Source organism: Microbacterium paraoxydans, from assembly GCF_900105335.1.
Lineage (GTDB): Bacteria > Actinomycetota > Actinomycetes > Actinomycetales > Microbacteriaceae > Microbacterium > Microbacterium paraoxydans.
Genome location: NZ_LT629770.1, coordinates 1225692 through 1281068, shown reverse-complemented (window position 1 = coordinate 1281068; position 55377 = coordinate 1225692). Strand labels below are relative to the sequence as shown.

General features: G+C 70.6%; 57 protein-coding genes and 2 tRNA genes (2 of these 59 running past the window's edge). 51 read left to right on the top strand and 8 right to left on the bottom strand.

What is annotated here, in order from left to right:
* The 7 genes from BLU02_RS06420 to BLU02_RS06390 form a co-directional block, all read left to right on the top strand.
* On the top strand, positions 1 to 175 hold the final stretch of the coding sequence (locus BLU02_RS06420) for a helix-turn-helix transcriptional regulator (RefSeq protein ID WP_060921263.1). It extends 1271 nt beyond the left edge of the window; the window shows 175 of its 1446 coding nt (coding positions 1272-1446); the start codon falls outside the window, past its left edge; it ends in the stop codon at positions 173 to 175.
* A gap of 22 nt (positions 176 to 197) precedes the next feature.
* A complete protein-coding gene (locus BLU02_RS06415) occupies positions 198 to 1328 on the top strand; it encodes a DUF6226 family protein (protein WP_083370912.1) in 1131 nt (376 codons plus the stop codon).
* A 77-nt stretch (positions 1329 to 1405) separates the two neighbouring features.
* On the top strand, positions 1406 to 2509 hold the full coding sequence (locus BLU02_RS06410; RefSeq protein ID WP_231919652.1) for an ABC transporter substrate-binding protein: 1104 nt from the start codon (positions 1406 to 1408) through the stop codon (positions 2507 to 2509).
* Positions 2509 to 3306, top strand: a complete 798-nt coding sequence (locus tag BLU02_RS06405) for an ABC transporter ATP-binding protein (protein ID WP_060921265.1) — start codon at positions 2509 to 2511, stop codon at positions 3304 to 3306. Before BLU02_RS06410 ends, BLU02_RS06405 begins: the two co-directional genes overlap by 1 nt.
* Positions 3299 to 4147 (top strand): ABC transporter permease, encoded by an 849-nt coding sequence (locus BLU02_RS06400; RefSeq protein WP_060921266.1) that lies wholly within the window; start codon positions 3299 to 3301, stop codon positions 4145 to 4147. Before BLU02_RS06405 ends, BLU02_RS06400 begins: the two co-directional genes overlap by 8 nt.
* Positions 4148 to 4255: 108 nt before the next feature.
* Positions 4256 to 5635 carry an NtaA/DmoA family FMN-dependent monooxygenase gene (locus BLU02_RS06395; protein ID WP_060921267.1) on the top strand — a complete coding sequence of 460 codons (1380 nt, stop codon included), beginning with the start codon at positions 4256 to 4258 and terminating at the stop codon, positions 5633 to 5635.
* Positions 5628 to 6512: a ribokinase gene (locus BLU02_RS06390; RefSeq protein ID WP_025102353.1), complete on the top strand. Its 885-nt coding sequence runs from the start codon at positions 5628 to 5630 to the stop codon at positions 6510 to 6512. Before BLU02_RS06395 ends, BLU02_RS06390 begins: the two co-directional genes overlap by 8 nt.
* Before the next feature lie 19 nt (positions 6513 to 6531).
* Here the strand turns inward: BLU02_RS06390 and BLU02_RS06385 are convergent, their stop codons facing one another.
* Positions 6532 to 7134, bottom strand: a complete 603-nt coding sequence (locus BLU02_RS06385) for a PadR family transcriptional regulator (RefSeq protein WP_025102352.1) — start codon at positions 7132 to 7134, stop codon at positions 6532 to 6534.
* A gap of 103 nt (positions 7135 to 7237) precedes the next feature.
* Here BLU02_RS06385 and BLU02_RS06380 point away from each other — a divergent pair, with 103 nt between their 5' ends.
* Positions 7238 to 7747 carry a flavin reductase family protein gene (locus tag BLU02_RS06380; protein ID WP_060923367.1) on the top strand — a complete coding sequence of 170 codons (510 nt, stop codon included), beginning with the start codon at positions 7238 to 7240 and terminating at the stop codon, positions 7745 to 7747.
* Positions 7744 to 8133 (top strand): riboflavin kinase, encoded by a 390-nt coding sequence (locus BLU02_RS06375; RefSeq protein WP_083370911.1) that lies wholly within the window; start codon positions 7744 to 7746, stop codon positions 8131 to 8133. Before BLU02_RS06380 ends, BLU02_RS06375 begins: the two co-directional genes overlap by 4 nt.
* A 29-nt stretch (positions 8134 to 8162) precedes the next feature.
* Here BLU02_RS06375 and BLU02_RS06370 read toward each other — a convergent pair whose 3' ends face one another.
* Positions 8163 to 9671 carry a PucR family transcriptional regulator gene (locus BLU02_RS06370; protein WP_060923366.1) on the bottom strand — a complete coding sequence of 503 codons (1509 nt, stop codon included), beginning with the start codon at positions 9669 to 9671 and terminating at the stop codon, positions 8163 to 8165.
* A gap of 93 nt (positions 9672 to 9764) precedes the next feature.
* Here BLU02_RS06370 and gabT point away from each other — a divergent pair, with 93 nt between their 5' ends.
* From gabT to poxB, 8 genes are all read left to right on the top strand, one after another.
* Entirely contained in the window at positions 9765 to 11126 is a 1362-nt protein-coding gene (gene gabT, locus BLU02_RS06365) for a 4-aminobutyrate--2-oxoglutarate transaminase (RefSeq protein ID WP_060923365.1), read from the top strand.
* Positions 11127 to 11215: 89 nt separating this feature from the next.
* Positions 11216 to 12598 (top strand): flavin monoamine oxidase family protein, encoded by a 1383-nt coding sequence (locus BLU02_RS06360; protein ID WP_060923364.1) that lies wholly within the window; start codon positions 11216 to 11218, stop codon positions 12596 to 12598.
* A complete protein-coding gene (locus BLU02_RS06355; RefSeq protein ID WP_083370910.1) occupies positions 12598 to 13482 on the top strand; it encodes a universal stress protein in 885 nt (294 codons plus the stop codon). The genes BLU02_RS06360 and BLU02_RS06355 overlap by 1 nt, the downstream gene beginning before the upstream one ends.
* Positions 13482 to 15038, top strand: coding sequence for an APC family permease (locus BLU02_RS06350; protein WP_025102346.1), 1557 nt, complete (start codon positions 13482 to 13484; stop codon positions 15036 to 15038). Before BLU02_RS06355 ends, BLU02_RS06350 begins: the two co-directional genes overlap by 1 nt.
* 14 nt (positions 15039 to 15052) lie before the next feature.
* The gene (locus BLU02_RS06345; RefSeq protein WP_060923240.1) at positions 15053 to 16519 is read left to right on the top strand and encodes an NAD-dependent succinate-semialdehyde dehydrogenase; all 1467 of its coding nucleotides are present in this window, start codon (positions 15053 to 15055) and stop codon (positions 16517 to 16519) included.
* 66 nt (positions 16520 to 16585) lie between these two features.
* Positions 16586 to 17950, top strand: a complete 1365-nt coding sequence (locus BLU02_RS06340) for an NAD-dependent succinate-semialdehyde dehydrogenase (RefSeq protein WP_060923241.1) — start codon at positions 16586 to 16588, stop codon at positions 17948 to 17950.
* A 122-nt stretch (positions 17951 to 18072) separates the two neighbouring features.
* Positions 18073 to 18510 carry a pyridoxamine 5'-phosphate oxidase family protein gene (locus BLU02_RS06335; RefSeq protein ID WP_060923242.1) on the top strand — a complete coding sequence of 146 codons (438 nt, stop codon included), beginning with the start codon at positions 18073 to 18075 and terminating at the stop codon, positions 18508 to 18510.
* A gap of 40 nt (positions 18511 to 18550) precedes the next feature.
* Positions 18551 to 20275: a ubiquinone-dependent pyruvate dehydrogenase gene (gene poxB, locus BLU02_RS06330; RefSeq protein WP_060923243.1), complete on the top strand. Its 1725-nt coding sequence runs from the start codon at positions 18551 to 18553 to the stop codon at positions 20273 to 20275.
* Positions 20276 to 20337: 62 nt separating this feature from the next.
* Here poxB and BLU02_RS06325 read toward each other — a convergent pair whose 3' ends face one another.
* Both BLU02_RS06325 and BLU02_RS06320 read right to left on the bottom strand, forming a co-directional pair.
* A complete protein-coding gene (locus BLU02_RS06325) occupies positions 20338 to 23130 on the bottom strand; it encodes a hypothetical protein (protein WP_083370909.1) in 2793 nt (930 codons plus the stop codon).
* A gap of 28 nt (positions 23131 to 23158) precedes the next feature.
* Positions 23159 to 24979, bottom strand: coding sequence for an HSP90 family protein (locus BLU02_RS06320; protein WP_060923014.1), 1821 nt, complete (start codon positions 24977 to 24979; stop codon positions 23159 to 23161).
* Between the two features lie 192 nt (positions 24980 to 25171).
* Here BLU02_RS06320 and BLU02_RS06315 point away from each other — a divergent pair.
* The 9 genes from BLU02_RS06315 to BLU02_RS06275 all read left to right on the top strand — a co-directional run bounded on the left by BLU02_RS06315 (position 25172) and on the right by BLU02_RS06275 (position 30921).
* Positions 25172 to 25244 (top strand) — tRNA-Trp (locus tag BLU02_RS06315).
* Between the two features lie 39 nt (positions 25245 to 25283).
* On the top strand, positions 25284 to 25556 hold the full coding sequence (gene secE / locus BLU02_RS06310) for a preprotein translocase subunit SecE (protein ID WP_025102339.1): 273 nt from the start codon (positions 25284 to 25286) through the stop codon (positions 25554 to 25556).
* 42 nt (positions 25557 to 25598) lie between these two features.
* Positions 25599 to 26633, top strand: a complete 1035-nt coding sequence (gene nusG / locus BLU02_RS06305) for a transcription termination/antitermination protein NusG (protein WP_060923013.1) — start codon at positions 25599 to 25601, stop codon at positions 26631 to 26633.
* A gap of 284 nt (positions 26634 to 26917) precedes the next feature.
* Positions 26918 to 27349 (top strand): 50S ribosomal protein L11, encoded by a 432-nt coding sequence (gene rplK, locus BLU02_RS06300; protein WP_025102337.1) that lies wholly within the window; start codon positions 26918 to 26920, stop codon positions 27347 to 27349.
* Between the two features lie 11 nt (positions 27350 to 27360).
* Positions 27361 to 28050, top strand: coding sequence for a 50S ribosomal protein L1 (rplA, locus tag BLU02_RS06295; protein ID WP_025102336.1), 690 nt, complete (start codon positions 27361 to 27363; stop codon positions 28048 to 28050).
* Between the two features lie 199 nt (positions 28051 to 28249).
* Positions 28250 to 29065, top strand: a complete 816-nt coding sequence (locus BLU02_RS06290; RefSeq protein ID WP_060923012.1) for an amino acid ABC transporter substrate-binding protein — start codon at positions 28250 to 28252, stop codon at positions 29063 to 29065.
* A 3-nt stretch (positions 29066 to 29068) separates the two neighbouring features.
* Complete coding sequence (locus BLU02_RS06285) at positions 29069 to 29734, top strand: amino acid ABC transporter permease (protein WP_060923011.1); 666 nt, start codon at positions 29069 to 29071, stop codon at positions 29732 to 29734.
* The gene (locus tag BLU02_RS06280; protein WP_060923010.1) at positions 29721 to 30524 is read left to right on the top strand and encodes an amino acid ABC transporter ATP-binding protein; all 804 of its coding nucleotides are present in this window, start codon (positions 29721 to 29723) and stop codon (positions 30522 to 30524) included. Before BLU02_RS06285 ends, BLU02_RS06280 begins: the two co-directional genes overlap by 14 nt.
* A 40-nt stretch (positions 30525 to 30564) precedes the next feature.
* Positions 30565 to 30921, top strand: a complete 357-nt coding sequence (locus tag BLU02_RS06275; protein WP_060923009.1) for an iron chaperone — start codon at positions 30565 to 30567, stop codon at positions 30919 to 30921.
* 4 nt (positions 30922 to 30925) lie between these two features.
* On the opposite strand, the gene lysE is transcribed toward BLU02_RS06275, so the two are convergent.
* Positions 30926 to 31579 carry an L-lysine exporter gene (gene lysE / locus BLU02_RS06270; RefSeq protein WP_060923008.1) on the bottom strand — a complete coding sequence of 218 codons (654 nt, stop codon included), beginning with the start codon at positions 31577 to 31579 and terminating at the stop codon, positions 30926 to 30928.
* 69 nt (positions 31580 to 31648) lie between these two features.
* Here lysE and BLU02_RS06265 point away from each other — a divergent pair, with 69 nt between their 5' ends.
* From BLU02_RS06265 to BLU02_RS06240, 6 genes are all read left to right on the top strand, one after another.
* The gene (locus BLU02_RS06265) at positions 31649 to 32533 is read left to right on the top strand and encodes a LysR family transcriptional regulator ArgP (protein ID WP_174521452.1); all 885 of its coding nucleotides are present in this window, start codon (positions 31649 to 31651) and stop codon (positions 32531 to 32533) included.
* Positions 32534 to 32693: 160 nt separating this feature from the next.
* On the top strand, positions 32694 to 33320 hold the full coding sequence (locus BLU02_RS06260) for a SipW-dependent-type signal peptide-containing protein (RefSeq protein WP_060923006.1): 627 nt from the start codon (positions 32694 to 32696) through the stop codon (positions 33318 to 33320).
* 42 nt (positions 33321 to 33362) lie between these two features.
* Complete coding sequence (locus BLU02_RS06255; RefSeq protein ID WP_231919651.1) at positions 33363 to 33944, top strand: SipW-dependent-type signal peptide-containing protein; 582 nt, start codon at positions 33363 to 33365, stop codon at positions 33942 to 33944.
* The gene (locus tag BLU02_RS06250; RefSeq protein WP_060923004.1) at positions 33941 to 34513 is read left to right on the top strand and encodes a signal peptidase I; all 573 of its coding nucleotides are present in this window, start codon (positions 33941 to 33943) and stop codon (positions 34511 to 34513) included. Before BLU02_RS06255 ends, BLU02_RS06250 begins: the two co-directional genes overlap by 4 nt.
* A gap of 11 nt (positions 34514 to 34524) precedes the next feature.
* The gene (locus tag BLU02_RS06245) at positions 34525 to 35145 is read left to right on the top strand and encodes a hypothetical protein (RefSeq protein WP_083370908.1); all 621 of its coding nucleotides are present in this window, start codon (positions 34525 to 34527) and stop codon (positions 35143 to 35145) included.
* Positions 35142 to 35633 (top strand): hypothetical protein, encoded by a 492-nt coding sequence (locus tag BLU02_RS06240; RefSeq protein ID WP_060923576.1) that lies wholly within the window; start codon positions 35142 to 35144, stop codon positions 35631 to 35633. The genes BLU02_RS06245 and BLU02_RS06240 overlap by 4 nt, the downstream gene beginning before the upstream one ends.
* Before the next feature lie 15 nt (positions 35634 to 35648).
* On the opposite strand, the gene BLU02_RS06235 is transcribed toward BLU02_RS06240, so the two are convergent.
* The gene (locus tag BLU02_RS06235) at positions 35649 to 36329 is read right to left on the bottom strand and encodes a YqaJ viral recombinase family protein (protein WP_060923575.1); all 681 of its coding nucleotides are present in this window, start codon (positions 36327 to 36329) and stop codon (positions 35649 to 35651) included.
* A gap of 239 nt (positions 36330 to 36568) precedes the next feature.
* Between BLU02_RS06235 and BLU02_RS06225 the strand changes: the two genes are divergently transcribed.
* The 3 genes from BLU02_RS06225 to rplL all read left to right on the top strand — a co-directional run bounded on the left by BLU02_RS06225 (position 36569) and on the right by rplL (position 38791).
* The gene (locus BLU02_RS06225) at positions 36569 to 37543 is read left to right on the top strand and encodes a hypothetical protein (RefSeq protein WP_157547024.1); all 975 of its coding nucleotides are present in this window, start codon (positions 36569 to 36571) and stop codon (positions 37541 to 37543) included.
* A 327-nt stretch (positions 37544 to 37870) separates the two neighbouring features.
* A complete protein-coding gene (gene rplJ, locus BLU02_RS06220; protein WP_025104226.1) occupies positions 37871 to 38359 on the top strand; it encodes a 50S ribosomal protein L10 in 489 nt (162 codons plus the stop codon).
* Between the two features lie 48 nt (positions 38360 to 38407).
* On the top strand, positions 38408 to 38791 hold the full coding sequence (gene rplL, locus BLU02_RS06215) for a 50S ribosomal protein L7/L12 (RefSeq protein WP_025104227.1): 384 nt from the start codon (positions 38408 to 38410) through the stop codon (positions 38789 to 38791).
* A gap of 66 nt (positions 38792 to 38857) precedes the next feature.
* Here rplL and BLU02_RS06210 read toward each other — a convergent pair whose 3' ends face one another.
* Positions 38858 to 39862, bottom strand: coding sequence for a LacI family DNA-binding transcriptional regulator (locus BLU02_RS06210; protein WP_083371072.1), 1005 nt, complete (start codon positions 39860 to 39862; stop codon positions 38858 to 38860).
* A gap of 283 nt (positions 39863 to 40145) precedes the next feature.
* On the opposite strand from BLU02_RS06210, the gene BLU02_RS06205 reads away from it, so the two are divergent.
* The 7 genes from BLU02_RS06205 (at position 40146) to BLU02_RS06175 (ending at position 47989) form a co-directional block, all read left to right on the top strand.
* Complete coding sequence (locus BLU02_RS06205; RefSeq protein WP_060923551.1) at positions 40146 to 41474, top strand: ABC transporter substrate-binding protein; 1329 nt, start codon at positions 40146 to 40148, stop codon at positions 41472 to 41474.
* A 111-nt stretch (positions 41475 to 41585) separates the two neighbouring features.
* Positions 41586 to 42923, top strand: a complete 1338-nt coding sequence (locus BLU02_RS06200; protein WP_025104230.1) for a carbohydrate ABC transporter permease — start codon at positions 41586 to 41588, stop codon at positions 42921 to 42923.
* A complete protein-coding gene (locus tag BLU02_RS06195) occupies positions 42923 to 43891 on the top strand; it encodes a carbohydrate ABC transporter permease (RefSeq protein ID WP_025104231.1) in 969 nt (322 codons plus the stop codon). Before BLU02_RS06200 ends, BLU02_RS06195 begins: the two co-directional genes overlap by 1 nt.
* A gap of 202 nt (positions 43892 to 44093) precedes the next feature.
* The gene (locus tag BLU02_RS06190; RefSeq protein ID WP_025104232.1) at positions 44094 to 45464 is read left to right on the top strand and encodes a cystathionine beta-synthase; all 1371 of its coding nucleotides are present in this window, start codon (positions 44094 to 44096) and stop codon (positions 45462 to 45464) included.
* Positions 45465 to 45518: 54 nt separating this feature from the next.
* Positions 45519 to 46679 (top strand): cystathionine gamma-synthase, encoded by a 1161-nt coding sequence (locus BLU02_RS06185; protein WP_060922564.1) that lies wholly within the window; start codon positions 45519 to 45521, stop codon positions 46677 to 46679.
* A 47-nt stretch (positions 46680 to 46726) separates the two neighbouring features.
* Positions 46727 to 47368: a phosphatase PAP2 family protein gene (locus BLU02_RS06180; protein ID WP_231919650.1), complete on the top strand. Its 642-nt coding sequence runs from the start codon at positions 46727 to 46729 to the stop codon at positions 47366 to 47368.
* 18 nt (positions 47369 to 47386) lie between these two features.
* On the top strand, positions 47387 to 47989 hold the full coding sequence (locus tag BLU02_RS06175) for a GNAT family N-acetyltransferase (RefSeq protein ID WP_174521438.1): 603 nt from the start codon (positions 47387 to 47389) through the stop codon (positions 47987 to 47989).
* Positions 47990 to 48041: 52 nt separating this feature from the next.
* Here BLU02_RS06175 and BLU02_RS06170 read toward each other — a convergent pair.
* Positions 48042 to 48129: transfer RNA gene (locus tag BLU02_RS06170), tRNA-Ser, on the bottom strand.
* Between the two features lie 165 nt (positions 48130 to 48294).
* Here BLU02_RS06170 and mpaB point away from each other — a divergent pair.
* From mpaB to BLU02_RS06140, 9 genes are all read left to right on the top strand, one after another.
* Complete coding sequence (mpaB, locus tag BLU02_RS06165; protein ID WP_060922562.1) at positions 48295 to 49362, top strand: daptide biosynthesis RiPP recognition protein; 1068 nt, start codon at positions 48295 to 48297, stop codon at positions 49360 to 49362.
* Entirely contained in the window at positions 49359 to 50618 is a 1260-nt protein-coding gene (gene mpaD, locus BLU02_RS06160) for a daptide-type RiPP biosynthesis aminotransferase (RefSeq protein WP_060922561.1), read from the top strand. Before mpaB ends, mpaD begins: the two co-directional genes overlap by 4 nt.
* Entirely contained in the window at positions 50615 to 51787 is a 1173-nt protein-coding gene (gene mpaC, locus BLU02_RS06155; RefSeq protein ID WP_060922560.1) for a daptide-type RiPP biosynthesis dehydogenase, read from the top strand. Before mpaD ends, mpaC begins: the two co-directional genes overlap by 4 nt.
* A 5-nt stretch (positions 51788 to 51792) precedes the next feature.
* Positions 51793 to 51927 carry an MpaA1 family daptide-type RiPP gene (gene mpaA1, locus BLU02_RS17850; RefSeq protein ID WP_255218700.1) on the top strand — a complete coding sequence of 45 codons (135 nt, stop codon included), beginning with the start codon at positions 51793 to 51795 and terminating at the stop codon, positions 51925 to 51927.
* Positions 51928 to 51970: 43 nt separating this feature from the next.
* Positions 51971 to 52096, top strand: a complete 126-nt coding sequence (mpaA2, locus tag BLU02_RS17845; protein WP_255218699.1) for an MpaA2 family daptide-type RiPP — start codon at positions 51971 to 51973, stop codon at positions 52094 to 52096.
* Between the two features lie 10 nt (positions 52097 to 52106).
* Positions 52107 to 52226, top strand: a complete 120-nt coding sequence (mpaA3, locus tag BLU02_RS17895) for an MpaA3 family daptide-type RiPP (protein WP_301178377.1) — start codon at positions 52107 to 52109, stop codon at positions 52224 to 52226.
* 68 nt (positions 52227 to 52294) lie between these two features.
* Positions 52295 to 53107, top strand: a complete 813-nt coding sequence (gene mpaM, locus BLU02_RS06150; RefSeq protein ID WP_060922559.1) for a daptide-type RiPP biosynthesis methyltransferase — start codon at positions 52295 to 52297, stop codon at positions 53105 to 53107.
* Positions 53104 to 54789: a daptide biosynthesis intramembrane metalloprotease gene (gene mpaP, locus BLU02_RS06145; protein ID WP_060922558.1), complete on the top strand. Its 1686-nt coding sequence runs from the start codon at positions 53104 to 53106 to the stop codon at positions 54787 to 54789. The genes mpaM and mpaP overlap by 4 nt, the downstream gene beginning before the upstream one ends.
* 2 nt (positions 54790 to 54791) lie before the next feature.
* Positions 54792 to 55377, top strand: the 5' portion of a protein-coding gene (locus BLU02_RS06140) for an ATP-binding cassette domain-containing protein (protein WP_060922565.1). The gene runs 131 nt beyond the window's last position; 586 of the gene's 717 nt are visible here — the first part of the coding sequence; it begins with the start codon at positions 54792 to 54794; the stop codon falls past the right edge of the window.

Sequence of the window (55377 nt, the reverse complement as noted above, 5' to 3'; positions counted from 1 at the left end):
GGTCGAGGTGTGCTGTCGTCGGGCCCCCGCCGAGCTGGAGGAGCGGTGGCGCGAGAACTCCTGGCCCAACGTGAAGACCCCGCGCACGCTGCTCGCGACTCTGCCCACGGGAGCCTTCCCCGGCGTGGACACCACCGACGTGTACGAGTTCCTGGAGTCTCACGCGCCCCGGTGATCCCGCTCGGTACGCTCGGTCGATGAGCAGCGGTGTCTTCCCCGGTCCCTTCGGTCCGATGCCCGAGGCGGGTGCCGCCGCGATCCTGTGGATGCCCCCGCAGCCGGACGCTCCGGGGCCGGTCCGGTTCGTCGACGGCTTCGAGCCCTTCGTCGAGTTCGCGCGGGGCCAGGGGAACGACCCTGCAGCGCTCGCCGTCGATCTCGGGGCGACGTGGGACTTCATCGCCGGTCATCCGGAGGTCCTCGAGAGCGACAGGCTGGCCACGGCGGCGGCGCGGTTCGTGGGGAACGTCATCGCGGTCGTGCATCCGGCCGCGACATGGCGGATGACGGGCGAGCCGGAGATCGGGACCAACACCCTCTCGATCCCGGTCGCGGGCCTCGTGCAGGGGATGGTGCAGCAGCCCGAGCAGCGGGACGCGCTTCTGCAGATGCTCGCGTCGTGGGAGCAGGACGACCTCGACGACGAGGAGATGAGGGCGCTGTCCGCGGAGGATTCCGCTCCCGCGGTCGTGGTCGTCCCGGCGCGCGCGTATGTCCGGCCTGCTCTCCCGCTCCTGGACTTCCATGACGAGAGCGGCGAGGTCATCCGTTACGGACGCCGCTGGCCCGATGGCATCGCGCCGGAGGAGTCGTACTCTCGGGAGAGCCACCCGGAGCGCTTCGCGCCGCTGCTTCTCGTGGTCGATGCGCTCGTCGAGCACCTCTCCCGCGAGTACGAGGTCGAGGCGCGGCGAGAGTCGGGGGAGGACGGGACGGAACGCATCGTGCTCGCACCGGCGTACGGTGCGCGAGTCATCCTCACGCCGACCGTTCCCTCCGTCAGCATCGAGGCGGGCGCCCACTTCCACGCGATCGTGCCGTCGTGCATCTGCGATGCCTGCGACGAGACCGCCGAGACCGCGGCGGACGAGCTGGAGCGGATCGTGCTGTCGATCGTCGCTGGCGGCTTCCGGGAGAAGTACCCCGTCGGTCGCCGTGCGTGGCTGTACACCGAGATCCGGTCGCCGGACGGCGAGCGGCGGGAGAGCAGTTCCGGCCCCGCCCCGGACCACTCCGTCGAGGATCACGAGCGCGCGGCGGCCCTGCTGAGCGGACTCGACGACGGCTGGTGGCCTGCCTGGCCGCTCCGCTCGACCGCACAAACTTAGTTTGATCTTGCTTAGTCAAGATTGACTATGTTACTTTCATCGAGCCATCAATGACGAACGGCCGAGAAGGGACCCTCATGGCTACTTCCTCTGCGGAAACCCGATTCCGCACCACTGCCACCCTGACGTGCGTTCTCGCCGCCACGCTGACGCTCGGAGCATGCTCCTCGCCGGCGCCCGGCGGCGATACCGCCCCCACGAGCGCGGGCGGCAGCGACGCCTGCCAGCGCAACCAGGATGCCGGCACCATCACCTACATCTCCGGCTACGGCTACTCCGCTAGCGCCGGGCAGCTCGACGTGTTCCTGGCGAAGGAGCTGGGCTACTTCGACGACCTCTGCCTCGATGTGGAGATCAACGCCTCCGGCGCGAACGGGCAGCAGCTCGTCGCCTCGGGGCAGGCGCAGTTCACCGCGCTCGGCTCCGCCTCCGACGTGATGCTCGCCGCGGCGAACAGCAAGAACCTCACCGCGGTCGCGACCTACGGCACGACCCCGCCGTTCTCGATCTTCGGCAATGAGAAGCTCACCGACCTCACCGACCTCGAAGGCGGTTCGCTCGGGTACTTCATCAACCTCACGCCCATCGCCTCGGCCATGCTCGACGAGGCCGGCGTCGACGTCTCGAAGGTCGAGATGGTGAAGATGACCAACTACGACCCGACCGTCGTCGTGCGCGAGCAGGTCGATGCGATCGTCGGCTACGCCTCCAACCAGCCGCAGACACTCAAGGCACAGGACCTCCCGTTCAGCGAGTTCCTGCCCTCCGACCTCGGCGTCGAGGGCACGTACAACGTCATGGAGGTGAACTCGCGCTTCCTCGACGAGCACCGCGAGGTCGCGGCCGACTTCATGCGCGCGAGCCTCAAGGCCCTGCAGTTCTGTCTCGACGAGGCGGACGAGTGCATCGACATGCTGGCTGCCCTCGCGGAGGAGAACGGCCAGGGTGCGGCATTCCCGCGCGATCAGCTCGCCCGCACGTGGGAGGTCGAGTCGGCCTGGGTGCGCGAGAGCGCGGGCGGCAACCCCGGCGTGCAGACGGCGGACATGTGGCAGCCGGAGTACGAGATCGTGCAGGAGTACGGCGACGTGAAGGACCTCCCCGCCATCGCCGACATGATGGACCCGGATCTCGTGGCCGACCTGTACGACGGCGACACCCTCATCTGGGCGGAGAAGTGATGACCGCGGCACAGGGGGCGGGCGTCGAGGTCAGGAACGTCTCGAAGGCCTTCGGCGTCGACGGCGCCCAGGTGACCGTGCTCGACGACGTGAGCCTCACGATCGGCATGGGCGAGTTCGTGTCGGTGATCGGCCCCAGCGGATGCGGCAAGTCCACGCTGCTCAAGGTGGTCGCCGGACTCCTCGACGCCGACTCCGGCACCGTCACGATCGACGGCGAGAGCGTCACGGCGGCCTCCCGCGACAAGAAGATCGGTCTCGTCCCGCAGTCCCCGGCGCTGCTGCCGTGGAAGACGGTGCGCGAGAACGTCGAGCTCCCCGTGCGGATCAACCGCGAGGCCAACGGCGACCGCGCCCTCCGCGACCCGGCCGAGCTGCTGTCGACGTTCGGGCTCGGCCATGCGCTGAAGAAGTACCCCGGGCAGCTCTCCGGCGGTATGCAGCAGCGCGCCGCGATCGCCAGGGCCTTCGTGTTCGATCCGGCGATCATGCTGATGGACGAGCCGTTCTCGGCCCTCGACGAGATGAACCGGGACCTGCAGCGCATCGCCCTGCTGGACTTCTGGCAGTCGAACCGCAAGGCCGTGATGTTCGTCACGCACTCGGTGCCGGAGGCGATCATGCTGTCCGACCGCATCGTGGTCATGGCGGCCCACCCCGGACGCATCGCCGAGGTGATCGATGTGAACCTCCCGCGGCCGCGGACCGAGGAGGCGTACGCGACGGACGAGTTCCGCGACCTGGAGGCAGTGGTGCGCGGTGCGCTGCGCGCGCAGACGGAGAAAGCCCATGTCTGAGCTGACGATGAGAGACACCACCGCCACCCTCGCCACCGCCCGGCTGAAGGCGCAGCCCCGCCGCGGGGTCCCCGGCTGGCTCCGCTGGGGATCGTGGGGACCGACCCTGATCACGTTCGTGATCGCGGCTCTGCTCTGGCAGATCGTGGCGTGGACCAACCCCTACGTCCTGCCGACGCTGGAGGCCATCGGCGCCAGCCTCGTCGAGGACGCGGGCATGTACTGGTCGAACTTCCTCGTGACGCTGCTCGAGGTCGTCGTCGGGGCCTCCGCCGGCATCCTCGCGGGCTTCCTGCTGGCCGTCGTGATGGCCGAGTTCCAGATCATCGAGCGGGCCGTCATGCCGCTGGTCATCATCGTGATGGTGACGCCGATCGTCGCGATCGCCCCGGCGCTGGTCGTCGCCTTCGGGTTCGGCATGGTGCCGAAGTTCATCGTCACCGGCCTCGTGGTCTTCTTCCCGATGCTCGTGAACTCGCTCGCCGGCCTCCGCGACGTGGACCAGAAGGCGCTCGACGTGTTCACGACGCTGCATGCCTCGCGGTGGGAGATCTTCCGCGAGCTGCGGTTCCCCGGCAGCATGCCGTACGTGTTCGCCGGTCTGCGCATCGCGCTGCCCCTCGCCGTGGTCGGCGCTGCCGTGGCCGAGTTCGTCGCGGCAGGGCAGCAGGCCGGTCTCGGCTCCCTCGTCACCACGTCGGCTGCGCAGGCGAACCTGCCCGTGACCTGGGCGAGCATCGCCCTGCTCTGTCTGCTCGGGGTGCTGCTCATCGTGCTTCTCGCGGTCGTGCGCCGGCGCGTCCTGTGGTGGAGCGACGGCGAGGTCACCGCGAAGGGCTGAGCTCACGACCCCCGGTCCCGGGGGCGCGACCCCTGCGCCCCCGGGTTCCCCCGGCGTGCCCGGAAACTCCGAACGACACCATCCCCCACTCCCAGGAAGGCATCCGCCATGACCGCTCAGCACCCCGTGAAGAACCTGCGGCTCGGACTCTTCGAGAACGCCCAGGCGAACGATTCCGGCACCGCGACCTGGCGCCACCCCGACAACCGGCGCTACCTCTTCGACAAGCTCGACTACTGGCGCGACACCGCGCGCCTGGTCGAGGACGCGGGGTTCGACTTCCTCTTCCTCGCCGACGCGTGGGGCTGGGCCGACGTCGCCGGCGAGCGTCCGGACATCTGCTCGGTCGAGGGCCTGGACCTGCCGCGGCTCGACCCGGCGATCATCCTCGCCGCGCTCATCCCGGAGACCACCCGCCTCGGCCTCGTCGCCACAGGGTCGACCCTGCTCGAGCCTCCCTACTCCTTCGCCCGACGCCTGGCCACCCTCGACATCCTGTCCGGCGGCCGGATCGGATGGAACGTCGTCACCACGGGCACCGCCGACACCGCGGTGCAGGGCTTCGGTGTGCCGATGGTCGGGCACGACGAGCGCTACCTGATGGCGGACGACTTCATGCAGGTCGTCTACAAGCTGTGGGAGGAGGCCTGGGAGGAGGGCGCGCTGGAGCGCGACAAGGCGGGCCGTTTCGCCGACCCGGCCAAGGTGCACCGCATCGCGCACGACGGGCCCTACTTCCGCTCGCACGGCTACGGCAACACGCAGCGCTCGCCGCAGGGCACGCCGGTGCTGTTCCAGGCCGGGGCGTCGCCCGCGGGCCGCGAGTTCGGCGGCAAGCACGGCGAGGCGATCTTCGTGGGGAGCGGCTCTGTCGAGCAGCTCCGTGCGCATTCCTCGGCGATCCGCGAGGAGGCGGTGAAGAACGGCCGTGGCGCGCACGAGGTGAAGATCATGTCGGCGTTCGCCGCGGTCGTCGGCAGCACCGAGGAAGAGGCGCGCCGCACGTATGCGGAGGTCGCCGACGCGCAGAACCCCGAGGTCACCGTGGCGTCCTACGCCTGGTTCACCGGCCTCGATCTGTCGTCGTACGACCCGAGCACGCCGATGTCGGAGCTCAGCACCGAACTCTCGCAGACGCAGGTCGCCCGCTTCGCCGACAAGACGGTCGGCGATGTGCTGGGCGACTGGCACGCGCACGGGGTAGGCGCCCGGCCGATCGTGGGTACGCCGGAGCAGGTGGCGGACCGGATGATGGAGCTCGCCGACGGCGCGGACCTCGACGGCTTCCTCTTCGCCCCGGTGATCCCCCCGGCGTCGACCGCCGACTTCATCGAGCACGTGCTGCCTATTCTCAAGGAACGCGGGGCGATCACCGACCCCGCCGCCGAGCCGCAGTCGCTGCGGGAACGGCTGATGGGCACCCCGACGCCCGCACTCGCCGAGTCCCACGTGGGCTCGTCGTTCCGGCGGACGATGGCCCGTGTCTGAGACCTTCGCCGGCGTGGCCGTCGTGGGGAGCGCGAACCTCGATCTCGTGGTCGAGGTCTCGCGCCCACCCCGCGTCGGCGAGACGCTGCTCGGTCGGGCCGGGGGACGCTTCCCCGGCGGCAAGGGCCTCAATCAGGCCGTTGCGGCGGCGCGCACCGGAGCCTCGACGCGGTTCTGCGGTGTCGTCGGAGCGGACGAGGCGGGGGCCGTGCTGGAGGCGGCGCTCACGGAAGCGGGCGTGGACGCCGCGCTCCGCCGCTCCGCGTCCGCGCCGACCGGGGTCGCGCATGTGCTGGCCTTCGACGACGGCGACAACAGCATCCTCGTGGCGGCGGGGGCGAACGGCGAGCTCACTCCGGAGGACGCCGTTGCCGGGATCGCCGGGGCGGCTGTGGTGCTCGCCCAGCTCGAGGTGCCGTTCGCCGCGGTCGCCGCGGCCCTCGTGGCCGCCCGGGGTGCGGGGGCGCGCACGATCCTCAACGCCGCCCCCGCGCACGAGGCGGCGGTCGAGCTGCTCCCGGAAGTGGACGTGCTGGTCGTGAACGAGACGGAGTGCGCGGAGCTCGGCGGCGTCGAGCGGCTCCTCGGCGCCGGTGCCGGAGCGGTCGTGCTCACGGAGGGGGCCGCGGGTGTGACGCTGCATCGGCCGGGACGGCCCGGGGCGCACGTGGCGGCCTTCCGCATAGACGCCGTCGACACGACGGGAGCCGGGGACGCCTTCTGCGGCGCCCTCGCCGCCGGGCTCGCCCAGGGTCGAGACACCGAGCACGCTCTCGTGCGCGCCTGTGCCGCGGGGGCGATCGTCGCCCGACACCGCGGGGCGACCACCCCGGCGCTCACCGCCGATGCCCTCGACGCCCTGGTGGCCGGGCGCTGAGTCGCGTGCGCCCTGCGGGTCACCGCGGGGGAGCGGGTTCCGCCTCCGTCGTCTCCGCCGTCTCGCCGGCGAACGTGTACGCTCCGGCGCGCAGCCGCTCCAGCAGCGTCAGGAGCCACTCCTTCTCGGCGGTGAGTCGGGCGGTGGAGAGATCGAAGATCTCGCGGACGTACTCCGGGGTCGTCTCCGAGCGCAGGGTGTCCTGCACATCGAAGCCGTTCTGCGTGATGATCGCGTCGCTCTTGATGAGCCGATGCTCGAGCCCGGCGATGACCTCCTGCCGGCTGAGGACGAACATGAACGAGGCCACGGTCATGATCGCCTGGGTGTCGAAAGCCGCGACGTTCCACAGGTTCTCACGCAGCATGCGCTGCAGCTCCACCTCGCCGGCCGGGGTGATGCGGTAGGTGGTGCGCGCCGGGCGCTTGCCCTCGGTCTCGGTGCCGCTCTCCGCCACGTAGCCGTCGACCTCGAGCGCGCGGAGGGCGTTGTAGATCGAACCGGGCTGGATGTGCGCCCATTCGTCGACGTGCCACGTCATGAGCTCGCGGCGGAGGAAGTAGCCGTGAACGGGCTGGAACTGCTTGACGGCGCCGAGGACGACGAGGCGGGTGGTCGACATGCGCTTCATGCTAACGGCTGGGTGTCGCGAAATCTGTTGTTTGCATGGTCAAAAATGCATATGATTCAAACTAGTCAAAGTTGACTAACGAAAGGACTTCGTGATGACTACTGCCGTGACCGACGCCCTGCCGCGGGACCGCGCTCTCCGTCGCGCCTTCTCCGTCTATCCGACCGGTGTGGTCGCGCTCGCCGCGCACGTCGACGATCGAGCCGTCGGCATGGCGGTCAACTCCTTCACCTCGATCTCGCTGGAGCCCGCCCTTGTCGCCGTCAGTGCCGCCCGCACCTCGAAGACCTGGCCGGTGCTCCGAGCCGTCCCGGAGCTGGGGATGAGCGTCCTCGCCGCGCACCACGAGCCGCTCAGCCGCTCGCTGTCCGCGCGCGAAGGGGACCGGTTCGGCGGCCATGCCTGGCATCGCTCGGAGGGTGGGGCCGTGCTGATCGACGACGCCGCACTCTGGCTCACCTGCCGCTTGCACAGCACCTTCGACGGCGGCGACCACGAGATCGCGCTCTACGAGATCCAGGACGTGACGCTCTTCGACGACGTCGAGCCGCTCGTGTTCCACCAGAGCCGCTACCGCGCGATCTCGCCCGCCGCAGACGTGTGACCGGACCGGCGCTCCCGGTGCTCTCCGGCCTGGTCGTTCCCGGCGACGGTCGCGGGCGGCTGCTCGGCTTCCCGACCGCGAACCTCGCCCTGCCCGAGCGGCTGCTGCCCGACGACGGCATCTACGCGGCCTGGGTGCGACTTCCCGGCGACGACCGACGGTGGGAGGCGACGGCGAGCGTCGGTGTCAATCCGACGTTCTGCGGAGACCGGGCGCGGCGTCTCGAGGTGCACCTGCACGACGTCGACCGCGACCTCTACGGACAGCGGCTGTCGGTCGAGCTCGTGGCGCTGCTCCGGCCGACGCTCCGTTTCGACGCGGTGGAGGAGCTCGTCGCCCGGACCGCCGCGGACGTCGCCGCTTCCCGGCGGCTCCTCGCCGGCTGAGCCCCCGTCGACGCGGGTTCGGGGCCGGGTCAGTCGCGCGCGGTCTGCAGCAGCGCCCACACCTCGGCCCGGGCGGGGAAGGTCGTCAGGTCGACCCCGAGGAGGGCTCCGGCGTGGGAGACCCGGGAGCGGAGGGTGTGCCGGTGGATACCCAAGGCGGCGGCGGCCTGCTCGGCCCGCGCGTCGTGGTCGAGCCAGGTGCGCAGCGCGTGTTCGAGCGCGGTGCCGTGGGCGGCGTCGTGTTCCCGCAGCGGGGCGAGCCGCGACTCCGCGACGAGCCGGGCCTCATCCGTGGCCAGAGCGGTGAGCAGGCTCGACCCGACCGTGTCGGCGTACCGGACGGCACCGCTCGTCCCGGGCTGCCGGAGGGCGACGAGGGCCTGCGCGTGCGCACGGGAGAAGGCGTCGTAACCCTCCGGCGCGGAGACGCCGACGCGGGCGGTGAAGCGTGCGGCCACGTCGTCGAGAAGCGACTCGTCGGTCGCGGAGACGCAGATGACCACGCCGTCCTCGGAGTCCGCGAGGAAGGCCGGGGTCCCGTGCTCGAGGCGTCGACGCTCCCACCAGTCGAGGAGCGGTTCCGCCGGGGCGTCTCCCGTCACGGCGACCACCACGGGGGCGGGCGGAAGGCTGCCGAGCACCCGGCGGGCGAGTCCGGGGTCGTCGCCCAGGAGCGAGCGCAGCAACTGCGTGTGCAGCCGCCGTCGGCCGCGCGCGAGCTGCTCGCTCTGCTCCCGCGCCAGCCCCGCCATCGCGATGACCGAGGTGACGACCGCCCTGGCCTCCTGGTCGAGGGCGTCTGCCTCCACGGCGAGGACGCCGCGCAGGTGTCCGCCCCGCCCCACCGTGAAGAGCATGAAGGTGTGCGCATCGAGCGTGAGGGACTGCCCTGCCTCGAGTCCGCGGTCGAGGATCTCCTGGACCCGCGTCCCGAGCTCCTCCCGGACGCCTGCGGAGAGGGCGTCCCGGGGGTGGGTGACGAGCATGTCGCCCGCTGCGTCGAACATGCCGGCCCAGGCGCCGAGACGACGGCCCAGCTCGGTGACGATGGCGTCCAGCCCGCGCGGTCGGAGCGCGGCGAGGGCCAGGGCGCGCTGGGTGTCGAGCGCCCAGGTGCGCCGGGCGTAGGCCTGCGCCGCGATCGCTTCGGAGTGGGCGCGGGCCACGGCGATGAACGGCGTGCGGTACGGCACCTCGAACAGCGGGATGCCCTGGTCGGCGCACGCCGCGATCAACTCTTCCGGCGTGCCCGAGCGATGCACGTCGGTGCCGAACCCGAGCCCCAGCACCCCGCGCTCGGCGAGGCGCACGACGTAGGGCGGGATGGCGTCCGCGTCGTCGAACTGGGCGCCGGTGGTGAGGAGCACCAGGTCTTCCGCGAGGAAGGGTGTCGGGTCCGCGAGATCCGAGCTGTGCACCCAGCGCAGCGGACGGTCGAGTGCGCCGTCCGGCAGATCCGCGGCGGCGGAGACGAGGCGCAGGTCCAGATCACGGCGCCGCAGCAGGGCGGACAGCGTGGGCGGATCGGTGGGGGCCATGCGATCTCCGGTTGTACGAGACGGCGAAATCAATTCTCCGATTGTACGACCCGGCGAATGCGGGCGTCTCCGATGCCGCCGTACGCTCGCGACATGGCTCTCCTCGACACCGCAGCACCCGCAGTCCCCCTCGGCGGCCCCGACCTCCCGCAGGAGCGTCGCCTCGTCACGGAACTCCCCGGCCCGCGGTCGGCCGAGGTCCTCGCCCGCAAGGCGGACGCGGTCGCCGCCGGTGTCGGACACACCGTGCCCGTCGCCGCCGTCGCCGCCGGGGGAGGGGTGGTCGTCGACGCCGACGGCAACTCGCTCATCGACCTCGGCTCCGGCATCGCGGTGACCACGGTCGGCAACGCGCACCCGAAGGTCGCCGCGGCCGTCGCCGCGCAGGCCGCGCAGTTCACCCACACCTGCTTCATGATCTCGCCGTACGAGTCGTACGTCGGCGTCGCCGAGGCGCTCAACCGCGTCACCCCCGGTGACTTCGCCAAGAAGAGCGCCCTGTTCAACTCCGGCGCCGAGGCCGTCGAGAACGCGATCAAGATCGCCCGCAAGCACACCGGACGCCAGGCCGTCGTCGCGTTCGACCACGGCTACCACGGCCGCACGAACCTCACCATGGCGCTGACCGCGAAGTCGATGCCCTACAAGAGCGGCTTCGGCCCGTTCGCCCCCGAGGTCTACCGCGCGCCGATGTCCTACCCGTTCCGCGACGGACTCGAGGGCGCAGAGGCCGCGGCCCGCGTGATCCTCCAGCTCGAGAAGCAGATCGGCGCCGACAACCTCGCGGCCGTCATCATCGAGCCCATCCAGGGCGAGGGCGGCTTCATCGTCCCCGCCGACGGCTTCCTCCCCGCGATCGTCGACTGGTGCAGCGCGAACGGCGTCGTCTTCATCGCCGACGAGGTGCAGACCGGGTTCGCCCGCACCGGGCACATGTTCGCCAGCGAGATCTTCGGCATCGAGCCCGACCTCATCACCACCGCCAAGGGCATCGCGGGCGGGCTGCCCCTCGCGGCCGTGACCGGTCGCGCCGAGATCATGGACGCCTCGCACTCCGGCGGCCTCGGCGGCACCTACGGCGGCAACCCGATCGCCTGCGCGGCGGCGCTCGCGGCCATCGACGTGTTCGAGAACGACGGCGTCATCGAGCGGGCCCGCGAGATCGGCGAGATCCTCATCGGCCGCCTCACCGCCCTCCAGTCCGAGGACGCCCGCATCGGCGACGTCCGCGGTCACGGTGCGATGGTCGCGGCCGAGTTCGTGGACCCGGAGACCAAGGCTCCGGACGCCGCGCTCACGGCCGCCGTGGCCAAGGCGTGCATCGCTCAGGGCGTCATCGTCCTCACCTGCGGCACGTACGGCAACGTCATCCGCTTCCTCCCGCCGCTGTCCATCGGCGACGAGCTGCTGAACGAGGGCCTCGACGTCGTGGCCGAGGCGCTCGCCGGCGCCTGACACTGTCCGGTCGCGTCCCCGGATCGGGGGATTTCGGGACGCGACCGGTACTTCTTCCCCCGCATCCCCCGACGACGAAGGAGTTGCAGATGGCTGAGATCACCCGCGACGTGCTGATCGTGGGCGCCGGAGCCGCAGGGCTCACGGCGGCCAACGACCTGCGGAAGGCCGGACTGTCGGTCGCCGTGCTGGAGGCCCGCGACCGCGTGGGTGGCCGGCTGTGGACCGACGTGATCGACGGCGCCATGCTGGAGATCGGCGGCCAGTGGGTCTCGCCCGACCAGGACGCCCTCAAGGACACGATCGAGGAGCTGGGGCTCGAGACCTACAGCCGCTACCGCGAGGGTGACAGCGTCTACGTCGGCCCGGATGGCCAGGCCCACCGCTTCACGGGCGAGATGTTCCCGGTGTCGGCGGAGACCGAGGCCGTGATCGCCCGCATCACCGGCATCCTCGATGCCCTCGTCGCCGAGATCGACCCGGACAAGCCGTGGGAGCACCCGAACGCGGCCGAGTGGGACTCCATCTCGTGGGACGCCTGGCTGCGGTCGCAGACCGACGACGACGAGGCCGTGCGCAACCTCGCCTTCGCGACCGGCTCGGCGATGCTGACCAAGCCGACCCATGCCTTCTCGCTCCTGCAGTCGCTGCTGATGGCGGCGTCCGCCGGCTCGTACTCGAATCTCGTCGACGCCGATTTCATCCTCGACAAGCGCGTCGTGGGAGGGCTCCAGCAGGTGCCGCTGCGCCTCGCCGAGCGCCTGGGTGACGACGTGCTGCTGAACCAGCCCGTCCGCAGCCTGGAGTGGTCGGACGACGGGGTCGTGGCGACCACCGACGACCTCACGGTCCGGGCACGGTACGCGATCCTCGCGCACGCCCCCATCCTCTACAACCGCATCTCCTTCGTCCCGCCGCTGCCGCGTCGTCAGCACCAGCTGCACCAGCACCTGTCGATGGGCTTCGTCATCAAGGTGCACGCCGTCTACGACAGCCCGTTCTGGCGCGAGCAGGGCCTGAGCGGTACGGCGTTCAGCCCGTACGAGCTGTCGCACGAGGCGTACGACAACACCAACCACGGGGACGAGCGCGGCACCCTGGTCGGTTTCGTGTCCGACGCCAACGCCGACGGCGTGTTCGAGCTGTCGGCCGAGGAGCGCAAGGAGCGCATCCTCGAGTCGCTCTCGCACTACTACGGTCCCGAGGCCAAGAACCCGGTCGTCTACTACGAGAGCGACTGGGGCAGCGAGGAGTGGACCCGCGGCGCGTACGCCGCGAGCTTCGACCTCGGGGGTCTGCACCGCTACGGCGCCGACCTGCGCACGCCGGTCGGACCGATCCACTTCGCCTGCAGCGACATGGCCGGAGCGGGTTACCAGCACGTCGACGGGGCGATCCGCATGGGCCACCTCGTCGCGGCGAACATCGTCGACGCCCGCCGCGAGGCCGGCGCTCCCGAGAGCATCGGCTGATGACCGGCTCGGTCGTCGTCGGCTACACGGCGACGGATGCGGGGGCCGACGCGGCGGCGCTGGCCGCACGACTGGCGCGCAGCATCGGCGCGACCCTGCACCTCGTGATCGTGCTGCCGACCGAGGGCACCCGCAGCGCCGCCGTGCCACCGGAGCGCGCCTACGAGGACGTCATCCGGAAGCAGGCGCGGAGCTGGCTGCAGGACGCGGTGGTGCGTCTGCCGCAGGAGCTCGTGCGCAGCGGCCACGTGCGCTTCTCGGAGTCGTTCGCCGAGTGCCTCATCGCCGCCGGTGAGGAGTTCGACGCCAGCGTCATCGTGATCGGCACGGCCGGTGGAGGCCTCTTCGGCCGGCACCGCCTGGGCAGCGTCGCGTCGGAGCTGCTGCACTCCTCGCCGATCCCGGTGGCCCTCGCGCCGTCCGGTCTCGCGCAGCAGGACGACCACGTGCTCCCGCGCGTCACCGTCGCCGTGGGCACCCGGCCCGGCGCGGAGGGCGTGCTCGACCAGGCCGTCGCCCTCGCCGGCGCCGCCGAGGTGAGCCTGCGGCTGGTGTCGCTCGTGCCGTTCGACGTGCCCCCGGGACTCGACACCGGGGCGATCCGCCTCGCCGGCAGCGAGCACGCGCACCAGGTGCTGGCCGTCGCCGCCGAGCGGCTGCCGGACGGCCTCGGCGCCGTCGTCGAGGAGGCCCCCGGCGAGACGGTGGAGGACGCCGTCGCCGGGCTCTCCTGGCTCCCCGGCGAGGTCGTGCTCGTCGGCTCCAGCCGGCTGGCGCAGCCGCGCCGACTCTTCCTGGGCTCCACGGCGGCGAAGATGCTGCACGAACTGCCCGTCCCCATGATCGTCGTCCCGCGTACCCGCGATGAAGCAGGAGACCGCTGATGAGCAGCACCAACCGGGCGACGGAGCCCGCATCCGGCGTCACGACCGGAATCTCGACGAAGGGCCTGAGCGCCGGCACCGTCGGCCTGATCGGCGCCGTCGTGATCGGCATCTCGTGCATCGCCCCCGCCTACACGTTCACGGCCGCCGTCGGCCCCACCGCGTCCGAGGTCGGCGCGCAGATCCCGGCGATCATCCTCGTCGGCTTCATCCCGATGCTTCTGGTCGCCTTCGGCTACCGCGAGCTCAACAACCGCATGCCCGACTCCGGCACCTCCTTCACCTGGGCCGCCAGGGCGTTCGGGCCGTGGGTGGGCTGGATGGCCGGCTGGGGTCTCGTGGTCGCCACGATCCTCGTGCTGTCCAACCTCGCCGGCGTCGCGGTCGACTTCCTGTTCCTGCTGCTGTCGCAGATCACGGGCAACGCGGAGATCGCCGATCTCGCCGGCGTGACCTGGATCAACATCGGCGTCTGCCTGCTCTTCATGCTCGGCGCGACGTGGGTGTCGTACCGCGACATGCAGACCACGCAGAAGCTGCAGTACTGGCTCGTCGGATTCCAGATCCTCGTGCTCGTGTTCTTCGCGGTCGCCGCGATCGTGCAGGCCGTGGGCGGCAACGGCTTCGACTACCAGCCGTTCGACCTCAACTGGTTCAACCCGTTCGCGATCTCGTCGTTCAGCGCGGTCGCCGCCGGTCTGTCGCTGTCGATCTTCATCTTCTGGGGCTGGGACGTCACCCTCACGATGAACGAGGAGACGAAGGACCCGGAGAAGACCCCGGGGCGGGCGGCCACCGTCACCGTGCTCACGATCGTCTCGCTCTACCTGCTCCTCGCCGTCGCGATGATCATGTTCGCGGGCGTCGGCACGGGGGAGCTCGGCCTCGGCAACGGCGACATCCAGGAGAACGTGTTCTTCCACCTCTCCGGACCGATCCTCGGGCCGCTCGCGTTCCTCGTCTCTCTCGCGGTGCTCACGAGCTCGGCGTCGTCGCTGCAGTCGACGTTCGTCGGTCCGGCCCGCACCCTGCTCGCGATGGGCCACTACGGTGCGCTCCCGAAGTCGTTCGCGAAGGTGAGCCCACGGTTCTTCACCCCGGGCTACGCCACGATCGTGTCGGCCATCGTGGCCTCCGCGTTCTACGCGGTGATGCGCGTGGTCAGCGAGGACACGCTGTGGGACACGATCCTCACGCTCGGCATGATGATCTGCTTCTACTACGGGATCACCGCGTTCGCCTGCGTCTGGTACTTCCGCAAGCAGTGGTTCGACTCGGCGCGGAACGTCTTCTTCACCTTCCTGTTCCCGCTGGTGGGCGGCATCATCCTGGCGATCCTGTTCTTCACCACGCTGATCGACTCCATGGACCCGGCCTACGGCTCCGGGTCGGAGATCGGCGGCATCGGGATCGTCTTCATCCTCGGCATCCTCATCATCGTCGTCGGCATCGCCGTGATGATCTGGAACGCCATCCGCCGCCCCGCCTTCTTCCGCGGTGAGACGCTGGGTATGGACGCTCCGCCCAGCCGTCGTCGTCGTCCCACGTCCGTCTGAAAGAGAGAGAATCCATGAGCACTCAGAACGAGCAGGCGCTGCTCGACAGCATCCCCACCGGCCTCTTCATCGGCGGGGAGTGGATCGAGGGGGAGACCGGCGCGACCTTCGACGTCAAGGACCCCTCGACGAACCAGGTGATCCGCACGATCGCCGACGCCACCCCCGCGGACGGCATCCGGGCGCTCGACGCCGCCGTCGCCGCGCAGGACGAGTGGGCCGCGACGGCGCCGCGCGTGCGCGGCGAAATCCTCCGCCGGGCGTTCGATCTCGTGCAGGAGCGCAAGGAGGACCTCGCGCTGCTGATGACGCTCGAGATGGGCAAGCCCCTCGCCGAGGCCCGCGGCGAGGTCGCCTACGGCGGCGAATTCCTCCGCTGGTTCAGCGAGGAGGCCGTGCGCATCAGCGGCCGCTACGGCCTGAACCCCGAGGGCACCGGTCACATGATCGTGTCGCAGCGCCCCGTCGGTCCGTCGTTCTTCGTCACGCCGTGGAACTTCCCGTTCGCCATGGCCACGCGCAAGATCGCCCCCGCCCTCGCCGCCGGCTGCACCGTGGTGATCAAGCCCCCGGCACTCACGCCGCTCACGACCATCTTCTTCACGACCCTGCTCGAAGAGGCCGGTCTGCCCAAGGGCGTCGTCAACGTCGTGCAGACCTCGAAGTCGAGCGCCCTGTCGGCGCCGATCATCGCCGACCCGCGTCTGCGCAAGCTGTCCTTCACCGGGTCGACCGAGGTCGGCCGCAAGCTCATCGCGCAGGCCGCCGAGGGCGTGCTCCGGGTGTCGATGGAGCTCGGCGGCAACGCCCCCTTCGTCGTGTTCGACGACGCGGACCTCGACAAGGCCGTGGACGGCGCTCTCGCCGCGAAGTTCCGCAACATCGGTCAGGCCTGCACGGCGGCGAACCGCTTCATCGTGCACAAGGACGTCGCGGGCGAGTTCGCCAAGCGCGTCACCGAGCGTGTCAACGGCATGAAGATCGGCCGCGGCACGGAGGAGGGCGTGGCGATCGGCCCGCTCATCGACGAGGACGCCGTGGCCAAGGCCGGCGAGCTCGTGGACGACGCCGTCGAGCGCGGAGCGACCCTGCTCGCGGGCGGCAAGGCGCTCGAGGGCACCGGCACGTTCTACGAGCCCACGGTCCTCACCGACGTCGTCCCCGGTTCCGCGATCCTCCGCGAGGAGATCTTCGGTCCGGTGCTCGCGATCGCGACCTTCGAGACCGAGGACGAGGCCGTGCGCCTCGCCAACGACACCGAGTACGGCCTGGTCTCCTACGTCTTCACCGAGAACCTGCAGCGCGGTCAGCGGATGATCGACGCGCTGGAGACGGGCATGATGGGTCTCAACGTGGGTGTCGTCTCCAACGCGGCGGCTCCCTTCGGCGGCGTCAAGCAGTCCGGCGTCGGCCGCGAGGGCGGCTTCGAGGGCATCCACGAGTACCTGTCCACCAAGTACACGCTGATCCCGGTCTCCTGACCTTCCCCCTGAACGGCCTGGGTCCCTGAGCCTGTCGAAGGGCCCCAGCACACGAGAGGACAACTCATGACCGACTACGCCGTCGTCAACCCCGCCACCGGCGAGACCCTGGCGTCGTACGACACGTTCACCGACGCGCAGATCGAGGAGGCCGTCGCCGCCGCGGACGAGGCCCACCGCGAGTGGTCGCGCTCCACCACGGTCGCCGACCGTGCCGCGCTGCTGCGCCGTGCAGCCGAGCTGCACCGCGAGCGCCGCGAGGAGCTGGCCGACATCTTCGTGCGCGAGATGGGCAAGCCGCGGGAAGCCGCACTCGGCGAGGTCGACTTCGCCGCCGACATCGCGGAGTACTACGCGGACCAGGCCGAGGACATCATGGCCGACCAGCCCATCAAGATCCTCGGGGAGGGGTCGGCGATCATCCGCCGCTCCTCGCTGGGACCGCTCGTGGGCATCATGCCGTGGAACTTCCCGGCGTACCAGATCGTGCGCTTCGCCGCGCCGAACCTGATCGTCGGCAACACGATCCTCCTGAAGCCCGCGCCGCAGTGCCCGGAGTCGTCGAGCGCGATCGAGGCGATCTACCACGACGCCGGCTTCCCCAAGGGTGCGTACCAGAACGTGCTCGCCACGAACGACCAGATCGCGGCGATGATCGCGGACTGGCGGGTTCAGGGCGTGTCGCTGACCGGCTCCGAGCGTGCCGGCGCCGCGGTCGCCGAGGTCGCGGGCCGCAACCTCAAGAAGGTCGCACTGGAGCTCGGCGGGTCCGACCCGTTCATCGTGCTCTCCACCGACGACCTCGACGCCACCGTGCAGGCGGGCGTGGACGCGCGCCTCGACAACAACGGGCAGGCCTGCAACGGCGCCAAGCGCTTCATCATCGTCGACGACCTCTACGACGCGTTCGTGGAGAAGTTCACGGCGGCGATGGCGGCCGTAGAGGCGACCGATCCCACGCTCGACGACACGGTCCTCGGCCCGGTCTCGTCGGAGGCGGCGGCGGAGAACCTGCAGAAGCAGATCGACACCGCCGTGGCCCAGGGTGCGACCCTGCTCACGGGCGGCACGCGCGACGGGGCGTTCTTCGCACCGACCGTGCTCGCCGACGTGACCCGGGAGATGGACGTCTACCGCGAGGAGCTGTTCGGCCCCGCGGCCGTCGTCTACCGTGTCGCGGACGAGGAGGCGGCGGTCGCGCTGGCCAACGACACCACGTTCGGTCTCGGCTCCTACGTCTTCACGACGGACGAGGCGCAGGCGGAGCGGGTGGCCGACAGGATCGAGGCCGGCATGGTCTACGTGAACCTCGTGCTCGCCGACAGCCCCGAGCTCCCGTTCGGCGGCATCAAGCGCAGCGGCACGGCTCGGGAGCTCGGCCACCTCGCCGCCGACGAGTTCGTCAACAAGAAGCTGATCCGCATCGGCTGACCGTCGACCCACCCCCTTGCGGCCGAGCGGCCCCCTTGCGTGCGCACGCAAGGGGGCCGCTCGCACGAGAGGGGCCGGGTCGACGGGGTGCGCGTCGAGGACAGACGAGGCACAATGGCGGCATGAGTGCGCACACGGATCCGGTCCAGTCCCTCACCGCGGAGCAGAGCTGGGAGCACCTGCGCAGCCAGGAGCTCGGGCGGCTCGTGACCCGGGTCGGCGAGACCATCGACATCTTCCCCGTGAACTATGCCGTGGACGGCGAAGGACTCCTGTTCCGCACGGCCCCCGGGAGCAAGCTGTTCGAGCTGACGGTCAACGCCGACGTGCTCTTCGAGGTCGACGACCACACGGACACCGCCGCCTGGAGCGTCATCGTGCGCGGGCGTGCGGAGGCTCTGGAGACCGACGCCGACATCGAGCGGGCGGAGGCGGCGGGTCTGCGTCCGTGGATCCCGACCGACAAGCGCGTGTACGTGCGCATCGCCCCGACGTCGGTGTCCGGCCGCGCGTTCCGGCGCGATCCCGAGCCCGACCGGGACGGCCCGCAGGAGTACTGAGCCCGGCCCGGGGAGGCCTCGGCGGGCGTAGGGTCGGGGTATGGCCAACGTCGCTGAGAACATCGTCAAGACTCTGAACGCCAACGGAGTCGACCGGGTCTACGGCATCCCGGGCGACTCCCTGAACGGACTCACGGACGCCCTCCGCAAGGACGGCCGGATCCGCTGGGTGCACGTACGCCACGAGGAGTCCGCCGCCTTCGCCGCCGCGGCCGACGCCGGCACCACCGGAGACCTCGCCGTCGTGGCGGGCTCGTGCGGCCCCGGCAACCTGCACCTCATCAACGGCCTGTACGACGCGCAGCGCTCCCGCGTGCCGGTGCTGGCCATCGCCGCGCACATCCCGACCGTCGAGATCGGCACCGGGTACTTCCAGGAAACCCACCCGCAGGAGCTGTTCCGCGAGTGCAGCGTGTACGTCGAATACGTCGCTGACCCGTCGCAGATGCCGCGGCTGATGGAGATCGCGATGCGCGCGGCCATCGAGCAGCGCGGCGTCGCCGTCCTCGTGATCCCCGGTGACGTGGCGCTGTCCGAGATCGCGGACGACCGCGCCGTGGTGATCGAGCGCACCCGCCCGCTGATCCAGCCCAGCGGCCCGGAGCTGGAGAAGGCCGCGACCATGCTGAACGCGGCGAAGAAGGTCACCATCCTCGCCGGGGCCGGCGTGGAGGGCGCGCACGACGAGGTGATCGCGCTCGCCGACGCGCTCGGAGCCCCCATCGTCCACGCGCTGCGGGGCAAGGAGTTCATCGAGTACGACAACCCGTTCGACGTCGGGATGACCGGGCTGCTCGGCTTCGCGTCCGGCTACCGGGCCATGGAGGCCGCCGACACGCTCCTCGTCCTCGGCAGCGACTTCCCGTACGAGCAGTTCTACCCGGAGCACGCGACCACCATCCAGGTCGACATCCGCGGGTCCCAGCTCGGCAAGCGGCACCCGCTCGACCTTGGCCTCGTCGGTGACGTGAAGGCGACCGCCGAAGCCCTGCTGCCCCGTCTCGCGCGGAAGGACGACCGCGGCCACCTCGACGACGCCGTGGCCCACTACCGGAAGACGCGGAAGAAGCTCGACGAGCTCGCGGTGCCGGCCAAGGGAAAGCGGCCCATCCATCCGCAGTACCTCGCCCGACTGCTGGACGAGTATGCCGCCGACGACGCGATCTTCACCGCCGACGTGGGCTCGCCCACCGTCTGGGCCGCGCGCTACCTGTCCATGACCGAGGGGCGCCGGCTGATCGGATCGTTCACGCACGGCTCGATGGCGAACGCCCTGATGCACGGCATCGGCGCGCAGGTCGCGCATCCGGATCGTCAGGTCGTGGCGCTCGCCGGCGACGGCGGCCTCGCGATGATGCTCGGCGAGCTGCTCACGCTCACCCAGAACGGTCTCCCGGTCAAGACGATCGTGGTGAACAACTCGTCGCTGAACTTCGTGGAGCTGGAGATGAAGGCCGCCGGCTTCGTCACCTACGGCACCGGGTTGGACAACCCCAGCTTCGCGGCGATCGCCGAGGCCATGGGCATCTTCGCCCGTCGGGTGGAGCGCAGCGAGGATCTGCCGGAGGCCGTCCGCGAGGTCCTCGCGCACGATGGTCCCGCGCTCCTCGACGTCGTGACCGAGCGCCAGGAGCTGTCCATGCCGCCCGCGATCGAGGCCGCGCAGGTCAAGGGCTTCGCGCTCTACGCCATCCGCACGGTCATGTCGGGTCGCGGCGACGAGCTGCTCGACCTCGCACGGGCGAACTGGCGTCAGCTCTTCTGACGCGGCCCTCCGCCACGTGACGCCGGCTCGGGACCCCCTCCGGACCCCGAGCCGGTGTCGTGTCAGCTCTCGACGAGTGCCCTGACCTCTGCGGCCTCGGCGTGCCGCCCCAGTGCCTCCAGCATGTCGCCGAGCTCCAGTGCCGCCACCTGACGCAGCGGTGGGAAGCCCTCGGCATGCTCCAGGGCGCTCCGGTACACCGGCACGGCATCGGCCGGGCGGTCGTTCCCCGCGAGCACCCGGCCCGCGAAGAGTTCCGAGCTTCCGGCGGCGCCCTGGTCGCCGAGCGCCGCGAAACCGTCGGCGGCGGTGAGAGCCGCGGCGACGGCCTCATCGGTCCGGCCCAGCTGAGCGAGCGCGCGGCCGCGAGAGTCGGTCACGTCAGCGAGCAGCCAGCCGGCTTCATGCTCCTGGGCGAGCGCGGCGACCTCGTCAAAGAGCGGGAAGGCGCGCTCGTCACCCCGGCCTGCGTAGGCCTGGCCGAGGCTGTGCAGCACCTCGGACAGCGCACCGACGGCCTCGGGGGCACGCCGCACGATGTCCGCAGCGCCCTCCAGCAGCCGGACGGCGTCGTCGTGCTCCTCGAACCGGGCGAGGATCTTCGCCTGCTCCGTCATGGCCATGGCCTGGTCGGCGTGGGACTCCGCCTGCCCGAACAGCTCGGCCGCGTAGCCGTGTGCGCCGACCGCCTGACCGAACTCGCCGGACTCGGCGAGCGACCGGGCCAGGAGCGAGGCGGTCATGGCGCGCGAACCCGCCGGAGTCTCGGCGTTCTCCTCGCGTTGGAGCACGTCGCCGAAGAGCTCGGCTGCCTCCTCCGCGTCTCCCGCGCGGAGCATCGCCCTGGCCAGCCGGAAGTCGACGCCGGTGCGATCGCCGTCGTCCTGCAGGCGAGCGGCCAGACGGTAGCGGGCGACGGCCTTCTCGGGCTCCTCGGCGTCCTCCCAGAGCGCGCCCGCGAGCACATGGGCCTCGGCGAGAGCGCGGGTGGCGCCGAGTTCGGCGAGCAGCCGGCACACCTCGTCGGCGTCGACGGCCCCGTCCTGGTACGCACCCGTGCCGCCGCGTACGCGGGCCCGGGTCTGCAGCGCGTGGGCCCGGTGTCCGGCGGACAGGTCCTCCTGGGAGAGGAAGCGGTCGAGGAGCGTGCGACCGGCGTCGAGGTCGCCCTTGCTCAGCACGGCGCCGATCGCCACGAGGGTCGTGGTGTTGGACAGCCGGGTGTCCTCGGCCTCCGCGAACGAGCGCGCGGCGAGCTCGGCGAGGTCGAGCGCCGCATCCGGCTCCTCCGCCCGGAGGTGCAGCGACGCGCGGCTGATCGCCAGATCGCCGCGCGACCACGCGGGAAGACGGTCGGCCTCGGCCAGTTCCTCTTCGAGCGCCGCCATGGTCTCGTCGGTGTGCAGGCCGAAGGTCGCCAGGCCGAGCCGCTCCTCGAGGTCGGCCTGCGCGTCGTTCCCGGCGGTCCGAAGCGCGGCGATCCGTTCGGGGAGAAGGCGCTCGGCCTCGTCCACGCGATCGAGTGCGACGAGGATGCCGAGGTGCATCGACAGGAGCTGCGCGCGCTTGGCGGCGTCGTCGATCTCCAGGGCGTGCGGGAGGGCGGCGAGGGTCTCCTGCTCGGCGCCGAACTGCGCGAGCTGCATCGCCCGCTCGAACCAGCCGTCCGGGTCGGTCGGGGTCGCGGCCGGCGCGGGGGCGACGAACGCGTCGGAGCGGATCGGGACGTCGTAGCTCTCGTCGGCGAGAGCGCGCATCCGGGCGAGGCTGCGGGCGTGGCCGTCAGTGCCGTCCCGCTCGTCGAACTGTGCGCCGATGCGCTCGGCCGTCGACCAGGCGGTCGCGGCGAGCTCGGCGGCGCTCCACGGGCCGTCGTGCGCGCCCAGCAGCGGCACGAGCGCCGGGGCGTCGGCGCCGCGGACCGGGGTGTCGCCGTGTCCGGCGGCGGTGACGCGGTCGAGAGCGACCGCGAAGGCGGTGAGGGCGGCGAAGTGCGCGTCGACGTTGAGGCCGTCGTGGGCCAGCCACGCGATGTGCTTCTCGATCAGGGCCAGCGCCCGCGCCTCGTTGCCGGTGATCGCGGCGAACACGATGTTGTTGGCCACGATGCGCAGGTTGTCCGGGTTGTCCTTCGCCAGGCGGTAGCTGCGCAGGTGCGCGGTCTTCGCGTCCTCCGCGCGACCGGCACGCAGGTACGGCAGCAGCACGCGGGACAGGGCGTGCTCCGGCTCCTCGCCGCACGAGAACCCGCCCTCGAGCATCTCCTCGACGAGGCGGATCGCGTCGGCGTCCCGGTCGGTCTCCGCGAAGAATCCCGCGAACTGGCTGCGGCTGCACGCATCGCAGTGGCTGTGCTCGTCGCGCGGCGTGGCCTCGAGCTGCACCCGGAGGGCCTCGGCGGCGTCGAACCGACCGGCATCCCAGGCGTCCTCGAAGCGGGCGGTCAGCACGCCGCTGAGGCCGAGCCCTGCGGCGCGGTAGTGCGCCTCCATGTCGTCGAGCACCGCCGCGATCTGCTCCTGCGAGAAGGCGGGGGAGGAGCGCAGGGACGACGCCATCCACTTGAACTGCCACATGAGGTCGGCCCCGCCGTTGTCGAGGTCGGCGGGGAACCGCTGCGGGTCGGCGTCGTGATGCGCCAGGCACCAGGCGAAGGAGTTGAGCATGACGTCGGTGGCCCCGACCATGTTCGCCGAGGCGGTCTGGCGCATGCGGGCCTCGTACTCCAGCCGTTCGTCGCCGATCTCGATGGCCAGGGCGACGGCCTCCGCCACGAGGGCCTGCTCGGCCGGGCCCCACGGGGTGCGATCGATCTCCTCGATGAGCTGCTGGAAGCGCTTCTTCGGACGTGCCATGGAGGGCCCTTTCGGGTAGTCGGGGGTGTCAGCGCGCGTCGAAGGGGAGCGTGTCCCCCTCGATCCCGGCGGAGAGCGAGACGAGGTCGGAGAGGGCGCTGGTCATGAGCGCCCGATCGGCGTCCGAGAGCGGGTGGTGACCTGCGAGGAGCGCCTGGATGTAGAGGAGTTGGACCGTGCGCGCGAACACGGCGTCGTCCTCGACGCGGACGAGGGCGCGGACGACGCGGTTGGACCAGTTCAGGCACAGCCGCGCCGTGAGGTCGTCGTCTCGCGCGGACGAGAGCGTCTGGTCGATGCGGTCGAGCACCCCGCCCCAGAGCGTGCTCGCGATGCCCTTGGTGCGTCCGCGATCGATCGTCCGCAGCACCTCGGGATCCGCGACGTAGAGCCCGGTCAGCTCGGGGCGATCGATCGCCCTGACCACGACGGCACAGTCGGAGGCGGCGAGCACGGCGCCGGCGCGGGACTCCAACGCCATCGCGATGTCCCGGTCGTCGAGCGGCGGCGGGTCGAGGCGATCGAGCTCCCCGGTCACATCGACCTGCTCGACCGTGACCTGCGGGTAGAGGTCGGGGAGCAGGCGGATCAGATCGGCGTCATAGAGGTAGCCGCCGTTGACGAGCACCTCGTCCGAGGGGGAGATGCCCGCCACCTGGCGGAACTCGTCGACGGTCTGGGCGTAGCGCACGTGAGGGTAACGCTCCACGAGCTCGCCGATCCGCATCGTGCCGTGCGTCGTCTCCACGGTGAGCCAGCGGGTGATGAAGCGCGCGAGCTCCTCATCGTGGCGCACCAGGGACTTGAGTCCGACCTCGTGCACGGCGACGAACTGCGCGAGACGATGCGGTTCGCGCAGCCCGAGTTCGAGCACCCAGCGGCGGATCCCGGCGCCGAGCTGCTCCCGGACGTGCTCCAGGGCCGTGTCCTCGACGAGGGATTCGCGGCTCGCGGTCGGCGCGAGGCCGGTGGAGTCGACGACGGCGCGCACGAAGAAGGCCCAGTCGGGCAGGACGTCGTCGACGCGCTCGGACAGCAGCATGCGCCCCAGGTACATACGGGTCGCCTGGCGGGCGCCGGGCGGGGGTGCGAAGGGCAGCACGTACGCCAGGCCCTGCGTCCCGGTCGCCGGCTCGCTCAGCGGGATCACGTCCAGCGGGGCGGCCCCGAGCAGGTCGCGACCGTACTGCACGGCCGCCTCGATGTCGGCGGCGGGGTCGAGGAAGGGCGGCTCGCGCGTCACGTCGATGTCCCCGCCCGGCGCGTCGATGGTCACCCGCACCGGCAGGAACTCCCCGAACGTGGTCGCGAGCTCGTGCACGGCCGCCGGCCGCAGCAGCTCGTCGGCGTCGAAGCGCGGCACGAGGTGCACGCTGGTGCCGATCGGCAGGTCGTCGTCGATCTCCGCGACGCGGAACGTGCCGTCGGCGCTGCCCGTCCACTCCACCGCGGGTCCGCCTCTGGCGCTGCGGGAGCGGATGACGATGGTGTCGGCGACCATGAAGCAGCTCAGCAGCCCGATGCCGAACTGGCCGAGGAAGTCGCTCCGGGGGAGGTCGAAGATGTCCCGCTTGGAGCTGCGTCCGACGGTCGCGAGCAGATCGGCGACCTCGGCTGCGGTCAGGCCCACCCCGTCGTCGCGGAGCACGAACTCACCGGTCTGCGCGGTGAGCGGCGTGATGCGGATGCGGCTCCCGCCCCCGTCGACCTCACGGCGCGCCGCGATCGCGTCCCTCGCGTTCTGGAGCAGCTCCCGCAGATAGACCCGGGGACTGGAGTAGATGTGCCGGCTGAGCAGATCGACGACTCCGCGCAGATCCACCTGGAACTGCTGCACATCCCCACTCACATGCGTCCCTTCCTGCTTCGTCCGCCCGCCGAGCCTAGCAACAACGCGGGTTCCGCTTCCTGTTCGGCACCACCGGATCGATGCCGTATGCTTGGTGAGCAGTTGTTCTCTGCATTCTTTCGCCGTGCCTGGCGTCTACGACATCGGCCGGTGGCAGGGTGGGGAGGGCATCCCCGAGACCTCCGGGTCTCTAGGGCGGTAGCTCAATTGGCAGAGCAGCGGTCTCCAAAACCGCAGGTTGCAGGTTCGATTCCTGTCCGCCCTGCGCGTCAGCGCACGCTGACACACGAAAGGTACATTCAGGATGGATCAGGACGAACCGCGCGGCGACGTCGTCGCGGCCGGCGCCACGCGCCAGAAGAAGGGCAACCCCTTCTCCCGGTTCTTCGGGGGCATCGCCCTGTTCATCCGCCAGGTCATCGCCGAACTGCGCAAGGTCGTCACCCCGACCCGCAAGGAGCTTTTCAAGTTCACGGGTGTGGTGCTCGTCTTCGTCCTGATCGTCATGGGCATCGTCTACGGTCTCGACTACGTCTTCGGGCTCCTGACGCACTACGTGTTCGGAATCCCTGGCTGATGACCCCCGCGGCGACAGCCGCAGCTATGGAGAAGAAGCAACGTGTCTGAACGATATTCCGACGACGCCGACTGGGCGACCGCCGCAGAGCAGTCCAGCGAGGAGGACGAGGCCCAGGAGGGCAACGTGCTCGCCGCCGAGGAGCTCTCGGTCACCTCTGCCGAGCACGTCGCGGTCCACGTCGAGGACGAGGACGGCGAGCAGGAGACGGAAGACATCGACATCGACATCGACGACCCGGAGGCGGACGCCATCGTGAACGACGCTCTGAACCTGGACGAAGCCGCGGAGTCCGAAGCCGCCGCCGAGGTCCTCAACGATTCCGTGGCCGAGGAGGTCGCGGAGCAGGAGGCCGAGGCGGCCGACGAGGTCACCCCGTACGAGGGACCTGACGTGAACGGCGAGGACGACCGTCCCGCCGCCGAGTCCGACGACGACGAGTCGGCTTCCGAGGAAGACCCGTACGAGGCCTTCCGCATGGACCTGCGCATGCTCCCCGGCAAGTGGTACGTCATCCACTCGTACGCCGGCTTCGAGCGCAAGGTCAAGGCGAACATCGAGCAGCGCAAGTCGACGCTCGAGGTCGAGGACGAGATCTACCAGGTCGAGGTCCCGATGGAGGACGTCGTCGAGATCAAGAACGGCCAGCGCAAGATGGTCACCCGTGTGCGCATCCCCGGCTACGTGCTGGTGCGCATGGAGCTCACGGAAGACACCTGGTCGGTCGTGCGGCACACCCCCGGCGTCACCGGCTTCGTGGGCAACGCCCACAACCCGACGCCGCTGCGCTTCGAAGAGGCCTTCAACATGCTGAAGTCCCTCGTCGAGGTCAAGGACGTCCCGACCGCCAAGAACATCGCGGCCAAGGGCGGCGTCGCCGTCGCCCGCCCGCTTCCCGCCGAGGTCGACTTCGAGATCGGCGAGACCATCACGATCAAGGAGGGCTCGTTCGCGGGTCTTCCCGGTTCGATCAGCGAGATCAAGCCGGAGAGCGGCAAGCTCACGGTCCTCGTCTCCCTCTTCGAGCGCGAGACCCCGGTCGAGCTGTCGTTCGACCAGGTCACCAAGATGATCTGACACTGTCTCGAGAACGGCCGTCCCTTCCGGGGCGGCCGTTTTCTTTCCGTCGACCCACCCCCTTTCGTGCCTCCCGGCCCCTTGCGGACGTACGCAACGGGCCGGCTCGTACGGAAGGGGCCGGCTCGCCAGCGGGGGAGAGATCAGGTAGACTTACGTGGTTTGTGCGATAGCCCGCATGGGTCCCTGAGCTTGTCGAAGGGCGCGCAGACGACCACGGGCCGGAGAGGCCGGAGCCGTGGGAGAAGCGGATGCTCGCATCCGCCTCGAGGAAAGGAAAGAGAATGGCACCGAAGAAGAAGGTGACCGGCCTGATCAAGCTTCAGATCAACGCCGGTGCCGCCAACCCGGCGCCGCCGATCGGCCCCGCGCTCGGTCAGCATGGCGTCAACATCATGGAGTTCTGCAAGGCGTACAACGCCGCGACCGAGTCGCAGCGCGGCAACGTCATCCCCGTCGAGATCACCGTCTACGAGGACCGCAGCTTCACCTTCGTCCTGAAGACCCCGCCGGCAGCGGAGCTCATCAAGAAGGCGGCCGGCGTGCAGAAGGCTTCGGCCACCCCGCACACCGTCAAGGTCGGCAAGATCACCAAGGACCAGGTCCGTCAGATCGCCGAGCAGAAGCAGGCCGACCTGAACGCGAACGACATCGAGGCCGCCTCGAAGATCATCGCCGGCACCGCCCGTTCCATGGGCATCACGGTCGAGGGCTGAGGAGAATAATCATGGCTACCAAGTCCAAGGCTTACAAGGCTGCCGCCGAGAAGATCGAGGCAGACCGTTTCTACACGCCGTCCGAGGCCGTCGCGCTCGCGAAGGAGACCGGTTCGGCGAAGTTCGACTCGACCGTCGAGGTCGCGCTGAAGCTCGCCGTCGACCCCCGCAAGGCGGACCAGATGGTGCGCGGCACCGTCATCCTGCCCCACGGCACCGGTAAGACCGCCCGCGTTATCGTGTTCGCCACCGGACCCGCGGCCGAGGCTGCTATCGCCGCCGGCGCCGATGAGGTCGGCGGCGCCGAGCTCATCCAGAAGGTCGCCGACGGCTGGACCAACTTCGACTCCGCGGTCTCGACCCCGGAGCTCATGGGCCAGGTCGGCCGTCTCGGCAAGGTGCTCGGTCCCCGTGGCCTGATGCCGAACCCGAAGACCGGCACCGTTACTCCGAACCCGGCCAAGGCCGTCGAGGAGATCAAGGGCGGAAAGATCGAGTTCCGCGTCGACAAGCACGCCAACGTGCACTTCGTCATCGGCAAGGCCTCGTTCTCGGCCGAGCAGCTGAACGAGAACATCGACGCCGCTCTCGAGGAGATCGTCCGCCTCAAGCCGTCCAGCGCCAAGGGCCGTTACATCCAGAAGGGTGCGGTGTCGACCACGTTCGGCCCCGGCATCCCGCTGGACGTCAACGCCATCTGACGCGTCGACGGGTCTCGCACCCGTCGCACCGAACGCCCCCGGGTCCTCCTCGGGGGCGTTCTGCGTTCCCGGAGGCCTCGCCGCCCCGACATCCGGCGTCATCCGATGCGGGCAAGGTCGGAGGCGCCGCGTACTGTGGGGGAGTTCCCGCGGTCGTCGCGTAAACTCGCATCCGCGCTTTCTCGCCCCAGGAGGGTCCATGTCCCGTCGTCTCATCGCCGTCACCGCACTCGTCGTCGCCGCCGCGGCCCTGACCGCCTGCAGCGGCTCGAGCACGCCTGCGAGCACCGACGGGGAGAGTGCCGCCGGCTCCGACTTCGGCCTGGTCAAGGACGGCACGCTGACGGTCGCGACCGAGGGCACCTACCGCCCGTTCAGCTTCCACGCCGACGGCGGCTCCGGCGATCTCACCGGCTACGACGTCGAGATCATCCAGGCCGTCGCCGACGAGCTCGGCCTGAAGGTCGAGTTCCAGGAGACCCAGTGGGACGCGATCTTCGCGGGCCTCGATGCCGGCCGCTTCGACGTGATCGCGAACCAGGTGTCGATCAACGACGAGCGCGAGGCGAAGTACCTCTTCAGCACCCCGTACACGGTGTCGCCCGGCGTGATCGTGGTCAAGGAGGACGACGATTCCATCTCCTCCTTCGACGACCTCGAGGGCAAGACGACGGCCCAGTCCCTCACGAGCAACTGGTACGAGCTGGCCACCGAGTCCGGTGCCAAGGTCGAGGGCGTCGAGGGCTGGGCGCAGGCCGTGGAGCTCCTCCGCCAGGGGCGGGTGGACGCGACCGTCAACGACAAGCTGACCTTCCTCGACTACGAGACGACCAACAGCCCGACGGGCCTGAAGATCGCCGCGGAGACCGACGACGCCGGGGAGCAGGCCTTCGTGTTCACGAAGGACAAGGAGGCGCTCGTCGATGCGGTCGACGAGGCGCTCGACAAGCTCCGTGCCGACGGCACCCTGGCCGAGATCAGCGAGAAGTACTTCGGCGAAGACGTCTCGCAGTAGGCGATGCAGAATCCCTGGGAGCTCTTCTTCTCCTCGCTCGGGCCGATCGCCTGGGCGGGGCTGACGGCGACGATCCCGCTCGCCCTGGTGTCGTTCGTCCTGGGGCTCGTGATCGCGATCGGCATGGCGCTGATGCGGATCTCGGTGCATCCAGTCGTGTCCGGCATCGCGCGGTTCTACATCTCGGTGATCCGCGGCACGCCGATGCTCGTGCAGCTCTTCGTGATCTTCTTCGGCCTGCCGTCCGTCGGGGTGACCCTCGATCCGTGGCCGAGCGCCATCATCGCACTCTCGCTCAACGTCGGCGGCTACGGCGCCGAGGTCGTGCGGGCGGCGATCCTCTCGGTCCCGAAGGGGCAGTGGGAGGCCGCGTACACGCTGGGGATGAACCGCACCCGCACGTTGACCCGCATCATCCTGCCGCAGGCCGCCCGGGTGTCGGTGCCGCCGCTGTCCAACACGTTCATCTCGCTCGTGAAGGACACCTCCCTCACCTCGCTGATCCTCGTGACGGAGCTGTTCAAGGTGGCGCAGCAGATCGCCTCCGCCACGCTCGAGTTCATGGTGCTGTACCTGGCTGCGGCGCTGGTCTACTGGGTGATCTGCCTGGTGCTCTCCTTCGGGCAGAGCGCCCTGGAGAGGAGGCTCGACAGTCGTGTCGCGCACTGACCCCACGGCCGAACCGCTGCTCACCGCACGGGGCCTGCACAAGAGCTTCGGCACCACCGAGGTGCTGCGCGGCTTCGACCTCACCCTGCACCGCGGCGAGGTCGTGGTGCTCATCGGGCCCAGCGGCTCGGGGAAGACGACCGTCCTGCGCGCCCTGAACGGCCTGGAGACCCCGGACGCCGGCACCATCGCGATGGCCGGGGGCCCGGAGATCGACTTCGCACCGGAGATCCGCCCGAAGCCCCGCGTCGCGAAGCAGCAGCGGCTCGCGTTGCGTGATCGGTCGGCGATGGTGTTCCAGCATCACAACCTCTTCCCGCACCTGACCGTGCTGGAGAACGTGATCGAAGGGCCGTGGCGGGTGCAGGGCCGTCCGAAGGCCGAGGTCGTCGCCGAGGCGCAGGCGCTGCTCGCCCGGGTCGGTCTCGCCGACAAGGCGGACGCGCGGCCGCATCAGCTCTCCGGCGGGCAGCAGCAGCGGGTGGGCATCGTGCGGGCACTGGCCCTGCAGCCGGACCTGCTGCTGTTCGACGAGCCGACGAGCGCGCTCGACCCGGAGCTCGTGGGAGAGGTGCTGCTCGTCATCAAGGAGCTCGCCGATGAGGGATGGACGATGGCCGTCGTCACCCACGAGCTGAGCTTCGCCCGCGAGGCCGCAGACCATGTGCTCTTCCTGGACGACGGCGTCGTCGTCGAGCAGGGGCCGCCCGCCGAGCTGTTCAGCGCTCCGCATCACGAGCGCACGCAGCGGTTCCTCACCCGCATCCTCCGGCCCCTCGACGGCGCGTGAGTCCTCGACCCCGCGGGCGATCGGTGGCAGGATGCGGTGCGTGGGCACCATCGACGACTACCTGACCGATCTCGACGCCGCAGACCGTGCGGTGATCGATGGCGTGTACGCGATCGCCACGGAGGAGGTGCCGGAGGCGGAACAGGGCACCGGCTACGGCATGCCGGCGCTCGTGTACGACGGCAAGCCGCTGCTCTCGGTGATGCGTGCGAAGAAGCACATCGGCGTCTACCCGTTCAGCCCCGAGGCGGTCGCCGCCGTGGCGGGCGTCCTCGACGGTCACCCCGGGGTCAGCCTCGACAAGGGGACGATCCGGTTCCAGCCGGAGCACCCCCTGCCGGTGGAGGCGGTCCGCGCGCTCATCCGGGCGCGGGTGACGCAGATCGAGGCCGGGTGAACGCCTAGGCGCCCAGCACCGGGAGCACGAGGCTCACCGCGAGCGTGATCATCACGACCGCGATCACCGCGTCGAGGAGGCGCCAGGAGCGCGGGGTGCGCAGCCACCGTCCGAGGTAGCGGGCGCCGAAGCCGAGGGCGGTGAACCAGAGGATGCTCGCCGCGACCGCCCCCGCCGCGAACAGCCACCGCTCCTCGCCGTGCGTCGCCGCGATCGACCCGAGCATCAGCACCGTGTCGAGGTACACGTGCGGGTTCAGCCACGTCAACGCCAGCGTCGTGAGGATCACCGGGGCGAGGCGGGTGCGGGTGAGCGTGCCGGTGCCCCCGGACGCCTCGAGGACCGGGGCGTCGCCCCCGTCGACCACCAGCTCCTCGCCGCCACGCCAGGCCCGCCGCGCCGCGAGCAGGCCGTACCCGAGCAGGAACAGCGCCCCTGCCCAGCGAGCCACGACGACGAGCCAGGGGGCGGCGGACAGCACGAACCCGAGCCCGGCGACGCCGGCGATGATCAGCACGGCGTCGGAGAGCGCGCACACGATCACGACGGCGAGGACGTGCTCGCGCCGGATGCCCTGACGCAGCACGAAGACGTTCTGCGCGCCGATCGCGACGATGAGGGAGAGACCGAGGCCGAGACCGGCGAGGACGGTGAGCATGTGTCGAGCCTAGGAGGGCTGAGCATGAGGTGCAGCGAAGATTCCTTCCGCACCATTAGCATCGCTGATGTGAGGATCGACCCGGAGCTCGCCGCCACGCTGGCCGCCGTCGCCGACGAGGGCACCCTCGATGCCGCGTCGCGTCGACTGCAGGTCACCCCATCCGCGGTCAGTCAGCGTCTCAAGGCGCTGGAGCAGCAACTCGGGCGGATCCTCCTCGTGCGCAGCAAGCCGGTCCGCCTCACCGAGGCGGGGGAATCCGTCGTGCGGCTCGCGCGGCAGATCGCCCTCCTCGAGCAGGATGCGCTTGCCGGGGTCGGGATCGAGGAAGGCGGTGGAGGGCGCCGCATCACGGTGCCCCTGGCCGTCAATGCGGACTCCCTGGCGACCTGGTTCCTCCCTCCGATGGCCCGGCTCTCGGCTGTGCACGACATCGATCTGGATCTTCATCGCGACGATCAGAACTTCACCGCGCGCCTGCTCGAATCGGGGACCGTCATGGCGGCGGTCACGAGCGAGGCCACGGCGGTCGCGGGGTGCACGGTCACGCCCCTCGGCGTGCTCGAGTACCGCGCCATGGCCGAAGCCGCCTACGCCCGTCGATGGTTCCCGGACGGCGTGACCCCCGGTGCTCTGGCGCACGCGCCGTTCGTCGACTTCGACCGCCGGGACACCCTCCAGCACGAGTGGCTGGCCGCGCGGGGAGTGCCGGCGGCCGGGGTTCCCCGGCACTACGTCCCGGCGTCGCACGACTATGCGCTGGCCGTCGGCCTCGGGCTGGGGTGGGGGATGGTGCCGCGGCTGCAGGAGGTGCCGGGACTCGTGGCGCTGGGCGGTCCGATCCTGCGCGTGGCGCTGTACTGGCAGCAGTGGAACCTGCGCTCCGCGCTGCTCGACACGATCGCGTCCGAGGTCGCGGGGGAGGCGCGCCGGGTGCTCGCTCGCGAACCCTGACGGGGCCGGGACGGCGTCGGCGCGTGGGCGAGGCTGACGACGGCTGCCGCGAAGAGGGGCTTGTCCTCGCCCCCGGGGTCCGGCAATATACCAGCACGCGGGAGGCCTGAGCTCTACTCGTCGGGCATCCGCGCAGACCGGATTCCTGAGGGGGGAAAAGATGGCGACGAAGACGACGCAACGAAAAGTCCTTGCGGTGCTCGCGGGTGGTCTCGTCCTGGGTGTGGGGGTGGCGGGAGTTCTCGCCGCCTGGAACGACTCCGAGTTCGCGACCGGGACGTTCACGGCCGGGGCCTTCGACCTGGAGGGCTCCACGGATGGCACGACTTTCAGTGACCACAACGTGGATGACGGCGACACGGCAGCGGCACTGGCCTTCACTCTGCCGGCGGGGGTGGTCGGCAATATGTCGCCGTCCGACACCGTTTACGCCGGCCTCTGGGTGCGGCTCGCCGCCGGGACGACGACGGGAGCGGATCTGGTCGCCGACGGGACGACCGCGGACCCGGCGGCGAGTTCGAACACGGACCATCTGTCCTACGCGGTCTATCAACTCGCGCCGGGGGCGACATGCGACGCGGCCTCGGCGGTCGGCACCCCCATCGCGACCGGGGCCACGCTCGACGCGCAGACCGGTGTGACGACCGTACCTCTCACCGAGGGCGCGACCGCCGACACGGCCGGCACCGCGGTGCAGCTCTGCTTCGCCGTGACGGCGGATGCCGCGCTGGAGCCCGGGTTGGTGACGGACGCCACGTGGAAGTTCACGGCCACGTCCACGAGCTGAGTCTTCATGGACACCCGCAGAGTGAGGCGGGAGAAGGGACGGATGCGCTCCCGCCGGATCCGGGCGATACTCGCCGGGGGTCTCGTGCTGGGCGTCGGCGCGACCGCGACCCTCGCCGCCTGGAACGACTCCGAACACGGCGCCGCGACCTTCACGGCGGGCCGCTTCGACATCGTCGGGGCCACCGACGGGACGACCTTCTCCAGTCACGCGACGGCGGGAACGGCGGCCGCGCTGAACTTCCAGCTGCCGCCCACCGCCATGGCACCGGGAACGACGACGTACGCGCTGTTCAGCGTGCGGACCGCGAGCCCCTCGGTGGCCGGGGTGCTGCAGCTCACGCCGGGAACACCGGGTGGAACGGGATTGGCGACGTATCTCACCTATGGGGTGCGGACGATAACCGGAACCTCCTGCACGGCGGCGACGTATCCGGCGGGGACCGCTGTCGTTCCTGACGGGTCCACCCTCACGACGGCGGGGACGACGACGCAGGCGGTCGCGGCGAACGGGGCGGCGCAGGTGAACTACTGCTTCGCGGTGACCCTGCCCACGGCGGCGGGGAACGGCGCGCAAGGGCTCACGATGACCCAGACCTGGCAGATCCAGGGAACGTCGTCATGACCACGACCCGTCGGGAAGGGCGAGCACGGACCGGCGAGGCGGTCGGGGCTCGCGGACGCGGGCGGAGGATGCTGGGCGATCTCCTCCTGTGGTGCGCCGCTGCGGCCGGCACCATCTGCATCGTCCTCGTGATCCTCGCCGCGACGTCGCAGATCACGCTCATCCTGTTCCGGACGGGATCGATGGCGCCGACGATCCCCGCCGGCTCCGTGGCGGTCGTGCAGCGCGTGCCCGCGGAGGAGGTCGAGGTCGGGGACGTCGTGACGGTCGACCGGCCCGGTGAGCTCCCGGTGACCCATCGCGTCACGGCCGTCGAACCGGGAGCCGCCGAGGACGAGCGGATGCTCACCCTGCGCGGCGACGCCAACGCGGCGGAGGATCCCGTCGCGTACCCGGTGTCCTCCGTCCGCACGGTGCTCTTCGCGGTGCCAGGGGCGGCCGCCGTGGTGGTGGCGCTGGGTGACCCGGTGGTCCTCGCCGTGCTGACGATCGCGGCGACGGCGCTCGTGGTCTGGGCCTTCTGGCCGCGGACGCCGCGGCGGGCCCCGGTGCGCACGGAGGGGTCGTGAGACGGCGCGGGGTGGCGGCCCTCTTCGCGGCGCCTCTCCTGCTCGCCGTGGCGGTTCCGAGCGTCGCCCGGGCGGAGCCGACATCGGAGGTGATCCAGGGCGACGTGCTGCGGCTCGTCTCGATCGCGGACTGGGACTCCGCCGGAGGCTTGCTTCCCGGCCAGCCCGTGCAGTGGGATGTCGAGGTCAGCGCCGACGCCGAGGAGCCCGGACGGATCCGCATCGGCGTGCGGGCGACGGGAGACGCCCGCCTCCGGGTGGACATCGCGCTGTGTTCCGAACCCTGGGGTGCCTCGGGGTGCGCGTCCGGTTCGACGGTCGTCCGCGATGACTGGAGCATCCCCCGGGACGGTGCCGAGGTGCCGGTGACCGAGATCGCACATTCCGAGACCGCCCACCTCCGTCTCGCGATCGCGCTGGATCCTGCGGATGGTGCTGGGACGACCGAGGTGCAGGTCGTCGCGCATGGGGCGGGGGAGACGGTGCTCGCCGGCCCGGGCGGCGGGCTCGCGACGACGGGGCCCTCGCCGGGGATCGCGCCCCTGATCGTGGCGGCGGGGCTGGTCGTGGTCGGCGGCGCCGCCCTCGGCGCCGGTCGGCGCCGTTCTGGCGGTGGGGAGGTGCCGCGATGAAGCGCGATCGACGGAGGGGCGCCGGGGTCGTCGCGGTCGCCCTGCTCTGTGCCGCCTTCTCCGCGTCGTCCGTCGAGTCCACGGCGGCGCGCTTCACGGATGTCGAACACGCCGCGGGATCCTTCACCGCATCGCGGCTTGTCGCGCCGTCCATCAGCTCCTGCACGGTGACGAGCCTGCTCGGCACCTTCACCGGCTTCACGATCACCTGGACCTCGCCGTACCTGAAGGCGCAGCAGCGGCTGTCGATCAACACCGTCGTCGTCGACAACGGCTCGGTCAGTCAGAGCGGGAGCGGGCCGTACACGTACTCGACCACGATCAGCTCGGGCCTGCTGAGCACCTTGCTCGGAAGCCTGCTCGGCTCGTCCAACACGGTGCGGGTCGAGGCCGTTCTCCCCGGAACGTCCTGGGTCTCGCCCGCCGCGACGCGAACGCTGTCGGTGGGCGGACTGCTCGGTCTGGGCGGGAACAACACATGCACGTGAGCACGCGCCGTCCGCTCAGTCGGCGAGGGCGAGGGCGCGGAAGGCGTCGCGCTCGCGGAGCTGCTCGCGACGGCTGTCCAGGGGAGTGGCGGAGCGGGCCGGGACCGTGCGTCCCGTCGTGCGGCGGTACAGCTCGTCGATGAGGTCGGTGGCGAGCCCCACGAGCTTCGCGATCTCGCGCTCGTCGCGGTCGATCCAGACGCAGCGGGGCTCGTCGTGGACGGGGGAGAAGTCGACGTGCTCCTCCCAGACGAACAGGGTGCGCTCGGCGCCCAGCACGTGCTGCTGCCACCACACCTGGCGCAGGTAGGTGCGGGGGATCCCCCGGAAGGCCTTGTTGGTGGTCTTGATCTCCGCGAGGCTGACACGACCGTCCGCGTCCACCGAGATGCCATCGGGCGTCGCCAGGTGGCGGTGCTCGACCTCGGCGCGGAACAGCGCGGAGGAGGGGAAGATGCCGTGCGTGGCCGCGACCCAGGCGGCGATCTCCGGCTCGCGGCGTCGGCCGTGGTCGGTGTAGGCGTTACCGCCGAACCGCGGCCCGCCGCCGAGCTTGGCGTCGGCAGCACGGGCGATCGAGCGCTCGCTCGTGAGTCCGGCGACGTCAGTGGCCGTGATGCCGCGGGATCGTGCCCTCATCCATGCCACGCGGTCGCGCGAGTCCGCGACGATGCGAGCTTGGAGTTCCGGGGTCACCAGAAGACTCTAACTCTCCCCCACCCCCGTACCCGTCGTACACGCCGCCCCCTCCCGCCGACCCACCCCCTTGCGTGCGTCCCGGCCCCCTACGCACGCGCGCAAGGGGGTGGCTCGAACGCAAGGGGGTGGGTCGGCGGGCGAGGACGGTTACTGCACAGGGGGCGGGAGGGGAGAGAAGGGTGTGGAGAACGGTGGGAAGGCGGGGGAGTGGCGAGAGGAGAGGGAAGGGTCGGGGGATGAGACAGGTGAGTGTGGAGGAGATCAGGGGGATGCTCCTCGGTCGTCGACGGCTGGAGGAGGAGGGCTGGGCGTCTCGGACGCTCCACGCCGCGGTGGAAGGGCGGCAGCTGCATCATGTGCGCCGTGGGTGGTACCTCGCGCTGCGGACCTGGAGCGAGCTGGCCCCGGAGTCCCGGCATCGTGCGGAGGTGGTGGCCGCCGATCTCGCGGCCTCGGGGACGCGGCCTGTGTTCTCGCATACCTCGGCCGCGGTGCTGTGGGGACTGCCGCTGTACCGGGTGCGTCCGACCAGGGTCCATGTGACGGCCCCGCCCGACCGTCGCCACAGCACGTCCGGGATCCTGCGGCACGAGGGCACTGTTTACCCCGGCGACATCGTGGAGCGCGACGGCATCCGCTGCACCTCCCTCGCCCGGACGGTCGTCGACCTCGCCCGCACGGTCTCTCCCGAGGCGGCCCTCGCGGGCGCGGATGCCGCCCTCGCTCTGGTCGGCGGTGACCCGTGGGAGTTCGACGACACCGCGGAGCAGGCTCTCCTGGCCGACCTCGCGGATCGGGTGCGCCGTCCGCGACTCCGCGGCATCGTGCAGGCGCGCCGGATCGTGGGTCTGGCCGACGGTCGCGCGCAACTGCCTCTGGAGAGCGTGACGCGGTACCGGCTCCATCAGCTCGGCTTCGGCAGGCCGCGTCTACAGGTACCGGTGGACGGACCGCGCGGCGGCCGGTTCTGGATGGACATCGCCGTCGACCAGTGCCGCACCTTCGTGGAGTGCGACGGCCGGGATAAGTACCTGGATGACGAGCTCCGCGGGGACCGCACCACGGAGAGGGTCGCGTTGGACGAGAAGATCCGCGAGGACTGGGTGCGCGGAACCACCGGCTGGCGGGTGGCCCGGGTGACCAGCGCGGACGTCGCTTCCCTCGCCGCGGCCGACGCGCACTTCCGTGCCTTCGGCCTCTTCGCCCGTTGAGCCCTTGACCCACCCCTTTCCGCGCACCCCGGCCGCCTACGTGCAGGCGTAAGGGGCCGGGGTGCACGGAAAGGGGGGGGGTCGACGGGAAGAGGAGGGGGGATTTGGGGGAGAGGTGGGGGTGGGGTACAGTGGTCATAACCGAAGACCGCTGGTCATCGTGTGCGCGTGAGCGCACAGGATCGAAGCTCTGCATCGCAGGGGCCCGCGCAGGTGTCACGAACTTCCGAGCTCCGTGCGCTTGCGCCGGAGCTCTTCTCTTTGCAGGGGGGTCGGAGGCCGGCGCCCCACCACCGTGCGGCGCCTCGTACACACCAAGGAGTGACCATGGCGCAGAAGGATGCATCGGTCAACGAGCTCACGAAGTCATTCGAGAACTCGAACGCCGTCCTGCTGACCGAGTACCGCGGTCTGACGGTTGCCCAGCTCAAGCAGCTGCGCAACAGCATCCGTCAGGACGCTGAGTACGCCGTGGTGAAGAACACGCTGACCAAGATCGCCGCCAACAAGGCCGGCATCTCCGCGCTGGACGACGACCTCAAGGGGCCGTCGGCTGTCGCGTTCGTGCACGGTGACTTCGTCGCCACCGCCAAGGCTCTGCGTGACTTCGCCAAGGCCAACCCGCTTCTCGTGATCAAGTCGGGCATCTTCGAGGGCAAGGCCCTCACCGCCGACGAGGTCAACACGTACGCCTCGCTCGAGAGCCGCGAGGTTCTGCTGGCGAAGGCCGCGGGCATGATGAAGGCGACGATGGGCAAGGCTGCGGCCACCATCGACGCGCTTCGCGAAAAGCTGGAGACCGCCGAGGCCGCGTAAGCGACCGGCGATCTCGTCTACAAACCCCATCTATCTAGGAGATACATCATGGCGAAGCTTTCCACCGAGGAGCTGCTCGAGCAGTTCGCCGGCCTGACCCTCATCGAGCTCAACGAGTTCGTGAAGGCGTTCGAGGAGAAGTTCGAGGTCACCGCTGCTGCTCCCGTCGCCGTCGCCGGTGCCGCTGGCGGCGCAGGCGAGGCCGCGGCCGAGGAGGAGAAGGACTCCTTCGACGTCATCCTCGAGGCTGCTGGCGACAAGAAGATCCAGGTCATCAAGGCTGTCCGCGAGCTCACCTCGCTCGGCCTCGGCGAGGCCAAGGCCGTCGTCGACGGTGCTCCGAAGGCCGTCCTCGAGGGCGCCAACAAGGAGACGGCCGAGAAGGCCAAGGCTGCTCTGGAAGAGGCCGGCGCGACCGTCACCCTCAAGTAATTCCAGCGCACCAGCGCTTCTGCGAAGGCCCCGGGTTCCGCCCGGGGCCTTCGTGCGTCTGCGGGGTCAGCGCGGCGCCGCGGTCGAGCTGCGGACGACGAGGGCCGAGGCGGCCTCGACGCGCTCGACCGGAGCGTCCGGCTCACTCATCCGCCGCATGAGCAGGCGCACGGCCTCCCGGCCCTGATCCCGCGGCGACTGCCCGATGGTCGTGAGGGCGAACATCTCCGCATGCTCATGGTCGTCGATCCCGACGACGCTGAGTTCGGTGGGCACCGCGATCCCCAGGCGGCGGGCGGCGATCACGGCGCCGATGGCCGCCTCGTCGCACACGCCGACGATGGCGGTCGGTCGGTGCCGGCGGTCGCCCAGGAGTCCCGCCGCCGCGGCATAGCCCCCGGGCATCGTCGGGGCCGCCCCGGCGATGCGCGCCCGCGGAGTCAGTCCCGCCGCGTGCAGCGCCTCCCGGTAGCCGGCCAGGCGTCGGGCGTCGCCGTAGCTGAGGTCGGTATCGTCGGTGGCGCCGCCCACGAAGGCGATGTCGGTGTGGCCGAGCTCGATCAGGTGCTCGGTGGCGATCCGCGCGGCGGCCGCGTCGTCGATCGACACGGCGCTCGATCCGGCGCTGTAGGGGCCCACGCTGACGAGCGGGCGCCCGGTGCGGTGCAGGCGCTCCAGCTCGCGGGCGCTGGGCTGGATGCCGACGGCGATGATGCCGTCGAATCTCCGGCCGGGCAGCACGCTCTCGAACAGCCGCTCCCTGGTCTCCGAGCGCTCGGGGACGCCGTAGAGCGACAGGTCGTGGTCGCGCGCGAGCAGCGCCTCCTGGACGCCCGCCAGCAGTTCGGAGAAGAACCACCGGTCGACCGGAGGCATCACCAGGCCGATGGTGCCGGTGCGCCCGGTCGCCAGGCTGGTGGCGGAGGAGTGCGCGACGTACGCGAGGTCGTGCGCCGCCTCCTCGACGCGCTGTCTCGTCTCCTCCGAGACGTAGCCGCGGCCGCTCAGGGCGCGACTCGCGGTCGCCTTGGACACACCGGCGCGCGTCGCGACGTCGGCGATCGTGCTCATCGTGTCCTCCTCGACGCGGTTCCACGACGGCGAGCCATCGGGCGCTCGCCGGGAGCCATCGTAGCCGTTCCACACGCGGGGAGGAACCGGTTCCAGACCCGTGGAACTGGGAGCGCTCCCACCACGCGGGGGGCACCGACCTCAAACGGTTGTGATCTTGTAACCTTCCCCAGTTGTACGGCGCGAAGGAACCCGAGTAGGTTGGCCTGGAATCGGTTCCCCAATGGATGTGGCGATTGCTCTCCTTGGGCGGACTGAAGATCCACCTGAAGAGGAGAAGTACATGGCTTTGTCACAGCGATACCGCCTGCTCGCCCCCATCGCACTCGTCGGCGTCGCGTCTCTCGCGCTCGCCGGCTGCGCCGAGGGCGGAAGCGGCGAAGGCGGAAGCGGGGAGACCAAGGACACGGTCCGGATCTCCGGCGGCATCACGGGCGTCGAGGCCGATGACCTGAACGCCTCCTTCGAGCAGTTCACGAAGGACACCGGGATCAAGGTCGAGTACACCGGCGACAAGGGCTTCGAGGGCAACATCGTCACCAAGGTGACCGGTGGCGACGCTCCCGACATCGCGATCGTCCCGCAGCCCGGTCTGCTCAAGACCCTCGTCGACACCGGCAAGGTCATGCCGGCCCCGGAGGCCGTGGAGACCGCCGTCGACGAGAACTGGTCCGAGGACTGGAAGAAGTACGGCACGTTCGACGACACCTTCTACGCGGCGCCGATGCTCGCGAACCTCAAGGGCTACGTCTGGTACTCGCCGAAGCAGTTCGCCGAGTGGGGCGTCGAGGTCCCGGAGACCTGGGACGACATGATCGCCCTGACCGACACCATCGTCGAGAAGACCGGCGGTCCCGCCTGGTGCGCCGGCTTCGCCTCCGAGGCGGCGTCGGGCTGGCCGGGCACGGACTGGATCGAGGACCTCGTCCTGCGCCAGTCGGGCCCCGACGTGTACGACGACTGGGTGGCCGGCGACGTGAAGTTCACCGACCCCGAGATCAAGCAGGCCTTCGACGCCGTCGGTGAGATCCTGCTCAACCCGGAGTACGTCAACGCGGGCTACGGCGACGTCAAGAGCATCAACTCGACCGCCTTCGGCGACGTCGCCAACGCGGTGGCCAAGGGCGACTGCGCGCTGACCCACCAGGCGTCGTTCCTGTCGGCGAACTTCCTCGACACGGAGACCGCCGATGGCAACGTCCCCGAGGTCGCGCCGGACGGCGACGTCTACGCGTTCATCATGCCGGGCGAGACTGCCGGTGAGCTCCAGGTCGAGGGTGGCGGCGAGTTCGTCGCGGCCTTCTCCGACGACGAGGCCACCCAGAAGGTGCTCGAGTTCATGGCATCGCCGGAGTTCGCCGACGCCCGTGTCGAGCTCGGTGGCGTCATCTCCGCCAACAAGAACGCCGACCCGAGCCTCGCTTCGAGCGAGTTCCTCCAGGAGGCGATGACCATCATGCAGGACGACGCGACGACCTTCCGGTTCGACGCTTCCGACCTGATGCCGTCGACCGTCGGCTCGGGCTCGTTCTGGAAGGGGATGGTCGACTGGATCGACGGCAAGGACACCGACACGGTGCTCTCCGACATCCAGGCCGGCTACGAGAACTGATCGTCTCGACACGATCTTCTCAGGCTGAGCGGGGCCGGGCTGCACAAGCCCGGCCCCGCTCCACCCATCCATACTGCGCGGGAACCCAGCACGATCCAGAAGGGGACGTTCATGTCGCACGCGACCATCGAGAAACCCGTCGAGGCTGACGCGCCGCCGACGACGCACGGCACCGACGAGAAGGGGAGGAAGACCACACGCACGATCCTCGCGATCGGCTTCGTTGTCGTCGTCGCGCTGGCTCTCCTCCTCGTCTTCACCGCTCCGACCGAGGAGTCCTCGCGGATCACGATCGGGTTCTCGCTTAACAGCTTCTTCCTGTGGCTCGGTGGTCTGAATCCGCTGGTGCAGATCCCGGCCGTGCTGCTCGTGTTCGGCGTGGTCGTGGCGATCATCCTCGTGCTGATCGAGTTCGCGCCCCGCCCTGGTCGCGGCTACTTCATCATGCGGCTGGTCGCGTGCCTCGTCATCCCGGTGCTCGCGCTGCTGCTGCTCCGTCCCTACGCGAACGCCGTCGTGTACGTCGTCGCGATCGCGCTCCTCGTCGGGGCGCTCCTCTTCTTCGCGGACTTCCGTGCGCGGCAGGGAGCGGGCTATCTCTTCCAGCTCGTGCTGTTCATGGCCCCGGCGGCCATCATGCTGCTGCTCGGCCTCATCTACCCCGCGATCTCGACGATCTTCAAGTCCTTCTTCGACAAGACCGGCGACGAGTTCGTCGGGCTCGAGAACTACATCTGGGTCTTCACCAACCCGGTCGGCACATCGTCGGTGATCAACACGATCATCTGGGCACTGCTCGCTCCGGTGATCTCCGTGGTCATCGGCCTCGCCTACGCCGTCTTCATCGACAGGGCTCGCGGCGAGAAGTTCCTCAAGGTGCTGGTCTTCATGCCGGTGGCGATCTCGTTCGTCGGCGCCGGGATCATCTGGAAGTTCATGTACGACGCCCGGCAGGGTGACCAGATCGGTCTCCTCAACGCGATCGTGACCGCTTTCGGCGGCGACCCCGTGCAGTGGCTGGCGATCAAGCCGATCCTCAACACGCTCATGCTGCTCATCGTGTTCATCTGGACCCAGACCGGCTTCGCCATGGTCATCCTCTCGGCCGCGATCAAGGCCGTGCCGGTCGAGCAGATGGAGGCGGCCGAGCTCGACGGCACGAACGCCTGGCAGCGCTTCCGCAACGTGACCGTGCCCGGCATCCGGTCGTCGCTGATCGTCGTGCTCACGACCATCACGATCGCCTCGCTCAAGGTGTACGACATCGTCGCCGTGATGACCGGCGGACGGGACGAGACCAGCGTCCTCGGCTTCGAGATGGTCAACCAGCAGCAGCGGTTCCAGAGCTACGGGCACTCGTCGGCGCTCGCCGTCGTGCTGTTCCTGTTCGTGTTGCCGCTGATCATCTACAACGCCCGATCGATGGCCAAGCAGAGGGAGATCCGCTGATGAGTGCAACGCAGGCCACCGTCGTGGACAACCGCACCAAGCGCCAGGTGGCGCGGGACACGCGCCGCAACGAGGCGACCGCCCACAAGAAGCTGACCTCGAAGGGGGCGACGATCGCGGCCGCGGTCATCGCGCTCTTCTGGACGATCCCGACCTTCGGTCTCTTCGTGACGTCGTTCCGCCCGGGCGCCGACACGCAGAACAGCGGCTGGTGGACGGTCTTCTCCAACCCGGAGTTCACGTTCGACAACTACGTGCAGGCGTGGAACTCGGGCGGCACCTCGACGACCCTCGCGACGGCGTTCATCAACTCGCTGGCGATCACGATCCCCGCGACCGTGTTCCCGATCGTGATGGCGTCGCTCGCCGCGTACGCGTTCGCATGGATCGACTTCAAGGGTCGGAACATGCTCTTCATCTTCGTGTTCGCGCTGCAGATCGTGCCGCTGCAGATGGCCCTCGTGCCGTTGCTCAGCCTGTTCTCGGACGGATTGACGATCAACGACGTGCCGATCTTCCCCGGGTTCGGGCTGAACGAGGTGCAGTACAGCTTCGCCCGCGTCTGGATCGCGCACGCGATCTTCGCGCTGCCGCTCGCGACGTTCATGCTCCACAACTTCATCTCCGAGATCCCCGGCGAGATCATCGAGGCGGCCCGCGTGGACGGCGCCGGACACGGTCAGGTGTTCTTCCGGATCATCCTGCCGCTGGCGGCTCCGGCGATCGCGTCCTTCGCGATCTTCCAGTTCCTCTGGGTGTGGAACGACCTGCTGGTCGCGACGATCTTCGCCTCGCCCGGCGCCCTGCCGATCACGCAGGCGCTGAACTCGCTCTCCGGGACCTGGGGTAACAAGTGGTTCCTACAGTCCGCGGGAACGTTCATCTCGATCATCGTCCCGCTGATCGTGTTCTTCGCCCTGCAGCGCTTCTTCGTGCGCGGCCTGCTGGCCGGCGCGACGAAGGGCTGACCCTTCGACAGGCTCAGGGACCCAGGCCCTTCGACAGGCTCAGGCCCTTCGACAGGCTCAGGGACCCAGGGCCCTTCGACGGGCTCAGGGACCCAGCGCCCTTCGACAGGCTCAGGGACCCAGGTTTCTGGGTCGCTGAGCCTGTCGAAGCGGCGCTGAAACACAGCCCCGCAGGCGAGGGTCCGCGCCGTACCCTGAACAGATGAAGTACGCAGACTCGATCGTCGACCTCGTCGGCGACACGCCCCTGGTGAAGCTCCAGCACGTCACCGAGGGCATCGCGTGCACGGTGCTCGTGAAGCTCGAGTACCTGAACCCGGGCGGGTCGGCGAAGGATCGGATCGCGGCCCGCATCATCGACGCCGCCGAGGCCGCGGGCGATCTGCAGCCGGGGGGCACGATCGTCGAGCCCACGAGCGGCAACACCGGCGTCGGGCTCGCCCTCGTGGCGCAGCAGCGCGGCTACCGGTGCGTCTTCGTGCTCCCGGACAAGGTGGGCGAGGACAAGATCGACGTGCTCCGCGCGTACGGTGCGGAGGTCGTCGTGACCCCGACCTCCGTCCCGGCGGACAGCCCGGAGTCGTACTACAGCGTGAGCGACCGGCTGGCACGGGAGATCCCCGGGGCCTTCAAGCCGAACCAGTACGAGAACCCGAACGGGCCGCGCAGCCACTACGAGACGACCGGGCCGGAGATCTGGCGCGACACCGACGGGCGCGTCACGCACTTCGTCGCCGGCGTGGGGACGGGCGGCACGATCACCGGCACGGGACGCTATCTGCGCGAGGTGTCCGACGACGCGGTGCGCATCATCGGGGTCGATCCGGAGGGCAGCGTGTACAGCGGCGGCACCGGCCGGCCCTATCTCGTCGAGGGCGTGGGCGAGGACATCTGGCCCGGTGCCTACGATCCCGCCGTCCCGCACGAGATCGTCGCGGTCGGCGATGCGGAGTCGTTCGCGATGACGCGGCGCCTGGCCCGCGAGGAGGGCATCCTCGTCGGCGGCTCCAGCGGCATGGCCGTCGTCGGGGCGCTGCGGGTGGCGAAGGACCTGCCGGCGGATGCGGTCATGGTCGTGCTCCTCCCGGATGGCGGACGCGGCTACCTGGGCAAGATCTTCAACGACGGCTGGATGCGCTCCTACGGGTTCAGCGAGGTGGAGGAGGGGGAGACGGTCGCCGACGTGCTCGCCGCCCGGGCCTCCCGCCACGGCCTTCCCGACCTCGTGCACGCGCACCCCACCGACACGGTGCTCGAGGCGATCGGCATGATGACGGAGTACGAGGTCTCTCAGCTCGTCGTCCTCAGCGCGGAGCCGCCCGTGATGATGGGCGAGGTCGTGGGCACCGTCGATGAGAAGGGCCTTCTCGACCTGCTCTTCCGGGGCGACGCCGAACCGAGCGACGCCGTCGGCGCACACGTGGGGGAGCGGCTGCCGCTCATCGGCATCCACGCGCCGGTCGCGCAGGCACGGGCCGCGCTCGCCGACGCCGACGCCCTCCTCGTCACCGAGGACGGCAAGCCGCACACCGTGCTGACCCGACAGGACCTGCTCGGCTACCTCTCCCGGTGACGCGGGACGTAACAGGCCGGCACCCGTCGGAGGGCCCGGACGTAGGCTGAGGGAATGTCCGACCACGACCACGCCTTCGCTACCCGAGCCATCCACGCCGGACAGGCGCCCGACCCGATCACCGGGGCGATCATCCCGCCGATCTATCAGTCGTCGACGCACGTGCAGGACGGCATCGGCGGCTTCCGGGACGGCTACGAGTACAACCGTGCGGGCAACCCGACGCGCTCCTCGCTGGAGACGCAGCTCGCCGCTCTCGAGGGCGGGGTCGGGGCGCTGTCGTTCGCGTCCGGTCTCGCCGCCGAGGACGCGTTGCTGCGCGGCATCCTCAAGCCCGGCGACCACGTGCTCCTCGGGAACGACGTCTACGGCGGCACCTACCGCCTGCTCACGAAGGTGCTCGCGCCGTGGGGGATCGACACGACCACGGTCGAGCTCTCCGACGTCGACGTGATCCGCGCGGCGATCCGACCCGAGACGCGCATCGTGTGGCTGGAGACGCCGAGCAACCCGCTGCTGAAGGTCGTCGACATCGCGCTCATCGTCGAGGTGGCGCACGCGGCCGGTGCCCTCGTCGTGGTGGACAACACGTTCGCCTCGCCGGCTCTGCAGCAGCCGCTCGCGCTCGGCGCCGATCTCGTCGTGCACTCGACGACGAAGTACCTGGGCGGGCACTCCGACGTGCTGGGCGGCGCCGTCGTCTTCGGCGACGACCGCTTCGTCGAGGCCGTGAAGTTCCAGCAGTTCGCGGTGGGGGCGGTCTCGGCGCCGCTGGACGCCTGGCTGACGACCCGCGGCATCAAGACGCTCGCGGTGCGGGTGCGCCAGCACTCCGAGAACGCGCAGGCCATCGCCGAATGGGCCCAGGCGCGGCCGGAGTTCGCGCAGGTGTTCTATCCCGGCCTCCCGTCGCACCCCGGTCACGGGATCGCGGCGCGGCAGATGAGCGGCTTCGGCGGCATGCTGTCGCTCGGTCTCGCCGCGGGGGCGGACGCCGCCCGGGCCTTCGCCGAGAGCACGCACGTGTTCCAGCTCGCCGAGTCGCTCGGCGGCGTGGAGTCGCTCATCGGGTACCCGCCGGAGATGACCCACGCGTCGGTCCGCGGCACGGAGCTCGCGGTGCCGGAGAACGTCGTGCGGCTCTCGGTCGGCATCGAGGACGTGGCTGACCTCATCGCGGATCTCGAGGAGGGTCTCGCCCGCATCGCCCGCTGACCGGCACGGCGACCCGCGATCGCGGGGGCGTCCGTCACAATGGGACGATGAATCGACGGATGCTGCTGTGGTGGGGCGTCGCCTGCCTCCTCCTGGCCACTGCCCTCGGCGCTCTCGTCGTCTTCGTGTATCCGCAGACGCCCGGCCTCGACCAGTGGTGGAACGACACGATCGCCGCGGTCCGCGCGGACTGGATGCTGAGCTTCGCCCTCGCGCTGAACTGGATCGGCGGTGGCTGGGTCGCCATCCTCGCCGTGCCGCTGGCGACCATCGCCGTCCTGCTGTTGTTGCGCCGATGGCGGGGGGCGCTGTTCGCCGCGTTGTGCTTCCTCGTCAGCGCCGGAGCCGTCCAGCTCCTGAAGAACGTCTTCGGCCGTGCCCGGCCGCACGACATGCTCGTGGTGAGCGACTACGGCTCGTTCCCGTCCGGTCATACCGCGAATGCGGCGACCATCGCCCTGGTGCTCTGGGTGCTCTTCCCGCGGGTGTGGGTGGCGATCGTGGGGGCGGCCTGGATCGTGCTCATGGCGCTGTCGCGCACCTTCCTGTCGGTGCACTGGGCGACGGACACCCTCGGCGGGGCGTTCGTCGGTGCCGGCGTCGTCCTCGTGCTCGCCGCCTGGCTGGTGCCGTGGGTGCGACGCGACGTCGAGGCGACTGCCCGCGCCGATAGGCTGAGCGAAACCTGACCCGTCCGAGGAGCCCCCGTGTCGCGCATCCGTCCCTACCGTCCGACCGATCGCCCGGCGATGTTCGAGATCTGCCTGCGGACGGCCGACGCCGGGGGAGACGCCACCGGGGTGCTGTCCGATGACGAGCTGTGGGGGAACCTCTTCGCGGTGCCGTACGTCGAACGGCACCCGGACCTCGCCTGGGTCGTCGAGGCGGAGGACGGGCGCACCATCGGCTACATCGTCGCCACCGACGACACCGACGCCTTCTACGCCTGGTTCCGCGACGAGTGGTGGCCCGGCCTGCACGCGCGCTATCCGCGATCGGCGGACCCGCAGACGCGCGAGGAGAAGCTGATCGAGTACGGCTACACCAGGGAGCCGGGGGTCGAGCCGCATGCCGCCGAGTACCCGGCGCATCTGCACATCGACCTGCTCCCGGAGACCCAGGGGCAGGGACTCGGTCGCGGTCTCATCGAGACGCTCTTCGCCGAGCTGCGCCGGCGCGGTGTCCCGGCGCTGCACCTCGGCATGGATCCCGCGAACTCCGGCGCGGCCGCGTTCTACGGGCGGCTCGGCATGACCGTGCTCCCGTCCGCACCCGGTGGTCTGACGTACGGGGTGCGCTTCGACGGCTGACGCCGCCCGAAACGAGAGAAGACCTCCGCGATGCGGAGGTCTTCTTCGTCTGTGGCGGTGACGGCGGGATTCGAACCCGCGGTTGCTTGCACAACACACGCTTTCCAAGCGTGCTCCTTCGGCCGCTCGGACACGTCACCAGGGAACAACCTGTCCATCCTATCCGATGTCCCGGGGGCCTCGTGACATACCGGCCATGCCGGCGCGCGACCACGAAACCTGCTATATTGCGCGTCAGAAGAGGTCTGGATATCTTCATATGAAGACGCAATGGCGTCAGACGGATCCGATTCTCTGGGGGGATCATGGGGACGAGTGCGACGACGGCACGGCAGGACGACGGGTCGACGGGCGAAGATCCGCTCCTCGGGCCGCACGTCCTGCGGGCGTGGGTCACCGGCGGGCATGCGGCACGCGGTCGCGTGTTCCTGCGCGAGGCGGAGACCGGGGCTGAGGCCCTCGCGGCTGCGGCCGACCCCGAGGACGTGATCCTCGAGCCCGCAGGATCGGCGCCTCGGCCGGGGGCGGCGCGGGTCGTCGGCTACGGAGGACGGCTCGCCGACCTCGGTGACGAGCTGTTCCTGGGGGAGCGCGGCGTCGAGCTCCAGGACTACATCGCGGCCTCCTTCGTCCAGATCGTCGGACCGACGGCCATGCGCTTCTTCGACGAGGCGAGCTGGCGTGCCTTCCTCGACGACGCCGACCTCGCTCGCGGCACCGGAGTCTTCGCCGCCGCGATGCTCGACCCGCGGGTGCTGCTGGCGGACCGCTCCGCTCTCGCGCGGCCGCAGGAGGTGGAGACTCCGCGCGCCGTCCGCATCGACGGGGACGGCGGTGTGCATCTCGGGCTGCAGGGGGAGGCGATCGGCCACGTGGACGACCTCCCCGACGCCCTCGGATGGGCTCTCCCGCGGGCGTCGATGCTGGGCGGCGTGCCCGGCTCGGCCGACCTCGTCGCCGAACTCGACACCCGGCCGTGGCTCCGTCGATACCTGGACGCCGCCGATCTCCGGAAGATGCTCCGCCTGCCGAACGGCACCGCCCGGATCGCGGGCTACGGGTGGGCGCTCCTCGATGACGACCTCGCGGAGGCGGAGGCCCTGGCCGACGACCCGTTCCTGCTCGACACCGCCGAGGGGTTCCTGCTCGCCGACGTCCGGACGCTCCGTCGGCATCTCCTGTCGCCGCTGACCGCCGCGGTGGTCGACGCGATCCAGACCTCGAGCACACGCGGGCGGGCGGCGGCGCGCGTGGCGCGCGCTTGCGGAGTGCCCGATGCCCACGCACGGCACCTGTGCCTGGAGGCGCTCGCCGCGCTCGGCGTCCACCTCGGTGCGCGGACCGAGGACGCCTCGGGGGACGGTGCGAGATGAGCGTGCCGCACGCGCTGTGGACGTCGATGCTCCCCGCCGACACCGCGTTCCCTCCGGATCGGGTGGCGATCGGGGCCGCCGGTCATCGCCTCTTCTACGCCGACGGCTCCGACCGCCTCTGCGCGACCAGCGGCCTGTGGAACGTGCCCCTCGGCTTCGGCAATCCCGCGGTGACCGAGGCCGTGAGCAGGGCGACCCGCGACGCGTCGTACCTCTCGCTGTTCCGCGCCCCGCACCGGTACGCCGAAGACGCCGCCGACGCCCTCATCGCCCTCGCGGGCTCCGACCGCTACCGGCGGGTGATCTTCTCCACCTCCGGCGGGGCGGCCAACGACGCCGCCATGAAGCTCGCCCGGCAGTACTGGGCGCAGCAGGGCGCGGGCTCGCGGTCGCTCGTCGTCGGCCTGCGCGGCAGCTATCACGGCACGATGTACGGCAGTCATGTGCTGAGCGGCGACGACCTGCTGCAGTCGGTCTACGGCGTCGACAGGCGCACGGTGCGGCACGTGTCGCACACTGACGAGGGGGCGGAGCTCGAAGCGCTGCTGGAGCGTGAAGGCTCCCGCGTCGCCTCCGTCGTGGTGGAGCCCGTCCTCGGCAGCGGCGCCCATGCCTTGTCCGCCGCCTTCGTCCGTCGTCTCCTGGAGCTGAGGGAGCGGCACGGGTTCCTGCTGGTGGCAGACGAGGTGGCGACCGGTTTCGGGCGCACCGGCGCGATGTTCGCCACCGAGGGCTGGGCAGCCGCCCCGGACGTCCTCCTCGTGTCGAAGGCGTTGACGAACGGGGCGATGGGAGCGGCGGCGCTCCTCGTCGGAGACCGCATCGCGACGGCGTTCGCCCGCGGCGGATGGACGTTCGTGCACGGGGAGACGCAGGCGGGCACGCCTGCCTGCGCAGCCGCGGTCCTCGCCGTGATCGACGAGCTCCGCCGTATCGACGTCGAGGCCACCACGCAGGCCCTGGCGTCGACGCTGCATCGCCTCGCGAGGACCTGGCAGGAGGACGGGATCGTCACCGACGTCAGCGGCAGCGGCTGCTTCGTCGGGGTGGGGCTCCGCCGCCCGGACGGGTCTGCGCTCTCCGGGACCGACGTCCTGGAGGTGGTGTCCGCCATCGCCGACAGCGGTGTCGTGGTGCACCCCGGTCCGAGCTCCTTCCAGCTCATCCCCGGCTACGGCTTCACCCCGGCGGAGGTGGCCGAGACCGACCGGGCCGTGCGAGGCGGCCTGGCTCGGGCGCGGGAGGCGGTGGCATGACCGTGCCGTTCACCGCACGCGTCCCCACGCTGTGGCACGGGTCGCGCGCACGAGAGAGGATGGTGGGTCTGACAGCGGGACGCGACACGCTGGTGCTCGCCGACGCGGCCGTCGCGCACCCTCTCCCCACCCCGCAGTCGGGCCGGACCATGACGGTGGACGCTGCCGCGGTGGATGAGCTGGGGATCCTCCTGATCGCCGAGGAGCTCGTGCGGCGACCGCCCGAGGTCATCGTGGCCGTCGGCGGCGGAAGCGTCCTCGATGCGAGCAAGATCGCGGCCCTCGCGCTCAGCCCCGGACGCCTCCTGGACTTCGCCCTGCGGCACGCGGCGACCTCGGCACTCACGATCCTGCCCGACGCGCCTCCGCCGGTCGACATCGTCGCGATGCCGACGACGCTCGGCACGTCGTCGGAGACGAACAGTGTCGCCATCCTCCGGAACCGCTGCGGAGCCCGGCTCCTCGTCGGTCGCCCGCTGCGTCCGCGCCACGCCGTCCTCGATCCCGACCAGCTCGCCACGCTCACCCCTGCTGCCGTGCGAGAGGGAGCGCTGGAGGCGTTCCTCCGGGTGGCCGGCGCCTCGACGAGTCCACGGACGGCGCGGGCCGACCGCGACGCGCGGATCCTCGGTCGGGCGTTGCTCGAGGCGGCCGCGCGGGACGTGATGTCGACGACGGGACGCCTGCGCCTCGCACGGCTCAGCGCCGCGACCCAGCGCACGGCCGCCCTTCGCGGCCCCGATCCGTACAGCGCCCGGCACTGGTACCTCGCGAACGAGGTCGCCTTCCATCTCGGCGTCCGCAAGATGACGGCCACGGCGGCGGTCATCGCCGCCGTCTGGCAGCGGATCGGTGCGGGCGATCCACGCTGGGGCGACCGCGCCAGCCTCGACGCCTTCTGGGCCGGCGTCGCGGCGGGGACAGCACTGCCTCGCGATCCGGCCGCCGGCATCGCCGTCGTCGTCGATCAGGGCGGCCTCCCGTCACCGCCGCGCCCGAGCGCACGGGAGATCGATCGGATCGCCGACGCCGTGGAGAGGGCGTGGGGTGATCACCGCCCCATGCTGCGCGGAATCCGCGCCGCGGACGTCCGCGCTGTGCTCCACGACTCCCGGTGGAGCCCGTCCCCGGTCGGCGATCGCCGGCCCCGAGTGGCGGAGAGGAGGTGACGGGAATGAACGAAAGCACGGAGATGAGCATCCGGTTCCAGGAGCTCGACCCGATGGAGGCCCCCAGTTGGGACAGCTTCTACCAGGGCGTGATCGGCGCGCTGGTCCTCATCGGGATCGGTGCGGCAGCCGCCACGTGATGCCGTCCGGCAGCACCCGATCGGAGAAAGGAAGGAGGGACGCATGAACGCAGCACTGCCGGCGCTCGAGTTCACCGAACTCGAGGCCATGGACGCGCCGGGCGATGCCGATGACTACATCCGCGGCTTCGCTGTGGGCGTGATCATCGGAATTCTCGCTCTGACCTAGGAGGTGCACTGTGCAGTCCACGTCGCTGGAGTTCCTGGAACTCGAACAGATCGACACCCCGCTCGAGTGGTGGGAGCACGCGAGCTACATCATCGCGATCATCGGCGGAGCCGCCGCCATCGCGACCTGACAGCGGGTGCGGGCGGGATCGTCCGCCCGCACCCCCCGACCATCCAGCCGAGGAGAGGCGATGCACGGATGACGTCCCTGATCACCGAGACCGTGGCGGCACGGCTCGACCTCGTCGGCGCGACCGCCAGGGCACAGGACCTGTACGCCGGAGCCGGCACCGACTTCTACGACCGGCTCGTCGGCCCGGACCGGGCGGAGATCCGCGAGGTCCTGGGGCTCGCGCACACGGCCCCCGGACCCGTCCTGGACCTCGCCGCGGGCAGCGGACGGCTGACGATCCCGCTCGCACGCTCCGGGCACCGCGTCACGGCGGTCGATCTCTCCGCGGACATGCTCGCCCGCCTCCGCGGCGCCGTGCCGCACGGAGCGACCGTCGAGTGCGTCGTGGCGGACATGCGCGACCTCGCGCTCGGCGGGCACTTCGGCCTCGTCGTCCTCGGGGCGACCTCCATCACGCTGCTCGATCGCGAAGACCGGGCGCGTCTCTACGCGGGCGTTCGACGTCATCTGGCCTCCGCCGGCGTCTTCGCCCTCACCATCGCGGACGGGGTGTCGGCGGACACTCTCGCAATCCCGACCGACCGCGAGATCACGGTCCCCGGCAGCGCCGGAGACGAGCCCTACCTCTTCGCACAGCAGATCGAGGACGACGGCGCCGCACGGCTGGTCAACTGGGTCCGCCTCGCGGACATCGCCCCGCGTGCGGAGGTGCCGGTCCTCACGAGTCGCCTGCACGTGCTGACCCCCGAGGTCCTCGCGGGTGAGCTCGTCGCCGCGGGGTTCACGGCGCCGGAGAGGTCTCCCGTGCGGACGCCCGCGGGCGTGGAGATCCTGCTCCTCACGACCTCCCGCGCCGGGGATGGAAGGGGCCGGCGATGACGACGGCAGGACCTCGACCCGATCGGCGTCGCCGCGGGGACGGCCGCGCCTCCCTCACGGCGGACTCGTGCCCGTCTCTCGCCGCCGGCGTCGCGTTCGAGCCGACGGCGGAGGGGTCCGGGTGGCTCGCCACCGTCCAGGGCGTGCCGACCGCCCGACTATCCCGAGCGGTGGTCGACCTGCTGACGGCGATGGACGGCCGGACTCCTGTCTCGGCGTTGCAGACGCGCTTCGCCCCGGGGGAGACCGACGAGAGCGTGCTGCGACTGATGGAGCGCTTCCGCGACAACGGGCTCCTGGACGGGGGCGCGTCCCGGCTGCCCGGCCGTGTCACGTATCGGCCGCCGTTCACCGTGCAGTTCGCGACCCTCCGCGCTTCCGCGCTCTTCGCGCGTCTCGACCGTGTGGTCGTGCCCGTACCGCGTCGTGCGGTCCTCGCGGTCGTCGCCGCGGTGGTCGGTGCCGGGATCGTCGGCGCGGCCCTGCACCTCGGCGAGCTGGGTGCCGTGCTCGCTCGTCCTGTGCCGCTCGCCGGCTTCGCCCTCGTCGTCGTGGCGCTCGGCCTCGCGACCCTGATCCACGAGACCGCGCACGGGCTCACCCTCACCCGGCTGGGAGGCCGGCCGCGGCGCGCGGGGTTCATGCTCCTTTACCTCACGCCCGCCTTCTTCGTCGATGTCACGGACGGCTGGCGGCTCCCCGACCGCCGGCATCGTGTGGCGATCGCCCTGGCCGGCCCCGCCGTCCACGCCACGGTGGCGGCGGTGGCCATGCTCGCCGCTCTCGCCCTGCCGTCGTCGGCGGCCCGCGAGACACTGCTGCTCCTCGCGATCTCCTGCACGGTCGTCGTGCTCGTGAACCTGATCCCCTTCGTGCGCTTCGACGGGTACCTCGCCCTGATGAGCGCCCTGGACGAGCCGAATCTCCGGAGGAGGTCGATCCGCGACGGCGCGGGCTTCCTCGCCGGCCTCGTGTTCGGGGCGCCGCGGCAGCCGCGGGCGCTGGAGCGGTGGTGGAGCGTGCCGTTCGGTCTCTGCTGCCTGGCGGCCCCGGTCGTCATGGTGCTGTTCGCAGTCGTCCGGACCGCGCAGCTGTTCGACGGAGGTGGCCCGGCGGCGAGCCTCTTCGTGCTCGCTCTGGAGGCCGTCGTGGTCGCGGCGGGTGTCGTCCTCCTGGTGCGCGCTCTGCTCCGGGTGTGGCGATCCGGTGCCTCGCGGTTCCGCCTCGTCGGCGTGACCGCCGCGCTCGCGGCCGGAATCGTGGCCGCCGGCATCCTCGTCCCGGTCCCGACGGCCGCGGTGCTGGGGTTCTCCGTGGACGACGACCGGGTGGTCCTGGTGCAGGGCGGACGGGATCCCGGCGCCCGCATCCCGGACGGCGCTCCGGTGGTCCTGTCGACGCGGGGCATCCTCGCCAGCGAGTACCGCGGCGAGGGGACGATCAGGACCCGACCTGCGACGGAGACCGAGGTGCCGATCGAGGCGCTCTTCCCGGTCAGGATGCCCGAGGCATCGGTCCCGGCGACGGCCGTGGCGGAGGTGGAGGTGACGGGGGAGCGGGGTGCCCTGCCGGCGGCCGGACAGGCGCGCGTCGACCTCGGCACGACCCCGCTCTGGCAGGCGCTCTGGGCGACGGTCGCGTCCCCGCTGGCAGCTCTCACGAGCGAGGAGGAGAGAGGATGAACATGAATCAGCACGCCATCGAGGTACGTGGCCTCACGAAGAGGTTCGGACGCCGCACCGCCGTCGAAGACCTGTCGTTCGCGGTGCCCCGCGGGGCGATCGTCGGGCTTCTCGGCCCGAACGGCGCGGGGAAGTCGACGACGCTGCGGGCGATCGTCGGACTCGTGCGGCCGACCAGCGGCGAGGCCGTCATCGACGGGGCGCCGTTCGGGACGCTGGACAACCCGGCGGCGCACGTCGGCGTCCACATGGACGGGTTCGGCTTCGAGCCCGGCATCTCGGGGCGACGCCACCTGGAGATCTGCCGGCTCGCCGCCGGGATGCCCCGCGACCGCGTCGACGAGGTGCTGGACGAGGTGGGCCTCGCCGCCGATGCGCGCCGTCGTGTGAAGACCTACTCGACGGGCATGGCGCAGCGGCTGGGCCTGGCCGCGGCATTGATCGGTGCGCCGCGGACGCTCATCCTCGACGAGCCTGCCAACGGTCTGGACCCCGACGGCATCCGGTGGCTGCGCCGGTTCCTCCGCGGCTTCGCCGAACGCGGCGGCACGGTGCTCGTCTCCAGTCATCAGCTCTCCGAGCTCGAGC

What these genes read in the sequence shown, in the direction of transcription:
- BLU02_RS06335 (WP_060923242.1), top strand. Translation starts at nt 18,073, where the DNA reads ATGAGTGCGCACACGGATCCGGTCCAGTCCCTCACCGCGGAGCAGAGC.
- BLU02_RS06410 (WP_231919652.1), top strand. Translation starts at nt 1,406, where the DNA reads ATGGCTACTTCCTCTGCGGAAACCCGATTCCGCACCACTGCCACCCTG.
- BLU02_RS06200 (WP_025104230.1), top strand. Translation starts at nt 41,586, where the DNA reads ATGTCGCACGCGACCATCGAGAAACCCGTCGAGGCTGACGCGCCGCCG.
- BLU02_RS06350 (WP_025102346.1), top strand. Translation starts at nt 13,482, where the DNA reads ATGAGCAGCACCAACCGGGCGACGGAGCCCGCATCCGGCGTCACGACC.
- BLU02_RS06380 (WP_060923367.1), top strand. Translation starts at nt 7,238, where the DNA reads ATGACTACTGCCGTGACCGACGCCCTGCCGCGGGACCGCGCTCTCCGT.
- BLU02_RS06360 (WP_060923364.1), top strand. Translation starts at nt 11,216, where the DNA reads ATGGCTGAGATCACCCGCGACGTGCTGATCGTGGGCGCCGGAGCCGCA.
- mpaP (WP_060922558.1), top strand. Translation starts at nt 53,104, where the DNA reads ATGACGACGGCAGGACCTCGACCCGATCGGCGTCGCCGCGGGGACGGC.
- BLU02_RS06405 (WP_060921265.1), top strand. Translation starts at nt 2,509, where the DNA reads ATGACCGCGGCACAGGGGGCGGGCGTCGAGGTCAGGAACGTCTCGAAG.
- mpaB (WP_060922562.1), top strand. Translation starts at nt 48,295, where the DNA reads ATGGGGACGAGTGCGACGACGGCACGGCAGGACGACGGGTCGACGGGC.
- BLU02_RS06290 (WP_060923012.1), top strand. Translation starts at nt 28,250, where the DNA reads ATGTCCCGTCGTCTCATCGCCGTCACCGCACTCGTCGTCGCCGCCGCG.
- BLU02_RS06260 (WP_060923006.1), top strand. Translation starts at nt 32,694, where the DNA reads ATGGCGACGAAGACGACGCAACGAAAAGTCCTTGCGGTGCTCGCGGGT.
- rplK (WP_025102337.1), top strand. Translation starts at nt 26,918, where the DNA reads ATGGCACCGAAGAAGAAGGTGACCGGCCTGATCAAGCTTCAGATCAAC.
- mpaA1 (WP_255218700.1), top strand. Translation starts at nt 51,793, where the DNA reads ATGAACGAAAGCACGGAGATGAGCATCCGGTTCCAGGAGCTCGACCCG.
- BLU02_RS06355 (WP_083370910.1), top strand. Translation starts at nt 12,598, where the DNA reads ATGACCGGCTCGGTCGTCGTCGGCTACACGGCGACGGATGCGGGGGCC.
- BLU02_RS06250 (WP_060923004.1), top strand. Translation starts at nt 33,941, where the DNA reads ATGACCACGACCCGTCGGGAAGGGCGAGCACGGACCGGCGAGGCGGTC.
- BLU02_RS06185 (WP_060922564.1), top strand. Translation starts at nt 45,519, where the DNA reads ATGTCCGACCACGACCACGCCTTCGCTACCCGAGCCATCCACGCCGGA.
- lysE (WP_060923008.1), bottom strand. Translation starts at nt 31,579, where the DNA reads ATGCTCACCGTCCTCGCCGGTCTCGGCCTCGGTCTCTCCCTCATCGTC.
- mpaC (WP_060922560.1), top strand. Translation starts at nt 50,615, where the DNA reads ATGACCGTGCCGTTCACCGCACGCGTCCCCACGCTGTGGCACGGGTCG.
- mpaM (WP_060922559.1), top strand. Translation starts at nt 52,295, where the DNA reads ATGACGTCCCTGATCACCGAGACCGTGGCGGCACGGCTCGACCTCGTC.
- BLU02_RS06415 (WP_083370912.1), top strand. Translation starts at nt 198, where the DNA reads ATGAGCAGCGGTGTCTTCCCCGGTCCCTTCGGTCCGATGCCCGAGGCG.
- BLU02_RS06225 (WP_157547024.1), top strand. Translation starts at nt 36,569, where the DNA reads ATGAGACAGGTGAGTGTGGAGGAGATCAGGGGGATGCTCCTCGGTCGT.
- BLU02_RS06255 (WP_231919651.1), top strand. Translation starts at nt 33,363, where the DNA reads ATGCGCTCCCGCCGGATCCGGGCGATACTCGCCGGGGGTCTCGTGCTG.
- BLU02_RS06385 (WP_025102352.1), bottom strand. Translation starts at nt 7,134, where the DNA reads ATGTCGACCACCCGCCTCGTCGTCCTCGGCGCCGTCAAGCAGTTCCAG.
- BLU02_RS06395 (WP_060921267.1), top strand. Translation starts at nt 4,256, where the DNA reads ATGACCGCTCAGCACCCCGTGAAGAACCTGCGGCTCGGACTCTTCGAG.
- BLU02_RS06345 (WP_060923240.1), top strand. Translation starts at nt 15,053, where the DNA reads ATGAGCACTCAGAACGAGCAGGCGCTGCTCGACAGCATCCCCACCGGC.
- BLU02_RS06340 (WP_060923241.1), top strand. Translation starts at nt 16,586, where the DNA reads ATGACCGACTACGCCGTCGTCAACCCCGCCACCGGCGAGACCCTGGCG.
- BLU02_RS06240 (WP_060923576.1), top strand. Translation starts at nt 35,142, where the DNA reads ATGAAGCGCGATCGACGGAGGGGCGCCGGGGTCGTCGCGGTCGCCCTG.
- BLU02_RS06205 (WP_060923551.1), top strand. Translation starts at nt 40,146, where the DNA reads ATGGCTTTGTCACAGCGATACCGCCTGCTCGCCCCCATCGCACTCGTC.
- gabT (WP_060923365.1), top strand. Translation starts at nt 9,765, where the DNA reads ATGGCTCTCCTCGACACCGCAGCACCCGCAGTCCCCCTCGGCGGCCCC.
- BLU02_RS06190 (WP_025104232.1), top strand. Translation starts at nt 44,094, where the DNA reads ATGAAGTACGCAGACTCGATCGTCGACCTCGTCGGCGACACGCCCCTG.
- mpaA2 (WP_255218699.1), top strand. Translation starts at nt 51,971, where the DNA reads ATGAACGCAGCACTGCCGGCGCTCGAGTTCACCGAACTCGAGGCCATG.
- BLU02_RS06180 (WP_231919650.1), top strand. Translation starts at nt 46,727, where the DNA reads ATGAATCGACGGATGCTGCTGTGGTGGGGCGTCGCCTGCCTCCTCCTG.
- rplA (WP_025102336.1), top strand. Translation starts at nt 27,361, where the DNA reads ATGGCTACCAAGTCCAAGGCTTACAAGGCTGCCGCCGAGAAGATCGAG.
- BLU02_RS06285 (WP_060923011.1), top strand. Translation starts at nt 29,069, where the DNA reads ATGCAGAATCCCTGGGAGCTCTTCTTCTCCTCGCTCGGGCCGATCGCC.
- BLU02_RS06195 (WP_025104231.1), top strand. Translation starts at nt 42,923, where the DNA reads ATGAGTGCAACGCAGGCCACCGTCGTGGACAACCGCACCAAGCGCCAG.
- secE (WP_025102339.1), top strand. Translation starts at nt 25,284, where the DNA reads ATGGATCAGGACGAACCGCGCGGCGACGTCGTCGCGGCCGGCGCCACG.
- BLU02_RS06400 (WP_060921266.1), top strand. Translation starts at nt 3,299, where the DNA reads ATGTCTGAGCTGACGATGAGAGACACCACCGCCACCCTCGCCACCGCC.
- BLU02_RS06370 (WP_060923366.1), bottom strand. Translation starts at nt 9,671, where the DNA reads ATGGCCCCCACCGATCCGCCCACGCTGTCCGCCCTGCTGCGGCGCCGT.
- rplJ (WP_025104226.1), top strand. Translation starts at nt 37,871, where the DNA reads ATGGCGCAGAAGGATGCATCGGTCAACGAGCTCACGAAGTCATTCGAG.
- poxB (WP_060923243.1), top strand. Translation starts at nt 18,551, where the DNA reads ATGGCCAACGTCGCTGAGAACATCGTCAAGACTCTGAACGCCAACGGA.
- rplL (WP_025104227.1), top strand. Translation starts at nt 38,408, where the DNA reads ATGGCGAAGCTTTCCACCGAGGAGCTGCTCGAGCAGTTCGCCGGCCTG.
- BLU02_RS06325 (WP_083370909.1), bottom strand. Translation starts at nt 23,130, where the DNA reads ATGGCACGTCCGAAGAAGCGCTTCCAGCAGCTCATCGAGGAGATCGAT.
- BLU02_RS06210 (WP_083371072.1), bottom strand. Translation starts at nt 39,862, where the DNA reads ATGAGCACGATCGCCGACGTCGCGACGCGCGCCGGTGTGTCCAAGGCG.
- mpaD (WP_060922561.1), top strand. Translation starts at nt 49,359, where the DNA reads ATGAGCGTGCCGCACGCGCTGTGGACGTCGATGCTCCCCGCCGACACC.